Genomic DNA, 57671 nt, shown 5'->3' with positions numbered 1-57671 from the left:
GAATTTGCTTTTGAGCTGTACAATGTTCGATGACTTCTTTTAGGCTGTTCTTTAGGAAAGCGGCGCATGTTTCCATTGTTTCTCTTCGATATTGTTTATTGCTGTAACTGATGGCCAATGACAATCGGCCGCCAGAGATCATGCCGTTGATGTCAAGCGTATAGGCAATAGGATGCCTGTCGCTCGCAATTTTCCCACCGGAGAATGGAGATACTTCGATTCCTCCATTTTCGAAATCTTGATCAAATTGACCGAGGTAATTGAAGCTGATTTCCGGATGACCGGTCAAGCCAGAGGCCTTCGGATGATCGGACAAATATTTAATCAGACCATATCCTATTCCTTTTTGGGGAATCTGACGCAGCTGTTCTTTCACTGTCCTAATCCGCTGTGAGATGTCCTGGTCTGCCTGAATTTGAAGAGAAACAGGGTATTGGCTTGTGAACCAGCCCACCGTACGTGAAATATCAAGGTCTTGAAAGATTGATTCCCTGCCGTGTCCTTCCAGATGAACAAGAATCTCTTCATGTCCAGTCCAGCGATGAACCGCCGTACAGAGTCCGGTCAGCAATAAATCGTTAATGTCAGTCGTATAGGCACGGTTCGATTTTTTTAATAAACATTCGGTTTCTTTCTCTGTCCATTGGACGATGATGATTTCTCGGTCTTCGGCTATACCGCTCTCCTGTTCATTGTCCTTTGGCAATTTATGCTGCGGGATATGCAGCTGCCCGAACCAGTATTGATTTTCCGCTTCAAAATCTGCGCTTTCTGCATAACGTTTCAATCGTTCAGCCCATAACAGGTAGGAATCCGTCTTCTTAGGAAGTGTGATCGCTTCGCCGTTTTGCAGCTGTTCATAAGCTGACGTTATATCCTCAAGTAAAATCCTCCACGATACGCCATCTACGACCAGATGATGAATCGCAATCAGCAAATGGTCTCCATCCTGACATTGAAACAATCCCAGTTTCATGAGCGGGCCTTCGGCTAAATGGATGGATTGCTGCTGAATGTCATTGGATATCGTTTCAATCGTTTGGGCGGGATTGATTTCTTCGAGTAATGAGAATACTTCAAGGCTGAATAAATCTCCTTCATCAATCCCCCGGTTTCGGGCTTCGTATCCATGGTCTGTCGGAACATAAACCATGCGCAAAGCATCATGATGCTCAGCGATCTTCTTCATGACTCCCCGAAGCTTTGATTCATCCAAACCCTCTTTAAAATAAAGCATAACGGATTGATTATAGTGGTGCGGATCAGGGTATTGCTGGGCAAAAAACCAATGCTGAATCGGTGTCAGAAGTGTCGGACCTTTAATTTCACCTTGTTCTGCGATTTGGGTGACCGGCTCTATAAAAGGAACTAGCCCGGCAATCGTCGGGTGCTTGAACAAGTGTTTGATGTCAAGTTTATAACCGGATTGATATAAGCTTGAAGTCACTTGAATCGATTTAATCGAATCTCCCCCAAGCTCAAAGAAATGATCGTTGATTCCGACACGTTCTGCGCCTAATACCGACTCCCACACTCCGACCAGTATTTTTTCCAGTTCTGTCCGCGGAGCTGTATAGGTATTGCCTGTGAGATTTCCAGTTGGAGCAGGCAGCGCCTGGCGATCTATTTTTCCGTTGGACGTAAGCGGCATCGCTGTCAGCTGTACGAAATAAGCAGGTATCATATAGGCAGGAAGCTGACGGGACAGATGTTCCCGGATCTCGCCTGCGGTTAAAGAATGCAGTGCGGTAAAATAGGCGCACAAAGTCGTTTCCCCGTTGGTTTCTTGTGCGATAACGAGAGCTTCTTGAATCGGTGATATTTGAAATAATGCGGCTTCGACTTCGCCGATTTCAATGCGGTAACCGCGGATTTTCACCTGGTGGTCGATCCTTCCGAGGTATTCAATGTTACCGTCCGGCAGCCGTCTGGCCAAGTCTCCCGTCCGGTACATTTTCGCCTCTTGTACAAATGGATTCCGCAAAAATCTTTCCGCGGTTAAATCTGGCCGGTTCAAATATTCTCTGGCGATGCCGTCCCCGCTGATATAGATTTCTCCCGGGACGCCGATTGGAACCTGATTCATGCTCTTATCCAGCACATAAATGTTCATGTTGTCCGCGGCGGCTCCGATCGGAACTGATTCCCGTCTGTCGTTTTGCTGATCAAAGGAGTGAATCATACAACCGACAACTGTCTCTGTCGGCCCGTATTCATTAAAGATTTCGATTATGCCGCCGAATTGCCCGCTGATGTTTCGGGCGAGCCGCGTGCTTAAATTGTCGCCGCCAACAATGAATTTCCGAATGGTGCATTCAGGAGGAATGTTCATTTCTTTTAATAACTGCAAATGAGCCGGGGTCAGCTTGATAATATCCACCCTCGAATCGTGCACAATGGAATCAAGCAAGGCCACCTTATTTTCTCCTCTGTAGACAATAATGGCATTGCCGGTAATAAGCGGAGTAAAAATAGACGTTACTGTCAGATCAAAAGCGATGGATGAATATAGCGGAAAGTTGGTTTTTTCTCCTTTGACATATACCCTGCGGGCCCACCAAATATAATTGGTTAAGCCCTGATGCTCAATTGCCACACCTTTTGGCTTGCCTGTGGAACCTGACGTATAGATGACATAGGCCATATCCTTCGTACTGCTGATCGGTTCAAGATCAGAGCCGTCTTCCTGGTAAGAGCTTTCTTCATCGATGAAAACCTTTGTGCCGGCCAGATCCAATTGTTTTCGGAGATGGCTCTCTGTCAAGATGATATCAGCTTGGGAGTCATCTACTATATACTGTATGCGATGCTTCGGATAATCCGGATCAATTGGCACATAGGCCCCGCCCGCTTTGAATATGGCCAGTATTCCCACAACCAGTTCGATGCTGTGTTCACTGATGATGGCAGTGAGCCGGTCCGCCCTTACACCCTTGGCCCTTAACGTTCGGGCTAATTGATTGGCGCGTTCATTGAGCTGGCGATACGTGAATTGCTTTTCTCCGCAAATAATGGCAGCTTGATCCGGTGTTCGTTTCATTTGTTCTTCGAATAATTGATAAATCGTCTTGTCTCGCGGATATTCAGTTTTCGTATAATGATAGTCAACGAGAAATGTATTTGTCTCCTTTTCAGACAACATATTCACTTGTCCGAGGGTGAGGTCGGGCTGAAATAACATGTTAGTAAACAGACGATTTAAATGTCCGATCACCTGTATCATATACTCGCGGTCATAAGCTTGTTCATTAAAAAATAACTTTACCTCAATCGTGTCTTCCCCCATAACAAACTGAAATAAAGCATCTGAAGCAGCCGTTTCTATGAAACGATCAGAATGGATTTGCTCTAAAGAAACAACTGTATGGATGATCGGCAAATGATTTGTATTATAGTTCAGCCGTAGCTGTCCGGCCATTTTATCAAAAGGAACGTCTTGATATAAGATCGCTTCGTCCAGCGTATGTTTCAGTTCATGGAATATCGATTTAAACGTACTGTCGGCATTGATATTCTGCTTGATTAACATGAGCTGATCTAAACCAAGATCTTCATCAGTTTCGTCTTCAAAGGTTGGAACGCCTGTAATCACGCTCTCTTCCCCCGTGTATTTGTACAACAGGGATTCAACTCCGATCAGGAGAACCAGATAAACGGCCATCGGCGTTTGATTCGTCATGGTCAGGATGCGCCGGGATACATCTGAACTCAATGAACTGTGAATACAGTCAGATGTACTCGATACATCACGCTTTAATGTTGAGTCGGACATTTGAAACGAAGGGAATGCACTGGGACGGTCTTCCGTGTGAAACATGCGGCCCCAGAACAACTCCTGTTGTTTGAATTCTGACATTCATATCCCTCCAGTTGGTTTCATTCCTGTTTTGAAGGCGGCTGGCGGCACCCGCGGCATTTGTGCCGGGACAGCCGCTGCCGGCCATGATTAGAAATCCAATTCGATTGTGCTTGCGAGGTGTTTCCTTTTGTTTACTTTTTCGCTTAATTGAATTTCTTTTAAAGGAATGGATGGGTTTCGTAAAATCGCCGAGAGGATCATGACGTAATCCTTGGCCATTACAGCAATGGTTTTCTTTTTAAATAGCTTCGTGCAGTAGTCAAAGCTGCCTTGTATCTCATCTTGGTCCATTACAAAGTTCAGCTGTAAATCAAATTTAGCTGTTGTATTCGTTTGTTCATAAGACTTGACCGCGAGAGAGTCCACTTCAATATCCGTGTGTTCCGTATTTTGCAGGACAAACATCGTATCGAACAATGGATTTCGGCTTAAGTCCCGTTTCACACCCAGTTTTTCTACTAGTTCTTCAAAAGGATACTCTTGATTTTCATAAGCCTTCAGCATTGTTTCTTTTGTTTCCGTTATATAATCCATAAATGTCTTTTCCGCCATCGGAGCGGTACGGATAGCTAATGTATTGACAAACATGCCGATGAGATGTTGCAAATCTTCATGCATTCTTCCCGCAATAGGTGTGCCGATGACGATATCATCCTGTCCGCTGTATTTAGCCAGCAGTATGGAATAGGCCGAGAACAAAATCATATAAGCGGTCGAGCCGGTCAAGTCTTCCAGCTGTTTTACACCTTGGATGACAGTCTTATCGAGCACAAAATTATGCCGCTTCCCATCGAAACTTCTAACCGGCGGTCTCGCAAAATCTTTCGGCAGCTCGAATGACGACAGCTCTTCATGAAATACACCCAGCCAATACTCTTCCTGCCTCTTGATTCGTTCTCTCTGTTCTTTTTGATGTTTCCATTCAGTAAAGTCTTTGTACTGAATACGGAGCGGAGCTAAATCTTTGCCGCCATACAATTGAATCAGTTCTTCGACAAAAATATTCATGGACGCGCCGTCCGTAATGATGTGGTGCATGTCAAACATGAAAACATTCCTGTCTTGTTCTAACTCAATGAGTCCGGCCCGAAGTAATGGAGCCTGACTGAGATCGAATGGCCGCACGAAGGCGCGGAAAAGTTCTTCAATTTCGTCAGGTGCCGCCTTGTACCTTTCCATAGAAAACTCCACTTGCGGTTTGATCACCTGCACTGGTTCTCCGCGGATCATTTCAAAACCGGTACGCAGTGATTCATGACGATAAATCAGTTTTTGAAATGCGGTTTGTAAGCGATCTATGTCGATTTTTCCCTCTAATGTGAGGATTCCCGGCATATTATAGCTGAGTTCGCCTCCTTCAATTTGTGTCGACAGGTAAACCATTTTCTGCACGGAGGATACAGCATAGACATCTTTTTCTTTGGCAGCCGGAATGTAATCCGGCCTGATGTCTTTCGCTTCTGCGATAAACTGTGCCATTTCTTCAACTGTCGGACATTGGAATACTTCTCTTAATGAAATGTTTTTGCTGAATTGCTGATGAATTTTGGCGATGAGAGTCATCCCCCGTAACGAGTGGCCGCCCAAATCGAAAAAGTTATCTTTCACTCCTATTTCTTTTATCTTCAAAATGTCACGCCAGATGCCTATCAGCTGCTTTTCCATACTCGTCCGCGGAGCAACGTAGTCGATCCCGGTTTGCAAACCTGCTTCAGGCATCGGTAACGCTCTTCGATTTACTTTTCCATTGGAGGTTAACGGCAGTTTCTCCAGTTGGATGAAGTATGAAGGGATCATGTATCCCGGTATTTGTTCAGCAAGGTTTTCTTTTAGCTGACTGATCGAGAGTGATTGCTTCGCTGTAAAGTAGGCATACAAATCGCTTTGCCCGTCTTCATTTTCTCTGGCCAGAACAACTGCTTCTTGGACATGCTCTAGAAGAGCGGCTTCCGGCTCACCGAGTTCAATCCGGTAACCGCGAATTTTGACTTGATGGTCCATCCTACCAGCATATTCAATGTTCCCGTCAGGAAGGTAACGGGCCAGATCACCTGTTTTATACATCCGTTGATTCGGATCATATGGATGCGGAACAAATGTTTCGAGCGTCAAAAGCTCTCTGTTATGATAACCACGTGCTAAGCTGACCCCTGAAATACAAAGTTCGCCGACAATTCCGACAGGCTGAAGCGTTCCTGCTTCATTCAAAATGAAAATCTCCGTATTTGAAATCGGTTTGCCGATTGGCTGAAGTTCCTGTTCTGTATCCGGATCAACGGTATACATGGTCACGACATGTGTCTCCGACGGGCCGTAATGATTATGCAATGTGACATGGTGGCGTGCCAGCATGTCACGCAGCATACTTGTTACGATGAGCTGTTCTCCCGCAGCGATGATGTGATCCACGCACTCGGCAAACGGTTCGAAATGGTGTTTCTCCGAGGCAAGGAGCTTAAGGAAAGCGGTCGGAAGAAATGCTGTTTGTACCCTATGCATTTTGACAAATTCATTGAGCTGACGTATTTCCCGTTTCGCCTCATTGCTGATGATACAGAGTGTTCCTCCGCTTGAAAGCGCCGAAAACATTTCTTGATAGCAGACATCAAAGCTCATTGCGGCAAATTGCAGCACTCTGTCAAAGCGCAGCTGCGTATGCCCCTGCTCATAAGCGAGCAGATTCGTCATCGTTTTATGCTCTAGCTGAACTCCTTTTGGTTTCCCTGTTGTGCCTGACGTGTAAATGATGTACATTAAATCATTTTCCGAATAGGAAAGATTAAGATTGTCTGTCCCGCCTTGATATAGTAACGGATCATCAAGCAGAAGCACTTCCCCTTTAAAGAGCGGCGGAATGACATGACCTGCACTAGTCAAAAGCACACTGGCGCCGCTGTCTTTTATCAAAAAAACCCGCCGTTCATCAGGAAGTTCCGGATCGATAGGAAGAAATGCTCCGCCCGCCTTTAATATGGCTAAAATGCCGATGATCATATTTGCTGAGCGATCCGTGAGAACGGCAACCACCTGATCTGTGCCAACACCCTTATCTTGGAGGATGAGCGCCAACTGATTGGAACGTTCATTCAGCTGACGATAAGTCAGAGTTTGATTTCCAAATATGACGGCTTCATGATCTGGGTTAAGCGCAGCCTGCTGCTCAAAAAGTTGATGAACCGCTGCCGGATTACGTTTTTCTGCAGTTGCAGTATCGTTAAAGAGTTTCTGGATTTCACTGTTCTCTTCTTGGGTCATCATATCCAAACTAGCCAGCTCGGCCTCAGGCTGTTTGATAACCGAATCAATCAGCTGCACAAAATGTCCCATCATACGTTCGATCGTTTCCGGTTTAAACAGAGCCGTCAAGTATTCCATCGTGAAATGAATACCCGACTCCTCTTCCACAGCCGTTAAGGTTAAATCAAATTTAGCCATCGTATGTTCACTTGGGAATGGTTTGAAAGTTACGTCATTTATCTCTAACTGTTCCTGCTCCGTGTTTTGAAGCACAAACATGGTGTCAAACAGCGGATTACGGCTCAAATCTCTAGCAATATCCAGTTGATCAACCAGCGCTTCAAAAGGGTAATCTTGATGCTCGTAAGCTTTCAAAGCATTCTCCTTCACCTCGGCCAGATACTGAGTGAAATTCTTCCATTTTTCAGGGTGATTTCTCATCGCCAGTGTATTTACAAACATTCCGATAATGGGTTCCAAATCCGCATGCGGTCTCCCCGCTATTGGGCTGCCGACAATAATGTCTTCCTGGCCGCTGTATTTTGAAAGCAATAAGGTATAAGACGCAAGGAGCACCATATATAAAGTGGATTCTGTTTGAGATACGAGCTGCTTTAACCCTTCGCTTTTTTGCTTATCAAGCGTGAAATGCATCGTGGCTCCCGCAAAATCCCGTGCCGACGGCCGTTTATAATCGGTAGGCATATGAAGGACAGGAACGTCGCCGCTGTACAGCTCTAACCAATAGGCTTCTTGGTTTTGGATCTGTTTTAAACGCGCTTGTCCGGTCTGCCATACTGCGTAGTCCTTGTACTGGATGCGCAGGGGCGGCAATGTCTCTCCTTCATAAATCCGAATAAATTCTTTAATCAATACGCTCATAGATGTTCCGTCAGAAATAATGTGATGCATATCAAACAGCAGAATTCCGCGGTCAGGTTGAAGTTCAATCAGCCCCACACGAAGCAGCGGCGGCTTCTCCAGATCAAACGGACGAATAAATTGGCGGATATAAAGGTCTGCATCATTTTCTTCTGCCTGATACCACTCTGCTTCAAACTCTGCGTGATCCAAGACATACTGAACAGGTTCTCCGCCGGCCATTTTAAAACCGGTGCGCAAAGATTCATGACGTTGAATCAGTGTGAGGAAGGCTTGCTGCAGCTTATCACGATCAAGCTTGCCCTCGACAGCCATCAGACCCAGCATGTTGTAACTGAGTTCTCCGCCTTCCAGATGATTGAGAATGTACAATCGTTTTTGCGCCGAAGATACCGGATAATATGGTCTTTTCTCAATTGCAGGAATCCCGGCATACCCGGTTTGCTCCATCGTCGTGATTTCCCGCGCAAGCTGTTCAATGGTTGGGAAACGGAATACGTCCCGCAAAGGAATTTGGACATGCATTTGTTTTTGTATTTTTGCAATAAGCGCGGTTGCCCGCAGGGAGTGGCCGCCGATATCAAAAAAGTGATCTCGAATCCCGACCTGCTCTAACCCGAGAACATCCTGCCAAATTGCCGTCAGCTGGATTTCTGCCGGAGTCTGCGGCAGCACGTATTCTATGCCTTTATCCCGATTTTTGACCGGAGCCGGTAATAACTGACGGTTCAACTTCCCGTTTGGCGTCAGCGGCATCTTATCCAGCTGCACAAAATGAGCCGGTATCATATATCCCGATAAATGCCGTGCCATACTTTCGCGAAGTTCACTGATCTGTATTGGATTATCCGCAGTATAGTATCCGCATAGGAAATAATCTCCATCCGCATCTTTAAGGGCAATTGCGGCGGCTTCTTGAATATCGGGGATGTTCAGCATTACCGATTCGATTTCACCGAGTTCGATCCGAAAACCGTGAATTTTCACCTGATGATCAATCCGGCCGATAAATTCAATATTTCCATCTGGCATAAGGCGGGCCAGATCACCGGTTCTATACATTCGGTCCGTCGGGACAAACGGATCGGTAGAAAATTTTTCATCCGTTAGTTCCGGCAGGTTCAAGTAACCCCGTCCGACACCGTCCCCTGCAATATACAGCTCGCCTTGAACGCCAGCCGGCTGTAGCCGTTTTTTTGAATCCAAAATGTACATGCGGTTGCTGCCTAACGGCTTGCCTATAGGGACATAGTTTTGGCTGCGTGTCCAAGCATCGGAAGCACATTCAATGTTGAAGAAGGACGCGTCTACGCAAGTTTCTGTAGGGCCATATACATTGGTGATCGCAGGCGCAGCACCATGCTCGCCGAATGCTTGCATGAGCTTATTTACCGTCGTTTTGGAAAGCGCCTCTCCTCCGATTAACAGATGCTGAAGCGGGACTCCCTGCAAATCACCTGCAGCTATCAAAAGTTTTAAGTGGGCAGGTGTTCCGTCAGTTATATCAATGCAATGCTGCCGATAGTAACGGCATAATGCTGCACCGTCTGACACGACATCCTTGGGAACAATAAACAAGGTATGACCTAACAGCAAGGAAGCATACATCTGCTGAACAGAAGCATCAAAATAATATGGGGCAAGCATGGCAACATTCAGCTCCGCATCATAGGCAGAGTAAACTTGGCGGCTCAGTCCTTCAATCAAGTGAATGACCTGGCGATGTTCAATTAGCGTGCCTTTAGGCTTGCCTGTCGTGCCGGAAGTATAAATGGCATAGGCCAGTTGACTCGACTGATAAGAGAGCGCAAGGCCGCTGTCTTTTTCGTGATAGGCACTTTCCTCCATGAGATCGATACATGTTCCTGAGAAGCAGATATTATCCTGCAGCTTCCCGCGATAAAGCAATACACTGATGCCTGAATCACTAAAAATATAACGAATGCGTTCAGGCGGAGAATCAGGATCTATCGGCAAATATGCGCCGCCCGCTTTTAAAACTCCCAAGATGCCTACAATCATCTCCAGCGATCGTTCAGTCATAATGCCGACAAGCTGATCGGACTGTACTCCCTTTGCCTGCAAGGTTCGCGCAAGCTGATTGGCCCGCCGATTCAGTTCCCCGGAGCTTAATTGGTTACCCTCGAATACAACCGCCGTATGGTCCGGCGTACGATGCGCTTGTTCCTCGAACCACTCATGAATCGTTTGTTCGTGCTGATATTTCTTGCCGACAGACTGAAAATGGCTGAGCAGGTCTTCTTTTTCTCGTTGAGTCAAAAGCTCCAATTCTTCTATTTTGACAGATGGCTGCTTCAATACTTGCTGCATGAGCTGTTCAAAATGTCCGCAGATCTGCTCCACTTCTGATTTTTCATATTCATTTTCATTAAAACCGAAATGAACGGCCAGCTGTTTGCCAGGAATGACAACCACATTCAAATCATAATGGGAGTGTTCCTGCATATGAAAATTCATGACGTTCAGTTCCGTATCATAACGGCTTGCCTCTTCAACCTGCTGCCCTATCGGATAGTTTTCAAAGATCATGATATGGTCAATCAGGTTTTGTTTCTGTTCCGTCTGGGCCTGAATTTCGTATAAAGGAAAGGTATCGTATGCTTGGGAAGCCAGTGCGTTTTGTTGAACCATTTGCATCGTATCAGCAAAAGAACTGTCCTCATCACAGCGGATGCGAACCGGAATGGTATTGATGAACAGGCCGATCATCTGTTCCACCCCAGGGATTTCCGCCGGCCTTCCGGACACGACGTTGCCAAATACAACGTCTTGCGACCCGCTGTATTTCTGTAATAAAATTCCCCACAACGTTTGGATCAACGAATTTAATGTCACTTGATGCTGGTTTGCGATCTGCTGCAATTGCTTTGTCTGTTCTTGGTCTAGTTCGCAGGTCACATTAGCATAGGCATATGCTTTTTGTTCATGCTTCGGTCGTTTATGAAGAAGCCTGGTTTCACCTTTATAACCGTCAAGATACTCGCTCCAGTACCGTTTGGCCGCTCCCTGATCTTGGAGATGAAGCCACTCGATATAGTCGCTGTAATGAGCTGCAGAAGGCAGTTCTGTTTCTCTGCCTTCTTGCAAGGCGTTATAATACTCAAACACTTCCTTCGTGATAAGAGACAGGCACCAGCCGTCCATAACAATATGATGAAAGCTCCAAATCAAATGATATTTGCTGTCTTCCATACGGAAAATCGCTATGCGCATCAGCGGATCCCGAGCTAAGTCAAATCCTTTTGCCTTGTCTTCTCTTTGATAGGCTGCGATTGCATCCTCACGCAGATGCTCCTCTATGTCACGCAAATCTGCAAAATGAATTTGCGGTTTTTGCGTTTTATAGACAATTTGTAAAGGAGTATCGTTCCAGCCGCTGTAAAAACGGGTTCTGAACACGGCGTATGTTTCAAATAATCGTTCCAAGCTCGCTTTAAAGCAATCAATCTTTAACTCTCCCTGCAAATCGAACGATGCTTGTTCGAAATAAGAATGTGAGTCCTCATCCAGCAAGCTGTGGAAGAGCATTCCTTTCTGCATCGGAGTGAGCGGATACACGTTTTCAATCTCACCTGCATGCGGCAGTTGAATGAGGAGCTGATCCAATTCGTCAATGGACATGCCTTTTAACAAAATATCGCTTGGCGTCAGTTCCGATTGTTCTTTATGAACGCAATGCGTAATGATTGTCCGCAGGCGGCTTTGAATCGTTTCCGATAACCGCTTGATCGTTTCTTTTGTGTACTGTTTGCTGCTGTAGCTGATCGTAAACCTCAGCTGTCCCTCGGTTATCATTCCGTTTATATTCAAGACATATGGTCTTTCTTGATTCCCGCTCGAGTCTGAACCGCAGGAGTAAGAAGATAATTGAATCGCATGCTGCTGCAAATCTTGGTCAAACTGCCCCAGGTAGTTAAAACAAATCTCCGGATTTAATTTTGATGGCATTGCGTCGCTTAAGTACCTTGCTATTCCATATCCGATCCCTTTATGCGGAATGTGGCGCAGTCCTTCTTTGGTCAACTTGATATAATAAGAGATTTCTTTGCCTGATTGCGCGTGTAGAACAACTGGATACAGACTTGTGAACCATCCAACCGTACGGGAGACATCCATATCTAGACTCATCTGTTCTCTTCCGTGTCCCTCTAAATGAATCGGAATCTGTTCAAGTCCTGACAAGTGTGATATGGAAAGACCAAGGGAGGTTAAAAGCAAATCGTTTATTTCAGTGTTATAAGCGCGATTCGCTTGTTTTAATAACAGCTCGGTTTCTTCTTTAGTCCATTCCACGGTTTCCGTTTCACTGTCTTTTGAAGTCGTATGTGTTTCATGAAAATCCTTAGGCAGCGGTTTCACATCGGTTTGTTCGATCTTTGTCCAATATTCCTGTTCTTGTTTTATGGTTTCACTTTGCGTATATTCAGAAAGCCTCTTGGCCCATAATTGGAAAGAGTCCGTTTTTTGCGTCAGTTGAATCACTTGCCCGTTTTCAGCTTGCCTGTAACCACTAACGATATCCTCCAATAAAATCCGCCATGAAACCCCGTCTACAATCAAATGATGGATGGCAATCAGCAAGTGATCTCCATCTGCACATTGAAACAATCCGATTTTCATTAACGGTCCGTCACTTAAACGAATACTGCCTTGTATCTCATTTGCCTTGGCTTCAATTGTCTGCCCCGGATCGGATTCTGCTTTTAGATTCAGAACTTCTAGGTGGTAAAGCCCGCTTGGCGCGATCTCTGCATTCTGTGCCTCGTAACCATTCTCTGTCTGCTGGAACGTCATGCGGAGCGCATCATGGTGTTCTGCAAGCTTTTGCAAGGTTTGGCGCAGCGGCATTTCCTGAAAACCTTCCGGGGCATACAGCATGACGGCTTGATTATAATAATGCTGATCTGTCGTTATTTGTTCGAAAAACCAATGCTGAATAGGAGTCAGGCTGACTTTTCCTTTGACTTCACCCTGATCGGCTATACGCAAATTCTGCTTGATGTGCGGAGTCAATTCGGCAATCGTTGCATATTGGAACAAGTCTTTGATTTCCATTTTGTATCCGTTTTGATTTAATCTTGATGACACTTGGATTGATTTAATCGAATCTCCGCCAAGATCAAAGAAATTATCCAAAATACTTACGTTCTCTGCGCCTAATACAGCTTCCCAGGCGGAAACTAATATTTCTTCCACGTTTGTTCGGGGAGCCTTATACTCTGCTCTGTCCTGCAGCTCGAAATCCGGAGCAGGCAGCGCTTTTTTGTTTATTTTCCCATTGGAAGTTAAAGGCATTTCATCCAGCTCAATAAAATAAGCCGGAATCATATAACTCGCCAAGCAATGAGACAATTGTTTCCGGAGCCGGGATCCCGTTATTTGCCCGCCGCTCACGTAATACGCACACAATTGTTTAAACCCGTGGACATCTTCTCTGGCTGTAACGACCGCTTTTTTAATCGCTTCTTCTTGAAGCAGCGCCGCCTCGATCTCGCCTAATTCGATACGATAGCCTCTGATTTTCACTTGTTCATCTATTCTGCCCGCATATTCAATGTTTCCGTCAGCCAGCCACTTTGCCAAATCTCCGGTCTTATACATCTTGGCTTCGGATGCAAACGGGTCATCGACAAATTTCTCTGCCGTCAATTCCGGACGGTTCAAATATCCTCTTGCCACACCGGCGCCGCTGATATAGATTTCTCCTGGGACACCGATCGGCGCAGGTTTCATATTCTCATCCAGCACATAAATGCTCATGTTTGCTGCAGCCGTTCCGATCGGTACCGATTCCCGCCTGTCCTTCACGGCATCGTAACGGTAAATCATGCAGCCGACAACGGTTTCCGTCGGTCCGTACTCATTGCATATTTCAATTTTGCCTTCGAACTGTTCATGAATACTTTTGGCTAACCGGGTGCTTAGATTCTCCCCGCCCACAATCAGTCTTCGGACAGCCGTCTTATCGGCGATGTTCATTTCTTTCAAAACCTGCAAATGGGCCGGGGTCAATTTAATAATATCCACCCTCGGGTCCTGTACAATCGATGCGAGCAGTGCTGTTTTGTCCTCTCCGTCATAGACGATGATCGTATTGCCTGTGACAAGCGGTGTGAAAATAGAAGTCACCGTCAGATCAAAAGAGATTGACGAGTACAACGGGAAGTTGGTTTTCTCGCCTTTTACATAAACTTCTTTTGCCCACCAAATATAATTGGTCAAGCCTCGGTGCTCGATTAATACGCCTTTTGGCCGGCCTGTGGAACCTGACGTATAAATGACATATGCCAAATGGCTGGCATCACTTATCGGTGCAAGGTCAGAATCATCTTGGTGATACGAGCTTTCATCATCCAGTAAAATCGTGTCGCCTTCATAGGCAAGCTGCTCCCTCACATCTCGCTGCATCAAAACGATGCCGGCTTGAGAGTCATCCAGCATATACCGAATACGGTCTTGCGGATATTCCGGATCTATAGGGACGTAGGCTCCGCCTGATTTTAAAACGGCAAGAATCCCGACAACCGATTCGATACTGTTTCTGCTGATGACAGCCACAGGATGGTCCGCCTGCACGCCCTTCGCTCGTAACGTTCGCGCCAGTTGGTTTGCCCGCTTATTGAGCTCTCCGTACGTGAGCTGCCTGTCTCTATCGATGACGGCCGCTTGATCGGGCGTACGCTGCGATTGTTTTTCAAATAATTGATAAACCGGCGTCTGCGGAAATGGCGCAGCCGTGTCGTTAAGAGTATGAAGAAGGGTTCTTTTTTCGCCTTCCGTTAACAATTCCACTTGGTCCACCTGGATATCCGCATCTGTCACGACTTGCTGCAGGATTTGCATGAAATGTTCCCGAACCCGCTCTATGCTTGCCCGATCATACACAGTTGCATTGTATTCAAAAGAGATGTTCATCTTGTCGCCCGGTATAACGGTCAAATTGAAATCGTAGTTGGTCTGTTCTTCCATCTGTACGTTGGAAATCGTGATGGATGATCCGTTTTGCCGGCCTATGCTTTCCATATACTGATCAACCGGATAATTTTCGAATATCATTAAATGTGTAATTAAATTTTGCTTTTGCGTTGTGCGTGCTTGAATATCGTACAACGGGTGCGTCTCAAATTGTTGAGACGCTACAGCTCTTTCCTGCGCCTCTTTCATAAGCTCGGCAAACGTTGTCCCGGCTTCACATCGGAACCGGACGGGAATGGTGTTAATGAACAAGCCGATCATGGTTTCCACGTTTGGAATTCCAGCGGGTCTTCCGGAAACAACACTTCCAAAAACAACGTCCCGGCTTCGGTTATATTTCTGCAGCAGAACCGCCCATGCCGTCTGCAGCAGCGTGTTCAGCGTGACATGGCGTCTGCCGGCCGTCTGTTTCATTTTCAAAGTGAGATCAGAGCTTATGTCACATGTTACTTTATCCGGAATATATCGTTCTTCCGCCGCATGGTGATCCTTAGGCAGGATGGTTTGCTCCTCATACCCCGCCAAGTACTGATCCCAATAACCCATCGCCTCTTTCGTATCCTGACGGCCGAGCCATTCAATGTATTGACTGTAGGGAGTAATTGCCGATTGCTCAGGCTGCTTTTGCTGAAGTAAGGCAAAGTAATGCTCGAATATTTCTTTTGTAATCAGCGGCAGGCACCAGCCGTCCATCAAAATGTGGTGAAAACTCCATATAAAACGGTATGCCTTTTCATCCGTGCGAAGAATGAGTAGCCGCATTAACGCGTCTTTCTCTAAGTCGAAACCCCTCATCTTGTCTTTTCTGACATATTCCTGAATCATCTCTTCTTTATGTGATTCCTTCATTTCGCGTAAGTCAATGAATTCAAAACCGATTTTTTTCGTTTTGAATATGATTTGCAGAGGCTGATCCTTCCAGCCTCTGTAAAAATTCGTGCGGAAAATGTCATATTTTTTCGATAAGCCATCCAAGCTTTTCGAAAATGAAGCAATATTCAGGTCTCCATGCAGATCAAACATCGTTTGCTGAAAATAAGCACCAGAACTCGGGTCAAACAAGCTGTGAAACAGCATACCTTTCTGCATCGGTGTTAATGGATAAATGTTTTCCGTTTCGCCCAATTCACTCGTCTGCTCCAAAAGCTGTTCCAGTTCGTCTATTGTGATATCCTTTAACAGGATGTCACTTGGCGTTAGGGTAGTCTGCTGCCGGCTTACGCAATGCGCAATGACTTCCTGCAGACTTTCTTTCAAATTCCGTGCAAATTTCGCCATAGTCGATCTTTCGTATTGTTTGTTGCTGTAGCTCAGCGTCAGCGATAATTTCCCTTCTGCAATCATCCCATTCAAATCAAGCACGACTGTTCTCTCTTGGTTTTCATTCATCGATAACCCTGTGGAAAAAGGTGATATGCGGAAAGCTTGATGCTTCAAATCTTGGTCAAATTGTCCCAAGTAATTAAACGATATTTCCGGATTCAGCTGCAGGCTTCCGGCTTCCGGGCGCCCGGATACATATTTGACGATGCTGTAATTCATCCCTTTATCAGGGATACGGCGCAGCCCTTCTTTCACGCTCTTAATCCGCTGCGACAGGTCTTTGCCGGCTTCCATCTTCAGTACGACAGGGTATTGGCTTGTAAACCATCCAATCGTGCGGGAGATATCCGCATCCGGAATAATTGGCTCTCTCCCGTGGCCTTCCACATTCACGACAATGTCTTCTATGCCAGTCCACCTGTGAACGGCGAGTCCTAATGAAGTCAGCAGCAGATCATTGATTTCCGTGTTGTAGGCGCGATTCGCATGTTTTAATAATTGCTCTGTTTCCTCATTTGTCCATTGAATCTTTACTTCTTCGCTGTCTCTTAATAACGAACCTTCGCTTATGTTGTCCTTCGGCAATGACTGCGGCTTTATGCTTGTAAGGTCAGCCCAATAAGCGATCTCCTGTTCTATGTCGGTTTCCGCTGCATACTTGGACAATTGATCCGCCCAGAATGGAAATGAATCTGTTTTTTGCGGGAGCTGGATCGTTTGCCCGTGCTCTGCCTGCTCATAACCGCTTGCAAAATCCTCAAGTAAAATGCGCCAGGATACTCCGTCAATCACCAAGTGATGAATCGCAATCAGCAAATGATCTCCGTCGGGACATTGGAACAAACCAAGCTTCATCAAAGGACCCTGGTCTAATACCATGCTGCTTTGAATCTCATTCGCTTTATCGGCAATCGCTTGAGCCGGATCGGTTTCCCCTTTATAATTCATCACGTCCAGATGGTATAATTCACTTTCATCTGTCCCTGTAATTCGCGGAGCGTATCCATTCGGCGTTTTTTCAAAAATCATTCTCAAGGCATCGTGATGAGATGCGACACGTTCCATCGTCCGGCGAAGCGGCTCCTCTTTAAAGCCTTCCGCCGAATATAACATGACGGCCTGATTGTAATGGTGTGCATTCAGCATTTTTTGTTCAAAAAACCAATGCTGAATCGGGGTCAGATTTGTCCGGCCGTTTACTTCTTTTTGATCAGCCTTCCTGCCAACCGGCGCTACAAATTGACTTAGATCAGCAATCGCAGGGTATTTAAACAAATGCTTCATATCAACCTTGTATCCGGCTTGATATAATCTCGAAGACACCTGAATTGATTTAATCGAATCTCCTCCAAAATCAAAGAAATTATCGAGAATCCCTATACGCTCAGCCCCTAATACTTCTTGCCAGATAGACGCCAGCAGTTCTTCTGTTGGGTTTCGCGGGGCTATGTATTCGTTATCCATCCGCGTTTTTTCTTCGGCAGCAGGCAAAGCTTTCAAATCAATTTTTCCATTGGAAGTGAGCGGTATGTGTTCCAAATGGATAAAATAGGAGGGAATCATATAATCCGGCAGTTTACGGGACAAATCGTCTCTGAACTGCGCAGCGGTCAAAGAAGGCTCACCGACATAATAGGCATACAATTGCTTGGCTCCGTCTTCGTCTTCCCACGCAACGACAGCAGCTTCACGAACTTTTTCAAGATTGAATATGGCGGCCTCTACCTCGCCGATCTCGATACGGTAGCCGCGAATTTTCACTTGATGATCGATTCGCCCTAAATATTCGATTCTTCCATCTGGCAACCACCTGGCGAGGTCACCCGTTTTATACATCTTTTGACCAGGAAGATGCACATGCTGAACAAACTTTTCTTCCGTCAATACAGGCTGATTGAGGTAGCCGCGGGCCACTCCCGCTCCTCCGACATACAGCTCTCCCGGTACGCCGATCGGCTGGATTTGAAGGTGCGCTCCTAAAATATAGGCTTGGTGGTTGGCCACCGGTTTGCCGATTGTGATCTGTTCATCTGCGGACTGAACAGGGTGAAATGTAGATACCACACTATTTTCGGTCGGTCCGTATTCATTATTGATTTGAATGTGAGGCTGCAGAGAATATAGCTTCTCAACTGTATCTATTTCCAGCTGCTCGCCGCCTACAACAACATGCTGGACATGAATAAAGTCCTCTGCGTTCATTTGTTCGATCATCGTTTTCAGAAGACGGGGAGAAGTTGAAAAATGTGTAATTCTCTCTTGTTTCATGGTGTTTTGAATGGCGAAAAGGTCTTTATTCTCTTCATTTGGCAAAAGGTGCAAGGTTGCCCCTGATATAAGGGGGCTGAAGAAATTTAAAATGAATGCATCAAAAACATAGGGATACAAGACAAGCACGCGATCCTTGGCAGAATGCTTGAAAAACGCCTTCTTCCACTGAAGCGAGTTCACAATGCCGCCGTGTTCAACCATGACCCCTTTCGGCAATCCTGTTGTGCCTGAGGTATAAATGACATAGGCTAAATGGTTGTGTTCCGCTACGGGTGATAATAATGAGCAGTCCGTATGGTAAGATGATTCATCATTCAGATCGATCGTTGGTCCGTCAAAGGTCAGGCTGTTTTTGAAATGACGCTGAACAAGGAGAACGTCTGCATTCGCATCATGAAGCAGATATTGAAGCCGCTCTTTTGGGTATTCAGGGTCCAGGGGCACATAAGCGCCCCCCGCCTTCCAAATGGCTAGAATAGACACGATCATTTCTAATGAACGATCAGCCAGAATGGCGACCAACGTATCGGCTTGAACGCCGCAGTTACGCAATGTTCTTGCCAAACGGCTGGCCTTTTCATTCAATTCTCTGTAGGTCAGATGGCTGTTTTTGAACTTGACGGCTTCATGCTCAGGCGTTCTTTGTGCTTGTTCTTCAAATAATTGATAGACGGTTCTGCTCCCGGAGTAATCTGCGCCGGTGTCATTAAAATCAAACAATAGTTTCTGTTTTTCTGTTTCGGGTACGACCTCTGCCGTATGGATCGCAGCTTGAGGCTGAAACAAGATTATAGAAAGCAGCTGATCTAAATGGGCTGCAATTTGATCTATATAGCCCTCGTCGTACAGATTGCCGTTATAAAAAAGCTTTAATTGAATTCCGTCGTTCTCCAAATCAAAGTGAAACAGCATATCGGTCGCAACATCTTCTTTAAATTGCAAGGAATGAATTTGGTTAAGCGAAACGACGGTATGAATCAACGGCAGACGCTTATCATTGTATTGCACGTTTAGATGCTGAACCATTTTTCGGAACGGCAGGTTTTGATTTTTCAGCGAATCATGAACGGCTTCTTTTATTTGCTCGAATACGGTTTTAAACGTGCTCTGGCTTGTAAGCCTGTTTTTCAAGAGGACAATGGTGTTAACAGCTGACTGGCTGCTTTTTTGCTTCGATATCGTTGGAATGCCAAGAATCAGGCTCGTTCGATCCGTATATTTATACAACAAGCATTCAATACCTGCCAATAAAATCAAATAGGCAGCCATGTCAGAATGATTAGCCATTGTCATTATTCTTTGAGATACTTCCGGAGATAAGGAACGGCAGATGCATTTTTCCTGATAGCCGGTACGGGACAATGACGTGTTGTCCGCCGCTTTAAAGTAAGGGAATGCGCTTAGGCCGTCATCTTCATCAAATAGGTTATCCCAGTACATTTCTTGAGTTTTAAAAACCGACATTGGAGCACCTCATTTTGTATAATTTAAAGAAATAAATACTTTTCTCTAAAAATTCAATTGAATAGAATCCAGCATGTTCTCTTCTTCCTCATTGCTCCCGCTCAATTCGATTTGTTCGATTAGAATGCTTGGTTGTTCCAGAATCACGGATAGAATGTGTAAGTAGTCGTTTGATAAAGCCTCAATTCTGCTTTTTTTAAACAGTTTTTTCGAATATTCAAACAGGCCGTGATAGTTTTCTTGGTCTGCCTGAATCGACAAGGTTAAATCGAATTTGGCAACCGGATGATGAAACTGATACGGCTTGAGTTCAAGAGAATCGAATGTCAATTCAGCGTGATCGAGATTTTGCAGCACAAACATCGTATCGAACAAAGGATTGCGGCTTGGATCTTTCGAAAGCTGTAAATGCTGAATCAATTCTTCCAACGGATAGTCTTGATTTTTATAGGCATTCAGCATGTTTTCCTTTACTTCGTTTAAGTAGGCATCAAATGTTTTACGGCTCACCGGGTGATTGCGGATGACTAACGTATTGACGAACATTCCCACGACCGACTCCACATCCAAATGAGTCCGCCCGGCAGATGGCGTTCCGACGACAATATCCTCTTGTCCGCTGTATTTGGACAAAAGAACCGTATAGGCGGCCAATAAAATCATATACAGTGTTGCTCCTGTGTTTTCTTCCATTTGTCTTAAGCGCTGTTTCAAGTGTTCCGGTATAACAAATTCAAAGGATTCGCCTTCGTAATCGCGTATGGCAGGCCGTTCGTAATCCGCAGGCATATCCAGTACAGGAATGTCATCACGAAACTGATTGAGCCAGTACGCCTCCTGGCTCTTGATATTCCGTTTCTGAATGTCCGATTGCTGCCAAACTGCATAGTCTTTATATTGAACAGGAAGCGGATCGGGTTCGTATCCCTCGTAGAGCCGGCTTAAATCTTTCATCAGAATATTGACGGACACGCCGTCAGAAATGATATGGTGCATATCAACCACAAGCACATGCCGCGAAGGCTCTAGTTCAATCAGTCCGGCCCGCATCAGCGGCGGCTTGGCTAAATCAAACGCTTGGATGAAATCAAGCACATGAGCTTCCGCTTCTTCTTCGCTTGCTTGAATTTGTTCTATTGTAAATTCAACGCTCTGATGAATACGCAGTGCCGGTTCGCCTTCATATAATTCAAAGCTGGTCCGCAAAGCTTCATGGCGCTCGATTAATTTTTGGAAAGCGGCGTTTAACCGGGCGGGATCGACCGTCCCTTCCACGCTCATGGCACCCGTCATATTGTAAGTCAGCTCGCCGCCTTCTGCGTGACTTAACAAATACATCCGCCTCTGAGCAGAAGAAACCGGATAATAGGGCATTTCTTTTGCGGTCGGGATCGGTGCATATCGATTTTTTTCCATGTGTAACGCCTTGTCAGCCAATTGTTCAATGGTAGGAAACTTGAATATGTCTTTGAGAGACAGATTCACATTCAGCTCTTTGTGAATTCTGGCGGCTAAGGCTGCCGCGCGAATGGAGTTTCCTCCAAGATCAAAGAAATTATGTTTGATCCCCGCATGGCTTATTCCGAGTACTTCCTTCCATAAATCTGTCAGTTTGGACTCCACCTGATTGCCCGGCGGAACATATTCAGCTGTCTGCTGCAGACTCGCTTCGGGCGCGGGCAATACTTTACGGTTTATTTTCCCGTTGGATGTTAAGGGCATATGCTCCAGACGGACAAAATAGGACGGAACCATGTATTCCGGAAGCTTCAATGACAATTGTTCCCTAAGCTGGGCAGCAGGTATAGGTTTTTCGCTTACGTAATACGCGCACAATTGTTTTAAGCCGTCTTCTTCTTCTTCTCTGACTGTAACGGCGGCTTTTTGCACCGTTTCCACGTTATGCATCGCTGCTTCGATTTCACCCAGTTCGATTCGGTGTCCCCTGATTTTGACTTGTTCATCGATGCGGCCCACATATACGAGATTTCCATCTTTCAATCGCTTAGCCAAGTCTCCTGACTTGTACATCTTCGCTCCCGGGATAAACGGATTTTCAACGAACTTCTCTGCCGTTAAATCCGGGCGGTTCCAATACCCTCTGGCAACACCGGGTCCGCTGATATACATTTCGCCGATTACCCCGATCGGAACCAGATTTTTGCTTGCATCCGCCACATAAATGTCCGTGTTGGCAGCCGGAGTGCCGATCGGCACAAATTCCCGCTTGTCCCGTTTTGCGTCGTAACGGTAAATCATACAGCCGACGACAGTTTCCGTCGGTCCGTATTCATTGAAAATGTCCAGCCGTCCTTTAAACTGTTCGCTGATACTTTTGGCCAACCGGGTGCTTAAATTTTCTCCGCCCACAATCATTTTTCGTATGGCGGTGCCATCGGCTACATTCATTTCCTTCAGTACATGCAAATGTGCCGGTGTTAATTTGATCATATCTATTCTTGAGTCCCGCATAATCGCAGAAAGCACTGCACTTTTGTCTTCTCCATCGTAGATAATGATGGTATTTCCCGTAACCAGCGGTGTAAATATCGAAGTCACCGTTAGATCGAAAGAGATGGAAGAGTATAATGGGAAGTTGGTTTTCTCGCCCTTCACATAAACCTCTTTCGCCCACCAAATATAATTGGCCAGTCCCTGATGCTCAATGAGCACACCTTTCGGATTGCCCGTGGAACCCGACGTATAGATCATGTAGGCCAAATCATGCGTATTGCTGAACAAGTCAAGATTTGAGCGGTCCTCATGATAAGAGTTTTCCGCATCCAAAAGCACAACGTCACCATCATATGGTAATTGATCCAGCAGGCAGCGCTGTGTCAACACAATCTCCGCTCTTGAATCACTCAGCATATATAGGATCCGATCCTCCGGATATTGAGGGTCAATGGGCACGTATGCGCCGCCGGATTTCAGAACAGCCAAAATACCAACAATCAGCTCGATGCAGTGCGGAGAGATAATGGCAACGAATTGGTCCGCTTGTACGCCTTTTGTCCGTAACGTTCGCGCCAATTGGTTCGCCCGTTCATTGAGCTGTCTGTACGTATACCGCTCATTGCCAAAAATAACGGCATCATGATCAGGCCGCTGTTCCGCCTGCATTTCAAACCATCGGGAAACCGTTTCGTTATGCGGATACGGCGTCTTTGTGTCATTAAACTCCGTGAGCAATTGCTGAAGTTCGGTTTCAGACAGCATGGGAATGGAGGACAACGTCATCTCCGGCTGTTTTGCAAGGCTGTTCAAAATGCTGGTATAGTGTCTCGTGATCTGTTCAATGGTGTCTTTTTCAAACTGTCCCGGCTTAAAATCAAAATGCAACTCTATCTGTTGTCCGGCATCTTCGACCGTCAGCATCAAATCATATAAAGAGACTCCGGGGTTTCGCTCTCTTACCTTAAACGTACATTCATTGTGCCGGATTTCATGAAATTCAATATTTTGAAACACAAACATCGTGTTAAACAGTGATTTTCCTGTTGTTTCCCGCTGCACTTTTAATTTCTCCACAAGCTTGTCGAATGGATAATCTTGGTTTTCGAAAGCATCAAGCGTTTGCCGCTTTACTTCTTCCAAATAATCCGTAAACGTTCTATTGGCGTGCGGCTTCGTTCGGATTCCGGTCGTTTGAATGAAAATACCGATGATATTTTCAATATCCGGATGATTTCTTCCTGAAGCAGGCGTGCCTACGACCATGTCTTCTTGTCCTGTATATTTGTGAAGCAGCACTTTGTAGGCGGCCAGCAGCACCGTATAAAGAGTGGTTTCCGTCTTTTTCGCCAGATCTTGCAGCGAAAAGATTACATCCGGCTGTAGGGAGCACGTCACGCGCTGTCCCTCGGAAGACCGTTCCGCCGCTTTTGAACCGTCTGTCGGCAGTTGAAGGACCGGAATTTCGTCTTCAAATTGTTCCAGCCAATATGTCTCCTGCTGCTTCATGGCATCCTCATTCAGCCATTGGTTTTGCCATTCTGTGAAATCTTTATATTCAAATTCAATGTCCGGTAATGGTTTCCGATGATATAAAGCCAGCAATTCATTTGTAAGTATGTTGATGGAGTAACCGTCCGAAATGATATGATGCATATCGATGAGCAGCTCAGCCTGTTCGTTATCAATCTTGATCAGCTCCGCGCGAACCAAAGGAGCTTGTTCCAAGCGAAACGGTTTTACAAACCGGTCTGCATAGGTGTCAAATTCGTCCCGGCTCATCGTTCGGACATGAACGTTAAAATCAACTTCGTTTTCAAGTTTCTGGACGATTTCGCCATCTATAATGTCAAAATACGTGCGAAACGCTTCATGCCGCTGCATGACTTGCTGAAGAGAAGAAATCAGGGCTTGCTCATCGTACTGCCCTATAATTGATATTTGCCCAAACATATTTTGAGCCAGTTGATCCGGCTCCATTTGGTGCAGGAAATATACCCTTTGCTGCGCCGATGATGTCGGGTAATACGCTTTTTTCTCAGCAGCCTTCATCGGGAGGTGCATGACTTTCTTTTCATTCTCAATGAAACGCGCTAATTCCTTAACAGTCTGGTGATTGAAAAATTGTCCGATAGAAATTTTTTGGTGAAATGTCTTCTGAACTTTGGAAAGCATAAGCGTCGCTTGGAGTGAGTTTCCGCCCAGATCCAGAAAGCGGTCTGATCTGCCAACCCGCTCAAGGCCGAAAAGTTCCTCCCAAATCTGAGCCAGCTGCCGCTCTGTTTCATTTGCCGGCGCCTCGTAGGCGTCAGAAAAGTTAGCCGTCTTGCTTACGATTGAAGAGACCCGCTGCTGGTGATCGGCATACACTTCTTGTAAAACATGCTCTTCTTCATTGGAAAACATCATCAAGGCGTCAAGAGGAACTGAACCTTCCTCAACTATTTTTTGCAGCAATTTCGTAAAGCCCGCTCCCCACTTTTTCATGATTTCCGGACTGATAACATTCGTATTAAAGTCAAAATCAAGAACATATTCTTGATTTGCGTCTGTTATGTTAAGAAATAAATCGTACAGCATGCATTTCACCGGGTATGCAATGGGCTCCGCCTCCGCCTTTCCAAAATGCAGCTTTCGAAAAGGCCTGTCCAAATTAAAGATAATACGCATATCCGGCACTTGATCGTGCGGAAGCTGTCTGGCTACCAGTGTCATCGGAACGGCTTGATGGCGCATTGCGTGATCCACGCTTTCTTTCATACTGCCAAGATAACCGGATAAAGTTCTTTCTGAAGAAGACGTGTTTTTCACGGGAATCATATTGACGCAATTTCCAATCAGATCATGCTGTTTCATATGCGATTGACCTGCTGCAGGGATCCCGATCACAAGGCCTGTCTGTTTGGTAAGCTGGTGCAGAAAAAGATGAAACGCGCCCAGCATCGTCACAAATACGCTATTTTTCATCTTAATGCTTAATGACTTTAAAGCCTCGCTTAAAGGCCGTCCAAGCCTGACGGTACATCGGTCTCCCTCATACCCGTTCGGATAACGGGCAGAAGCGGCGCTCGGCAGGACTGCCTGCTGTATCGGTTCAGAGAAATGATCCCGCCAATAACGGACTCCTTCTTCATAATGTCCGCTATCAATCTGCGCCTGCTGCCAGTCTAAATACTGTCGAAACGAAGCAGCCGCCTCTTTTGGCGGGAACGATTGCCCTTGTACAATTGCCGTATAGTTGCTCTCCAGCTCTTGAACAAAAACGGCGATTGACCATCCATCGGCAATGATATGATGGAACGTGAGCACAATCAGATGTTCATCTTGAGCCGATGTAAGTACATGGATTCTAAACAAGGGCTTTTGTTCATGAAAATGAAATGGCCGCTTGGCATCTTCTGTAAGCCATTTCTGAATTTCCGATTCCCGTTGCTCATCTGGGTGATCGGTAAAGTCAATGACAGGAATTTTTATATTCATCCGTTCCTGTACTTGCTGTACCTCGTCATCGACATGAATCACCGTACGTAAAGCCTCGTGGCGGTCGACGATATGCTGCACGGCTTGTGTTAAGGGCGTATGCTGCAGTTCACCCTTCACTTTTAGCATAATGGACTGGTTTAAAGCTGCAGAAGCCTCGTTCCCATAATGGGATGCCATAACCAATTGTTTTTGTTCAGGCGAAAGCTCGTATGTCCCGGATTCTTTATGGCCGCCGTCGTCAGGGGAATCCGGGCCTTCCGGGATAAATCCGCCTCGGCGAAGATCCTTCAGCGTGTCTTTAACAGCTTGAATGATATGTTCAATATCATCCGCGCTATGTGCCGTAGACAAGAAGCAGTTTCGGCCTTCCCATACATAGACTCCTTTATAATTGAGATGGTAAAAGAACAAGTCGTTATCAAGCGATGAGACAAACCGGAACAAGGAACCGAATTGAACCATGCGGATAGGCACTTGTGATTGTTCAAAGTAGCGATTTAACTGATCGACCAGGGAGGCTGTTTTTTGATTCAGCTGCTCATACAGGTGTTCTCCCTCGGTTTGTAAATGGCGAAGCACGGCTAACGACATTCTCATGGTAAGCGGGTGAGTATTGAAGGTGCCGGCCACAAATGTGCGTTTCGCCTCGTCTTGTGGAAAGGAGTCGTCCCCATACTGCCAGGTTCCCCCGTCGATCGTATTCATGAACTCAGCTTTTCCGGCAACTATTCCTAACGGCTGCCCGCCGCCGATGATTTTCCCGTAGGTCACTAAATCCGCTTGAATGCCGAACCATTCCTGGGCGCCTCCGAGACCGATCCGAAATCCGGTAATGATTTCATCCATAATCAGGGCTGTACCGGATTGCTGCGTGATCGCCCGCAGTTCTTTCAAAAATGCTTCCGGCTGCAAATCCGGTCTGCGGCTTTGTACAGGTTCCACCAATACGGCTGCCAATTCATCTCCAAGACTGCGAATTACATCGAGCGAATCGGGATTGTTGTAATGCAAAATAATCAAATCATCCATAAAGCTCTGCAGTATGCCCGGAGCAAGCGGATTCGCAGACGCAGCCCCGCCTTTTGTACTGGCCAATCCTAATACGCCGTCAAACGTGCCGTGATAAGAGCCTGAGAACGCCACAACTTTCTTTCTTCCTGTTGCCGCTCTTGCCAAACGAAGGGCAACCATGACGGTTTCTGTTCCTGAATTATAGAAAGCGACCCTTTCTACTCCGGTACATGTGCGGATTCGATCGGCAACTTCACCGGCGACATCCGACATTGGGCCGAGCGGAGGCAATGATGAACGGATTGAATCATCGATAACTTGTGTAATAAAGGACGGATGATGGCCGAAAAGGTTAACGCCGAATCCCATGGTGATATCGATATATTCGTTTCCGTCAATATCCCACATCTTGGAACCGTCAGAACGTTCGGCAATAATCGGGTACACGATTTCCTTCCAATATGAACGGAAACTGGACAAGTTGCGGTTATTTGCATGAGCAAATCGGGTTTTGTCCGTATATTGTTTGGAACCTTTCGTTTTGTCTGCGTATTTCCCGATGAAATCTGCTAAGTATTGTCTTTGCTGTGCGGTATAGTGTCCCTGTTCATGCAAGTTCTGAGGCTGAAAAGGAACATAGGGCTTCGCATCTTGAGCCAATTTCTTTTCTGCAGTGACGGTCGGATTCCCCTGCTTGACAGAAGGAATTGATTTTTCCTGCGCTTTAGCGTATTCTTTCACATTGGAATGTCCGCTGTTTCTCAGCAAATTAAAGCTATTTAATTGAGCTTGCAAAGTATCCTGAATTAATTGATTCTGAGAAGCGATTATTTTTTCAAGCATATGCCCTTGATGATCTTCTCTGTGACTAGATTCAGGCTGTGTTTCTGAAATAGCCAGTTTTTCCTGCGCCGGAACATTCTCTTGAGGCGGGGCGGATGCAGAGGATGATGGTGCGGTCTCAGTCAAGTAGTCTATGACACTTTGAAGGTTGTTCATCGTATCAAAAAAACGATCCATCGGGATGTCTACACCAAATTCGTCAGCAATGGCTTTTTTGACCTGTGACAGCATGATGGAATCCATTCCGAGCCCGATAAAATGAGCATTCAGATCAAGCTCATCCGCTCTGATTCCCGAAGCATTGCCGATTACAGTTTTCAGGAAGGATTCAATATGCGCCTTCGTTTGATTCATATTCAATGCCGCTTCTCCTCTCTCTTCGCTCTTGTTTAAGCGCAAATGGTCCGCTTCAGCCCAGCAGCGGTTCCGTTCAAACGGATACAGGGGCAATGGCGTTTTTTGTACAGTTTCACCGGCATAAAGCGCGCGCCAGTCTATAACGGCTCCTTGCACAAATAATTCAGCGGCGCGATTCAGCCATGTGATTCGTTCATCATGCGTACGGATTCGCTGCTCAATCAGATCAGCGGCTTGTTTATTCAGCTCTTCTTTATGGGCAGGCTGCATTTCCTTCAAGTTCTTATACCCCATGTGTACTCCGGGAAGATGACCGTCTCCCTGAACCACGGAGGCCAGCTTGTCACGTAATTCTTGCTTATTGGATACAATCAATGCAATAGCATGATCCAAATGAGCTCTTCCCGTACTGGCTGTATAGCAAATGGACTTCAATGAAGCTTGGCTGTCATCCGATGCATATTGCCGATACTGCTGTGCGAGTTCATAGAGTGAATGTTTAGTATGGGCGGATAAAACAAATAGGTGCGGCTCGTTTTCATTCTCGGGTGCATACTCACTTTGAGTGGTGTATTCTTCCAATACCACATGAGCATTTGTTCCGCTGAAACCGAACGAGCTGATTCCGCCTCGCAGCGGCTCGTCACCAGGTGTGAACTCCGCAACTTCCTGATTTATATAAAACGGTGAAGAGTGAAAATGAATGAGCGGATTAGGCTCCTTAAAGTGCGCTAACGGCGGGTTTTTTTTGTGATTCAGCATGAGGACAGATTTGATCAGCCCAACGATGCCTGCCGCTTCGAACAAATGGCCAATGTTCGACTTAACAGAACCAATCGCGCAAAATTGTTTTTTTGCCGTATACTTTTCAAACGCTTTACAAAGCCCGTTAAATTCAACAGGATCGCCAAGCTTGGTTCCGGTGCCATGCGCTTCGATGAAAGACAGCGTTTCAGGATCGATGCCCGCGTCTTTCCAGGCCGTCTCAATAACCTCAGTCTGAGCTGCCGGGTTCGGTGCGGTAATCCCGGCGGTTGTTCCGTCTTGATTCATCGCGCTTCCTTTGATCACGCCGTAAATATGATCTCCGTCGCGAACCGCATCCTGCAAAGGTTTTAACAGGACTGCCGCCGCGCCTTCGCCTGAGCCCGTGCCGTCTGAATCTTTGCTGAACGTTTTGGTGTACCCATCCGAAGATTCCATATCAAGCCCGATACGCAACGGCAAGAGCGATGTCCGGATACCTCCGGCAAGAGCCATTTCACACTCGCCAGAAATTAAAGATTTGCATGCCATATGAACGGCAGCAAGCGATGAAGAACAAGCTGTATCCACTGTGACCGCCGGCCCTTTTAAATTTAAGAAATAAGCGATTCGGCTGGCTAACACGGAAGGAAGGTTGCCTACAATGTATTGATGAAGTTCCTTCGGATAATTCGCAGAAAGGAGGCGCTCATAATCGTAGCCCACCTTCGAGTACCCTGCATATACCCCGACCCGACTCCCGTTCATACTGTCGCCGGCATAGCCCGCATCTTCAATCGCATGCCATGCAGACTGCAAAAACAGTCTTTGATTGGGATCCATAAACTGAGCCGTTTTAGGAGCTAAACCAAAGAACGAATAATCAAAGCGGTCGATGTCATCTAAATAGCCGCCCTTCACAAACTGATTTCCATTGAATTCGCTTTGGATGGACTTTAAATAATCCGCCGCATCTTTCAGCCGGGATGCAGGGTATTCTCGAATGCCGTTCTCTCCCTTTTCAAGCAGATCCCAAAAATCACTTTTAGTCGATGCTCCCGGGACATTGAGCGACATCCCGATAATGGCGATATCTTTCGGCGTCACATGGCTTGGTTTCGCTGTCACGTCATGCTTGATTTCAGCCCGGCTTTCAGACAGATATGCCGCTAAATCAGTGATAGAAGGATACGTGAAGAGATCTGAAACGGCAAGCTCGCGTCCAAATTTCTGTTCTACACGCTCGGCAATCTGCGATAACTGCAATGAATTTGCGCCCATATCAAAATAACTATCAGTGAGGTGAACCTTTTTTCCATCGAGCACGTGGGAAAAGATAGATAGCAATTCCGTTTCTATCTCATGAATGGGAGTCTGTCCGGATTTCTCCGGGCTGCTCTCCAGAAATTCATTAATGGCGGCAGACTCTATTGAAAAATCCCCTGCCTCATACTGTCTGGCAAGTTCATAGCGCTTAACCTTTCCACTGGTTGTTTTAGGGAGTTTTCGTATCGGAAGGACTTCTTTTATGCTCCAGCCGCCCCGCTTGTACAAATGTTTTTTAATCTCTTTGACTAGCGGCGCAAATTTTTCTGGTGATTTTTTGAAAACAACAAAGAGCACGATGTCTCTGCTTCGCGTCTTTTGATCATATACACCGCAGGCGGCAACCCTTCCTAAGTCAACCTCTTCCATTTCAATCGCGACCCGTTCAATATCGTGCGGGTAGACATTTTTTCCGTTCACAAATATAATGTCCTTTTCTCTTCCAGTTACGACTAAGTTACCATTCTCACTAATGAATCCGAGGTCTCCTGTTTTTATCCAGCCGTCAGAAGTTAGTGCTTTGTCCGTACTTTCGGGGTTGTTATAATACCCTTGCGTCACATTGTTTCCTTTGATCTCGATATGACCGATGATTCCGTCTGCTACTCTTTCATTTGCTCCGTCGGAGATTCGAATCTGGCAATAGTCTATGGGTTGTCCCACTTCGACGAATGAGGCGCAATTTTGATCCTCTTTGCTGACGTTTACAGCTCTTTCACCGAGGTTTAAATAGTCGCGATGCAGATAAACGGGAACGAATTCTTCCTCTGGTTTAGAGGACGCTGCGCCAACCGAAGCTTCCGCTAAACCGTAAACATTCAAAATGGCGGATCTTTTCATATTAAATGCTGCGCATCTGGTCAAAAATTCGTCACAGAGCTCCGGCAATATCGGTTCTGCACCGTTTGCGATGACTCTGATGTGGGATAAATCCCAGTCTGGTTCGTTTTTCAGAAATTTAAGGAAGTAGTTGTATCCGAAATTAGGAGAGGATAGAATGCTAGCTTTGTGTTCATGGGCTTTTTTCATCCAAAGAATAGGTCTGCGAATAAATAATTCTGTAGGCATCAGATGTTGGTTGATTCCGACTAAGAAGGGAACAAGGTGGTAGGCGATGAGCCCCATATCATGCGTTAAAGGCATCCAGGATAAGAAAGAGTCTTTCGAGTCAATGGACAGGACATTCCGAATGGCGCACGTGTTATGTATTAAGTTGTGATGCGTTAACATGACTCCTTTTGGATCTCCTGTCGATCCTGAAGAAAATTGGATAAAAGCCAGTTCATCCGCATCAGGTTCATATAACGAAGCGGGGTAATCGTAGGTTTGATCTTGAATGATGTCAGATTTCCCGTTTAATTGCTGATGGAAATCATGTAAATCGTGTTCTTCAGCGTATTTCTTTATTTTGTTCAATACTTTTTCAGAGGCAATCAGATACGGATGATTTAATATATTCCAAATGCGCCAGACTTTCAGCTTATGGTCATCATCTTCTCCGATACTGATCGGTACCGGGATCATTCCTCCTAATAAACAAGCCCAAAAAGCAACGACAAATGATTTGTTTTCTTGGATTTGAAATACAATTTCCTGCTTCGGCTGAATGCCGATATGCTGTAAATAGCCAAGAAACCCTTGCGCCTCATCAAACAATTGGCGGTAAGAGACAACTGTCTCGTTTTTATCGGATTCGATAAAACGGATCCCGCGATCTGAAATATTGCTTCTTTCCCGAATGACATCGACTAAGGTTTGGAATTGACTGGTATACATAGGTACCCTCCTGGGCGCTTTATTTTAAAATCCGTAATTGTTCCCAAGCCGGAAGCTGTTTAGCCTTGCAAATTAATTTGCATAAATGGATCGAATGTTCGAATTCTTGTTCTGAAAGCTCATCTCCATGTCTTTCCATTCTCTCCATTCTCTCCTTCAGCTCATGGATTTGCGTAAATAATGGGGTCGTCATGTTGGAATAAGCCGATGAATCCTTGTTGTAATTTCGCGCAATGACGGTTTGAATCATCAATTTATTCAGTTGTTTTTTGCGTAAACGGACAACAAGTTTATTTCTTTCCGCTGAATTGGAAAGCTGGTGAATATCAGATGTCTGTCCTAAAGGATAAGGTGCAATGTGATTCGTTATTTTTCTCAGCAGACCGGATAAGACATTGTTCGGCCCCATTTCGATGACTTCCGTAACTTCTTGTAGAAGCAAGTAATGTATTGATTCCGCCCATCTAACCGGCATCGTCATGTGCTGCTTGAGATGTTCGTTGATCGAATTTCCGCTGCTGTAAGGGTGTGCGGTGACATTCGAAATGATCGGCCATGCGGCATCCCGGAAGGAATACTGGTGTAATACAGTCTGGAATTGTTCGGATGCTGATCGTATCATCGAACTGTGAAAAGGCGCACTGACATTCAAATAAGTATATTTAGCCCCCTTTTCCTCCGCCATCCTGATGACACGTTCCACAGCTTCTCTATGTCCGGAAACCACATGCTGCTGGTCTGAATTCATGCAGGCGACATCTGCCGGACATTCTTCCGTCGACACTTTTGAACATATTTCTTGCAATGTTTGAAGAGAAAGCTGAGTCACGGCGGCCATCGTCCCCTGCTGCTGAGGGTCCGCATTTTGCATAAGAATTCCTCGCTGTCTTACAAGTGTAACGGCATCATGAAAAGAAAGGGCGCCCGCACAGACAAGCGCTGAGTATTCTCCTAAGCTATGACCTGCAAGAAAGTGAGGCTTAATCCCTATTTCCTGCATATACACTTGAAAAGCAATCACACTGACCGTTAAAATAGCGGGCTGTGCATTCATTGTCTTTGTCAATTCATTCATATCACCGTTAAAACACAGTTTTTTTATATCAAAGGAGATCGCATCGCTCGCTTCTTCAAATAACCTCTTTGCGAGCACAAAATCATTCCAAAAAGGTTTGCCCATTCCTACAAATTGAGACCCTTGTCCAGGAAATAAAAAGGCAAGATTGTTCATGAGCTTCCTCCGTTCACATTGAAGATTGATACAATTTTATACAAAATATCCCTATATCTAACATCCTAGCATGATTATAATAAATGTGTATAGAATACTTTTGGAGGAGTTATTGCTCGATTTTACAAAGGACCTGGATACATTTATTCATGAAATATAAGCGTGGGCTGATACTGAAAAATCAGTCTTAAAGAGAGATGATAAAAGCCGGGATGGAAGTCTGTTACCGACTCTTCTTCACTTAGATAGCGCCCTTGATGTTCATTGTTTTAGGACTATTGACATAATTGTGTCGGAAATTACATATTTTCTTTTTATTGTAAAAGTCAATTTGTATATTTGTGAAGGATTGTAAATTGATTGTGGTTGATTATAGATGTTGCGCTCGGAACTTCTCAATCTATTGAATTTTGGCAACTTCTTCTGCTGATTCCTGTTTCCATTGTTCTCTTCTTTGTAAGACACTTCTTTATCAAATCGCATTCCTCTTTCGAAATCCGTCATATTTTTTCATCTTTCTATGAACAAAGTTTTCAGGCACAATAAAACAGCCGTTCAGAGCGATTGTTTTTTTCAAGAGCATAAGAACTATTGAGCAGTATTCCCGCCGTCCATGACCTGTGGCGCCTTTTGCTTTGTCGCTGGTCAAGCAGCGATTCCTTTCTCCTTCCCTGACAGCAACTGTTTTTGGGGAACGACCAGGAAGATGACGTCCTCTCCCATCTTGAAAAAAATGATTAAAAGTTAACATTTATACAGAACATTAAAATTCCTAGCAAAATGTTAACGTAATGAATCTGCAAGGCCTCATTAATTTTTCATGTTTTGTTCATATTTTAGTAATTGTTTATTCAACACTGTCCGCTAAAGTAATCCATATCAACAAATATGACAGCCATCTGTATCTTTTATGAAGGGAGGTCAAAACCGCGTGCCGTTATGCTGAAAGAAAAAATAAAAACATTAGGCCGTTTTTGCACCGTGGGCGTCGGCAATACACTGATAGATTTTGGTGTCTTCTTTCTTCTCACCACTTGTCATGTTCCGTATCTGCCGGCGCAGATCTGCTCCTATTCTGCAGGTATCATCAACAGCTATGTGTGGAACCGGAGTTGGACGTTTCGTGTAAAACGTAAGGCTGGGGGAAAAGAGATCGTGCGCTTTCTCATGATTAATATTGCCGCGTCGGGGATTACCTTTTTGCTGCTTTATTTGTTTCAAAAAGGCGGCTGTTCGCTTTTGGTGAGTAAGCTCGCCGCCACTATCGGCGGAATGATGATGAATTATATCGGAAACCGAATCTGGGTATTTGGAGATTCGCTGAAAAACATACAGGATCAGGAGTGAAGATGAATGAGAAAAAAAGTGAGAAAAGCGGTCATTCCCGCAGCGGGTTTAGGAACGAGATTTCTGCCGGCGACAAAGGCGCAGCCGAAAGAAATGCTCCCGATTGTCGACAAACCAGCAATTCAATACATTGTAGAAGAAGCCGTAGAGTCAGGAATTGAAGATATACTGATTATTACAGGGAGAAACAAACGCTCGATTGAAGATCATTTTGACCGATCGGCGGAATTGGAATTCAATCTGCGGGAAAAAGGCAAGACGGAGACGCTTAAGGAAATGCAGCAGATTGCCGATTTGGCCAATATTCATTATATTCGTCAGAAAGAACCGCTCGGATTAGGTCATGCGGTGCTGTGTGCGGAGCATTTCATTGGAGATGAACCGTTTGCCGTCCTCTTAGGCGATGATATTATGGTGTCTGAAAAGCCGGCTCTTCGGCAATTAATGGATGTATACGCCGCTTATGGCACAGAGGTTGTCGGCGTACAGTCTGTTCTTCCTGAGGATGTCAGCAAATATGGTATTATTCAGACATCAGGCTCTCAAGGCCATGTGTATGAAGTGAACGATTTAGTTGAAAAGCCGTCTCTGGAAGAAGCCCCTTCCGAAATTGCAGTGATGGGACGATATGTACTGAACCCTTCTATCTTCCCTGTTTTGAAGTCGATCCGGAGAGGCGCAGGCAATGAGATTCAATTAACAGATGCACTTCGTGAGGTTTGCCGCACCCAGCCTATTCATGCGCGGCTTCTGGAAGGAAAACGATATGACATTGGCGATAAATTGGGCTGTTTTAAAGCAAGCACCGATATCGGCTTAATGCGTCCTGAAATGAGATCTCAGCTTTTAGCTTATTTAGAAGAAGTGCTAAAACGGGAAACAAAAGAAGTGCTGCGATAAAAAAATTTGTAACCATCTTGCTCGTCAATCAGTCATATAATAGTGAAAAAGATAAGGACAGGTTGTGAAGAATGTGGGCAGTTTGATAAGCGAAATTTTAACTTGGCTGACGAATATGGGATATGCGGGCATTGCAATTGGTTTGATGATCGAAATCATACCGAGTGAAATTGTATTGGCCTATGGCGGCTATATGGTATCGGAAGGCACGATTGGATTTATTGGCGCCATTATTGCGGGGGTTATCGGGGGCACCATTGCCCAGATCTTTATTTATTGGATCGGTCGCTATGGCGGCAGACCGTTTTTGGACAAATACGGGAAGTACTTATTGATTAAAAAGCATCATATTGATATGTCAGAAAACTGGTTTCAAAAGTACGGCACGGGGGTTGTCTTCTCGGCACGTTTTATACCGGTTGTCAGACATGCGATATCCATCCCCGCAGGCATTGCCAAAATGCCGTTTTCCAAATTTGTGGTCCTGACTGTACTCGCGATCATTCCGTGGTCTATCCTGTTTGTTTATTTAGGCATTCAGCTCGGAAGCCAGTGGGATGATGTTGAGAACATTGCGGGCACTTATACAACACCGATTATGATACTGGCTATTGTCGTGATTGCCCTTTATTTTGCGATTAAAAAACGCACAGCCATTTTTAAACGATAGCTGGCGGATATGCATAGGGATGATTGATGCACCCCTATGCATATTTTTTTATCTGCGCTGTTGGTTTGCCAGCTTCAAGTGTTCCGCTAAAAATGCGACAAATACTTCATCACGCACGAGCGATGCGGCATAATTTCTTTTCATAAACCATTCTGCTTCTTCAAAAGATGTGAATGTTTCATCCTGTGTTTCCCCGTTAATTTGAATATTCCACTCGTTGTCTAAAGGAAACAGAAAAAATCTCATTTGTGCGCGATTTTCATACAATGATCCGTTGGCAGACCCCTTTAGGTTATAGAAGTTACGGAAAGCATCCGGCCTGACAGGATCAATTCGGAATGCTTCAGCAACAAACAATTCGTATACTTCGTCGGTTATAGAACAGCCGGATGCCTTTGCATGTCCTCCGCCTCCGTATCGGCCGGCGATCTCTGACACATCGATGTCATCGTGAATGGTGCGCAGGCTGACTCGTTTTGACCCCATGCTTAAAATCGCAATGTAATCAAGATGCGGATTTTCTTTTCCAAGCCTGTTTCCAAGCTCTGAATGGTACGATTCTGCGTGAACGATGCCCGCACAGTGTTCGTGAACAAAGGTTTGCACCAATTCCCTTTTCTTCCTGCGAAGGTAGCGCTCGATTTTTTCGTCTTCTAAATCAAGCAGCTTTTCTTCAAATTCATCAAAGAAAAATTCATCATGCGCAGAAAGACGCTGAATCATTTTTTTTTCAAATTCATCGATTGACAGCAAAAAGAAAAGGTCATTAAGCCGCTTCGCCTGTTTTTGATCGTACCGCTCCCATTCCCATGTATCATATTGGCGGACGAGTTCTGTGAATTGATCTAAGGCATTTGTCGGTTTCATGAAGCCATTTTTAACGAGATAGTCATATAACAGCGATGTGGCCGATGAAAGCCGTCCATCATCGTATTCCACTTGGACAAATCCCCATTCATGCTCATTTAAATGAAGAGCTGTTTTATGATGGTCAATCAGCTTCACTTTTCCGCCCGCTTGAACATACTCATTCAATCTCTTTTCGTTTTCTTCGTTAACGGCGAGATCGGTGATGAATAACGCGTCTTGTCTGTTGTTCTCTTTCGCTTTTTCTAAAAAGTGCTGCACCTGAGCGTTTAAGCCGTTGACAGAGTTATACCGGATCTCAATATCTTTCCCGAAAGCCAATTTTGCTACGATTCCGCACCCTACTCCGTCCAAGTCGTTATGTGAATATAAATGATACATCATGTAGGCCCCTTTTTATGATGAACTGATAATTGCCGCTAGTGAGGCAGCCTTTATTTACTATTCTAAAAAACATAGCGTTTTATGCAAAGTTGATTAGTTAACATAATGTGATTATTGTTAATAAAGAAAGAGCGCCTTTTGCGCTCCTCCCTCATTCCTTGCTTTTTTACACCGGATAAACCGGATGCTTTCGATTGGTAAATGTCATTTCCTTTGTCATATATGCCTTGAGCCGTTTGGCCAGTTCATCACGCAGCGAATTGGCTGGAATGACGGCATCGATGATCATCTCTGAAGCCAGGCGGTATATATTGATGTCCTCTTTGTATTCCTCCCGTTTGCTGCTGATAAATGGCACCCTCTCTTCTTTCGGCAGCTCGGCGATTTTTTTCGCGTAGACGGCGTTTACAGCTGCTTCTGGGCCCATGACGGCGATTTGGGCGGTTGGGAGCGCCAAGCAGCAATCCGGTTCAAATGCCGGCCCTGCCATTGCGTACAACCCCGCTCCGTACGCTTTTCGGACAATGACAGAGAGCTTGGGAACAGTTGCCTCTGACATCGCTGAAATCATTTTTGCTCCGTGCCTGATGATGCCGGCTTGTTCTACCTTTGTGCCGATCATAAAGCCGGGAATATCTGCTAAGAACAGCAATGGGATATGAAACGCGTCACATAAGGTAATAAATTTAGCCGCTTTGTCTGCTGAATCATGGAATAAGACGCCTCCTTTTACCTTCGGCTGATTTGCAACAATGCCGACAGGCTGCCCGTGAATTCGTGCGAGGCCCGTTATTAATTCAGGTGCGAATAAAGCTTTGATTTCAAAAAATGAGTCTTCATCAATGACCCGCTCTATCAGCTCATGCATATCAAATGGCGCATTTTGGTTCTGCGGAATGACGTCGGCAAGCGGGCTGTCGAAGTGTTGTGGCGGGCGTTTATCCTGAATGGGCGCTTTAGCTTGATAATTAGCCGGAAAGTACGATAAATAAGCCCGTGCCAGACGTATGGCTTCTTCTTCAGTGTCTGCAAGAATATCTCCGCACCCTGAGATTGAGCAATGCATACGGGCGCCGCCCATTTCTTCGAGAGACACTTTTTCGCCAATGACCATTTCCGCCATCCTTGGTGAGCCTAAATACATGGAGGCGTTACCGTCTACCATGACGACTATGTCACAAAAGGCCGGGATATAAGCGCCTCCTGCGGCAGACGGCCCGAATAGCAGGCAGATTTGCGGAATGCGCCCTGATAATTTGACTTGATTGTAAAAAATTCTTCCCGCGCCGCGTCTCCCTGGAAATACATTGATTTGGTCGGTGATTCTGGCGCCTGCCGAATCGACTAAATAAAGGAGCGGACAGTTTAATTTTTCCGCTGTTTCTTGGATTCTGATGATTTTTTCAACGGTTTTCGCTCCCCATGAGCCTGCTTTTACCGTTGAGTCATTGGCCATGGCGCAAACGGTTTGGCCGCCGATTTTGCCGATGGCTGTTATGACTCCGTCAGCGGGAAGCCCGTCTGACATGCATTCCGCAAAAAAAGCGTCTTCAAGCTCGATGTCATCGTCAAACAAAAGAGCAAGCCGTTCTCTGACAAAGAGCTTGCCTTTTTCTTGGTTGCTCTGATGATACTTTTCCGCCCCGCCTTGTCGTATCCGATCGGCCCGTTCTGTTCGTTCCTTTTCATAATCCATGAGCATTGCCTCCCTTTTATATTCCCTTGTATACGGCCCGTCTTTTTTCTTGAAACGCCTGAAGTCCTTCTCTTCTGTCTTTTGTCGGAATGGTATGTTCATATGCTTTTTGTTCAATCGCCAGACCTGTAGCGAGATCTGTCTCCAATCCTTTATTGATTGCGAATTTAGCCTGACGGACAGCGATCGGCCCGTTGGCAGAAATGGCTGCGGCCAGTTCCTCTGCTTTTGGCATGAGGTTACAGGGTGCCGTGACATGCTCTACAAGGCCTATCTCCTTTGCTTCGTGTGCAGTTACGCGTCTGCCTGTATAAATTAATTCTTTTGCTTTTCCTCTGCCGATCAGCCGCGGGAGCCTTTGGGTTCCTCCAGCGCCTGGGATAATGGCTAACCCTGTTTCCGGAAGGCCCAGCACGGCAGATTCAGTTGCGATTCGAAGGTCGCATGCCAATGACAATTCAAGACCGCCGCCCAATGCGCTTCCGTTTATCGCAGCTATAACCGGCTGCGGCAGGGCATCAAGCAAAGCCGCGGTTCTTTGAATGAGAGATACACTTTCAAGAACCTGATCTTCTTTCAGCTTTAGCCGTTCTTTTAAGTCTGCCCCCGCGCAAAACGCTTTTTCGCCGGTACCTGTGAGGATGACGCAGCGGATGTTTGCATTGAATTCAATTTCCTGAAGAATCACATGCAGGTTTCTGAGCATTTCCGCTGAAAGAGCATTTGCCGCCTGAGGCCTATTTAAAGTGATCACGGCAATGTGATCGTTTTGAACGGTAAAAAGAATAGATTCTTCCATTGTATTTGTCCTCTCTTTTATGAAGATGATTTAAACACCTGTAAATTTCGGCTCGGCAGTTGTTTGCCCATTTTCTCTTCTATCCATTTGGCCGCAGAAAGCAGTTTATCGAGCTTTACATTTGTTTTGATGCCCATGTGTTCAAGCATATACACGATGTCCTCAGTTGCGGCGTTTCCTGACGAACCTGGAGCATATGGGCAGCCTCCAAGCCCGCCTGCCGAGCCGTCGAACACAGTGATGCCCATTTGGAGCGCTGTGACCATGTTGGCCAGCGCCGTTCCTCTCGTATCATGAAAATGCAAGGCGATTTGATTGGCGGGGAATCGTGGCAAAAGAGCTTCAAGCACGGTTTCAACTTGGGCGGGATTTGCCGCTCCGATTGTATCTCCAAGCGACAGTTCAGAAATTCCAAATTCAAATAGGGCTTCAGAAAGACGAATCACTTGTTCAATGGGGACATCTTTTTCGTACGGACAGCCGAAAACGGTTGAGAGGTAGGCTCTTGTTGTGAGGTTTGCTTTTATTGCGTCATCGTTTACTTGTTTGAGAATGTGAAGAGTTTCAGAAGTCGATTTGTTGATGTTTTTTCTATTGTGCGTCTCGCTGGCGGACATAAAGACGCAAGCTTCGTCAATGCCTCCTTCAAGCGCATTCTCCAGTCCCTTTTGATTCGGAACAAGTGCCGCGTACGTTACCTCCTTTACACGGTCGATGCCTTTTGCGACGTCTATCGCATCTCGAAGCGCCGGAATCCATTTCGGATGCACGAAGGATGTGATTTCGATGTAGGAAAGCCCTGTCCGGGAAAGCTGGTTGACCCAAGTGATTTTATCTTCTGTTGCGATCCATACGGGCTCGTTTTGTAAGCCGTCACGCGGACCGACTTCTTTGATCTTCACTTTTTTAGGATATGACATGTTCTTCCTCCAGATTATTGAGTGGAATCGCTCAGTACGAGCAGCACGTCTCCTTCATTTGCGAAATCGCCCTCATGTTTTTTGACTTCTTTTACGATTCCGCTTCTGTCTGAAACGATCGGTATTTCCATTTTCATTGATTCCAGAATGGCAACTTCCTGGCCTTTTTCAATTTGGTCGCCGGCTTTGACGTGCACTTTCCACAGGTTTCCCGCCATTTGTATCTTAACTGTCATGACAACTGCCTCCTTTATAGGTGTTGTTTCAAAAAGTCAGTCGTAACATCCCCTTCTTTAAATGCTTTTGATGCCGCAGCCTGTATGAGAAGCGGAAGATTTGTTTTGATTCCCTCTATCTGATAGTCGCTGAGCGCTGTCTCCAGTTTTTCAATTGCCTCCTCTCTGTTTTGGCCTTTGACAATCATTTTGGCGATCATCGGGTCATAAAAAGGGGTGACAGTACTGCCTTTCGCTACCGCACATTCGTGTCTGACGCCTGTTTGGCCAGGGAGTGAAAACGCAGAGATCGTTCCCGGTGACGGATAGAAGGTCTTCGGATCTTCCGCGTATATTCTGACCTCTATCGCATGCCCGTTTCGTTTGATGTCTTTTTGAGAGAATGTGAGAGTTTGGCCCGCAGCAATACGTAACTGCTGCTCTACTAAGTCTAGGCCTGTTATTTCTTCAGTCACGGGGTGTTCAACTTGCAATCTTGTATTCATTTCGAGGAAATAAAAGTTTTGATTCGGATCAACTAAAAATTCAATGGTTCCTGCGTTCGTATAGCCGATCGCTTTGGCTGCTTTTACTGCCGTTTGCCCGATCTTCATTCTCAGTTCATCGTCTAAAAATGGAGACGGCGCTTCTTCAATGACCTTTTGATGGCGTCTTTGAACTGAGCAATCGCGTTCAAACAGGTGTACTGTATGGTCATGCTGATCGGCCAAAAGCTGAACTTCGATGTGGCGGGCGTGTTCAATGACTTTCTCTATATACATCGACCCGTCGCCGAAAAAATCTGCGGCACGCTTTTTGTTCCCCTCGTACGCCTTTCTTAATGCTTCTTCGTTCTGAACAAGCTGCATTCCGATGCCTCCTCCGCCCGCTGAAGCTTTCAGCATGACAGGGTAGCCGATTTGATGTGCGGTGAGGCAAGCTGCCTGAATGTCTCCGAGGGATTCAGAAATGCCGGGAACGACAGGGACTCCTGCTGCCTCCATTGCTTTTCGCGCTTCAATTTTGCTGCCCATCTTTGCGATGATATCGGGTGCAGGGCCGATAAACACGATGTTTTCTTGCTTGCAGCGTTCAGCGAATCGGCTGTTTTCTGATAATAACCCGTATCCCGGGTGGATCGCGTCGGCGTTTACTTTTTTTGCCGTCTCTATCATTCTCTCTATATTTAAATAACTTTCACTCACTCTTGATTCCCCGATCAAATAAGCCTCTGTGGCCGCCTTTGTATGGGGTGCGTCTCTGTCTGCTTCTGAATAAACCGCGACCGTTTTGATGCCGAGGCGGCTGCACGTTCGGATAATTCTCATTGCGATTTCTCCGCGGTTGGCGATTAGTACTTTTGTAAACATGGCTTCACCTCATTGACATGATAAGTTGAACAGTTCAATCGTTTTTTCACGCAGTTTATATTTTTGAATTTTACCTGAAGCCGTCATCGGGTACTCGTCTGTCAAAATCACATAACGCGGAATTTTGTGGCGGGCGATTTTCCCTTTGCAATAGGATTTAAGCTCTTCAGATGAAACGCTTTTTCCGTCTTTTAGTTTAATCCACGCTGCTGCCTCTTCCCCGAATTTGGCATCAGGCACACCAACGACCTGTACATCTATAATAGCGGGATGCCGGTATAAAAATTCTTCGATTTCCCGAGGGTAAATGTTCTCACCGCCTCTGATGAGCATATCTTTTAATCTTCCGGTGATGCGGCAGTACCCGTCTTCATCCATGACAGCAAGATCTCCGGTAAACAGCCATCCGTCGGCATTGATTGCTTTTTTGGTTGCTTCTTCATTTTTATAATAGCCTTTCATGACATGATAGCCGCGGGTGCATAGCTCTCCCTGCACGCCTCTTTGAACTTCTTGACATGTTCCGGGCTCTACAATTTTCACTTCTGCATGAGGCAGGACGCGGCCTGTTGTATCGACTCTCCTTATGAAGGAATCATTGGCTCTCGTTTGCGTAATGACCGGTGAGGCTTCGGTTTGTCCATAGGCGATCGTAATGTCTTTCATACCCATCTTTTCAATGACAGCTTTCATCACTTCACTTGGACAGGGAGAGCCGGCCATGATGCCTGTTCGGAGCGTCGATAAATCATATGCTTCAAAATCCGGATGATGCAGCTCGGCGATAAACATGGTCGGCACGCCGTGGAGCGCTGTGCATTTCTCTTTTTCGACCGTTTTAAGAACGGAAACGGGATCAAATTCCTGTACAGGTATCATGGCTGCCCCGACGGACACACACGCCAAAACCCCGAGCACGCATCCGAAACAGTGAAAAAACGGGACAGGGATGCACATGCGGTCTTGAGAGGTTAATGCCATACATTCAGCGATATTGGCAGCGTTATTGATGACATTAAAATGGGTCAGCATCACACCTTTAGGAAACCCTGTCGTTCCTGATGTGTATTGCATGTTGATCACATCGTCTTTTTCAAGGCTGTTCATTCTTGCTTCCAGCTCAGCATCTGTCACTGTTTTTGCAAATCTCTCTGTATCCCCCCAATGATACATGCCCGGCAAAGGTTTATCGCCAATATAGAGCAGCATTTTTAAAAAGGGATAGCGTGCTGATGTCAGCTGCCCGGGCTCGGCGGTTTGCAGCTCTGGAATGAGGCTGTTCAGGATGTCTGTGTAAGAAGTGCCCCGGTATGAATCCATGACAATAAGCGCCACGGCATCCGATTGCTTTAACAAGTAATCGAGCTCGTGTGCTTGGTAATTGGTATTGACGGTCACGAGCACGGCTCCGATTTTTGCGGTGGCGAACTGAACGGCCAGCCATTCGGGGATATTTGAAGCCCATATGGCTACGTGGTCTCCTTTCCCAATCCCCATCCGCATGAGTGCTTTAGCGGTTTGACGGCACAGGCTGTCAAATTGGGCGTACGTATAGCGGATATGTCTGTCTGGATAAACAACCGCTTCTTGGTCGGGATAGGTTTCAGCGGTTTGTTCCAGCAGTCTGCCGATTGTGGAATGGATGAGTTCAGCCATGCATTGTTCCTCCTTTCTAAGATATGGGAAAGCGTTTACATTTTACGTTAAAAGCTGTCTGGCGATCACGATACGCTGAATTTCAGATGTGCCTTCACCGATTTCCATTAATTTTGCGTCCCGCAGCATCCGCTCTACCCCATATTCCCTCATATAGCCTGAACCTCCATGGATTTGAATAGCTTGATTGCAAGCTCTTGTCGCCATTTCAGATGCAAAGAGCTTGGCATACGCCGCTTCTTTTGTGAACGGTCGTTTATGGTCTTTCAGCCATGCGGCTTTTAACACCATTTGCCGCGCCAGATCAATTTCCATCGCCATGTCGGCAAGCTTAAATTGTATCGCCTGAAAGGAAGAAATCGGCTGTCCGAACTGCTTCCGTTCTTTCGCATATGCCAATGATGCTTCAAGTGCGGCTTGGGCAATGCCGACTGCAAGAGCGGCGATAGAGATTCGTCCGCCGTCCAGCGTGTATAGAAACTGCTTAAACCCTTTTGTTGGATCACCGAGTAAGTTGCCCGCAGGCACTCTGACATCTTCAAGCAAAATTTCCGCTGTGTTTGAACCTCGGACGCCCATTTTATCGTACGGGCTCGTAATCGTAAGTCCGGGTGTGTCGGTTGGCACAATCAATGCGGAAATGATGTTTTTTCCGTCTTTGTTTTTGCCTGTTACTGCGGTCACAATCACCGTGCGTGCGTAGCTTGCATTTGTGATCCAGCATTTTTCGCCGTTAATCACGTACTCGTCACCGTTTGTCACCGCTTTCGTTTGAGTGCCTCCTGCATCTGATCCGGCATTTGGTTCCGTTAGGCCGAATGATCCGAGTGCTTTGCCCGACGCCAGCGGAGTCAAATGCGCCTGTTTTTGTTCTTCTGTTCCGAAGTAATAAAGCGGGCTTGCGCCGAGCGAGACCGCCGCTGCATAGCTTAATCCAGTACTGCCGCAGGCTTTGCCGATTTCTTCAACCGCTAAGGCATATGAAATCGTATCTCCTCCCGATCCGCCGTATTCTTCTGGAAATGGAATGCCCATCAGCCCGATTTCACCCATTTTTTTAAATGTTTGAATCGGGAACTCGCCTGTTTGATCTACATGTTCAGCGTGAGGAGCAATTTCTTTTTTCGCAAAATCCTTTACCATTTCACGCACCATTTGCTGTTCTTTTGTCAGCTCAAAATTCACGTGGTTTCCTCCTTCACATCTTTGTAACATCCTATTAGGCGAGTTCTGTAATCATTCCCTGACAAAAGAAGTCTGAAAATTAAAACGGGGTCATTTTTTATGTAAAAACATCTACGGGATGAGCATACATAGCATACATAGCATACATCCATATCGCAAACGCAATGGCGTGCCTATTTGATAGTGTCGGGAACTGTGATCGATCAAGTTTTTGATAAAGAAAGTGCAGCAAAAAGGGTTTCTTCAGCCGGATCAGTTAAAATGGCGTATGACCAGACTAGATTGGAGATTCGCCCCGCAATTAAGTGAGCTCTTCTGTCAGACATTGATATTCTGATTGTATTTAAAAAAAGAAAGACTTATATGTATTCGTTTTTAAGAAGGCCGTATATCTCTACATCAACAACTCCTTTACCTGACCAATAGGACTCCTGCCTGAGCAATCCTTCTTTTATAAAATTGTTTTTTAAGAGGACGTTTTTTGAAGCTTCATTTTCAGGCATGACTTCAGCTTGAATCCTGTTTACATTGACGTTTTTAAATAAAAATGCTGCAAGCATGCGGACGGATTCTGTAGCAAACCCTTTCCCCCAGTATTCTTCACCTAAGTAGTATCCAATTGTCACCATGTTTACTTTTTGATTAAAATCCATCGCTTCAATAATCCCAACCAGTGTATTCTCTTGATTCTGCGGAAAAATCCCCCACTTAATTCTGCTTTTTTTGTTGTAGTCCCTATCAAAATGGCCGATCATTTTATGTACTGTTTTTATGTTATGTTTCGGGATGATGCCGCAGTATTCAAATACTCTGACATTATCATAAATCGAAAATACGTCCTGTACGTGCACCTCTTCAATTTTACTTAAAACTAGATTCTCAGATTCCAATACTGGGAAATGTCCAAAAACCGCTTCCATATTCATATGAGTCTCTCCCTTGCTTTTTTTCTTTAACAAATTCAGCGGCTTATCAAAAGAATCCTGTCTCCAACATCACTTTTAAAAAAAAGACGACTTTGAAAGCCGTCCTTCTCACTTCTTATTTTGTCTTTCGTTTGGAAGCCTTGCTTTCGTTATGGAGCCGGTCTGCTGAAGTGACATAATACGTATACTTCTTGTTTGGGTCTGCTGTTTCATCTAAGAAGGTTTGCTGCCCATTTGTTTTTCTCACGGTTCCCAGCAATGTTTTGGTCGATTCCCCTTCGGCTCTGTATATCGCATAATAGGTAGTTTCTTTCATTTTTTGATTTGACGGGTGGTCTTGAATGAGCAGCAGGTTTCCGTTTTTGTCTTTGGTGACCTTCGTAAGCTTTGGTTTTTTTGGTGCGGCACTGTCAAGCCAAGGCATTTGCGGAACCAATGCCGGTTTGCTGTAAAGCTCGGTGATGAGCCTGTCTTTAATGCCAAGCGGATTTTTGTTGAGGTCTTTGAGACTGAAGTGCATGCTTCCTTTTACAAGCTCAAGCTGACGGTTTAAGGTGATTTGTCTTACATACTCCTCAGGGTCGGACCATGGCGGATCAAAGTTGTTGTTGATTTTATAAGCTGCCTGCCCAATATATAAATGAACAGGCCTATTGTTGACTTCATTGCTCCACCAATCAGCCAGCACGTCGTAAGCCGCTGCGTTAAAGCCGATACTCCAATAGATTTGCGGCGCAATATAATCGATGTCTCCTTCTTGAATCCAATGTCTTGTGTCGGCGTATAGGTCGTCATAATTCCTGACGCCTGCTTTGGTATTTGAGCCGGTCGGGTCATCTGCCGCGTTTCTCCATACACCAAATGGACTGATGCCGAATTTGACATAGGGTTTCGCGGCCTTGATCGTTTGGTTGATTTGTTTGACTAGCTGGTTCACATTATCACGCCGCCAGTCATCAATATTGGAAAACGTGCCTTTTCCATATTGTTCATATTGTCTTTGATCAGGAAATTCCTGTCCCGCTATTTTATAGGGGTAAAAATAATCATCCATATGAACAGCATCGATATCATAATGTTTTACGACTTCCTCAATGCTTTTCACGATAAAATCTCTCGCTTCAGGAATGCCCGGATGGTAATAAAGCTGGTTTCCATAAGCGGCAACCCATTCTGGATGCTTTCGTGCCGGATGATCCTCAGACAATTTATCGAGATCCGTATGATTCATCGTAATACGGTAAGGATTAAACCATGCGTGAAATTCCAAATTTCGTTTATGGGTTTCTTCAATCAAAAATGCTAGCGGATCATAGCCCGGGTCTTTGCCTTGGACACCGGTTAAGTACTCAGACCAAGGTCCGTAAGCGGACGGATAAAAGGCATCTGCCGTCGGTTTAATCTGAACAATAACGGCATTCATTCCCATTGTCTGTACATCGTCAAGCAGTTTGATATACTCTTGTTTTTGTTCTTCCGTTGTTAAACCTTTCTTTGACGGCCAATCAAGGTTTAAAACGGAAGCAATCCATACGGCTCTAAGTTCCCTGTCAGGATGCGCATTGGCCATAAACGGAACGGAGATGACAAACGTTCCGATGATCAAGCTGACAAGGAAACGGACAATCGGCTTTTGGCGAACCTTCATTCTGTTTCTTCTCCCCCATTACATCACTTTCACTTTTCGCTATTACGGTATTCCCGGGCTGCAAAAGGGTGCTTAATCGGTTTGAAGAAATCAGGATTTACGTCTATATCACCAGATAAACGAAAAAAGTCCTGAAGCATATTTGCGCTGCTTTAGGACTTTTTATCATTTAGCATGGTTTGCAGGCTCTTTAACACATCAACGAGTTTTACGCCGACACCGACAGCTGTTTCAAGAATCGCTTGTGCTCCTGCGATGGCTAAAATAAAGATGACTGGAACTGCAATACGAGGCAAAAAGAGATAGCCCAATCCGATCAAGATCGCACACCAAACGCCGGCACACCAGTAGCAATTGAGCATATACCCAAAGTTAGAAGCCGGAACGTTTTTTACATCTACATGCCCGTTTTGATCAATGATCCTTTTCTTTTTCATAAAAGGTTTTCGGATAAATTCTGTGATTTTGTCGAATACAATCAAATGTGTCAGCCTGTAGCTGGCAAGAATCAGCATGATAAAAGTAAGCCAAGAAAGATCATCCATGACAAGCCTCCAAGAAAAAGGATGATGTTATCATTCCCTAGTGTCCTTTATCCATTCTTGATACAAAAAAGAAGACGGACAGAGAAAGGGTCTCTGTCCGCTAATCGCTTTATCGTTTGTGCAGTATTGCTTGATTTGTAGTGATCTTGTCTAAAACGTCAAGGATGATGGCAGCGTTCTTTTCAGCATATGTGCTTTCCAGCATGTCTTTATGAGCGCCGAAACCAGTGTATTCGCTGTAGCTTCCGAAGGCGGCGCCTTTCCATTTCGTTAAGCCTGTATGCCCGCCAATTTCGGTTTGAATTCCAGCTTCAATGAAATGAATGTTTGCTTTGATATGCCCTTCATTCAGTAACTGCGACCAATATTTCTGATAGTTTCTTTTTTTCTTCATCACCTTTTCTCTGACTGCTTCAGGCAGGTAAGCTGCCGATTCGTCATTTCCAGCATCGATAGGGATAGGCTGTTCTTTTAGATAAGCGTCCACGATAATAAAGTCACTGACTTCCAATCCTCTCTGCTCCATAGCCTGTACCACTTCAAAAGCAAGGTTGCCTCCCGCGGAGTAGCCTAATAAAACGTATGGGCCTTCAGGCTGTATGTCTGTGATGTAATTGACATATTGTTCAAGGCGGGTATCATTTTCAATAAAGTGAAATCCGTATACGGCCGCCTTGTCATTCAGCAATAAAGCAAGGTCTTTGAAATAAATGCCAAATCCCGATATCGGCGGGAAGCAGAAAAGGTTTCGCGCGCCGTGCTGGTTCAGTTTGATCACATGCTGTTCATCTGCCGCTGTCAGCTGTTTAGAATAAAGTTTTTCGGCAAGCTGAGCGATTGTCGGATATTCGAACAAGAGATCAATCGGTATGTCTATTTGCTGCTGATGCTTCAATGTGTGTATGACTTGCAGTGCTTTTAGTGAATGTCCGCCAAGAGCAAAGAAGTCATCATCAATACTGATGGTCTGGACACCGAGAACATGTTTCCAAATGTTTGCCAACTCTTCCTCAACCAAGTTTCTGGGCAGTGTGATGTCCTGCCGTTTGTCAGGCTTGTTTTCTGGAATAGGAAGAGCGCTGCGGTCTATTTTTCCGTTTCCGGTAAGCGGCATCCGGTCCACACGCACCCAGTGCTGCGGGATCATATAGTCCGGGAGCACACGCGCCAAATCGGCGCGGATCTCCTTTTCTGTTCGTTTGCCATCGCTGACGTAATGAGTGTGCAGCTGCGCCTCTCCGTCTTTTTCTTTCATTGTCACTGCCGCTTCCTGCACACCTTCCATTTCTAACAGGCGCGCTTCAATTTCGGCGGGCTCAATTCGTTTTCCCCTGATTTTTATCTGCCTGTCAATCCTGCTGATGTATTCTAGGTTTCCATCGGGCAGCCAGCGAGCTAAATCACCTGTACGATATATTCTTTCTCCAGACAAGAAAGGATGAGGAGAAAAAACATCATTTGTGAGGTCACCTCTGTTCAAATAGCCTTTTGCGACCCCATCACCGCCGACACAAAGCTCTCCGGGAACGCCTATTGGCAAAAGACGGCCTTTTTCATCTAAGATGAATGCGGTGCTATTGCTGATTGGTTTTCCGATCGGAATCGGCCCTGCATAGTCTCTTTTCATCTTAAAAAAGGTTGAAAATGTCGTGTTTTCCGTAGGCCCGTAAATATTATGAAGCGCCAGATCTGGACAGGCGTGTCTGACAGCATTCATAAGGGCAGGCGAGAGTGCTTCTCCGCCGACATATAACGTATGGAGCCCGCGGAACATGTCTGCTTGAACTTGAGCCAGCTGATTAAAAAGAGCTGTTGTTAAAAATAGTACTGAGATGTTATTTTCAAGCAAATACGCACCAAACCGATCAGGTGCCAGCATTGTCGATTTATCAATGATATGAAGACTTGCACCATTTAATAGCGCACCGAACATTTCAAAGGTGACGGCGTCAAAGCTGATAGATCCAGTCAGAATAAATCGGTCATCAACGGACGCAGACGTGTAATTGCTGTTTTTGACAAGGGACACGACATTGCGATTGGTGATCATGACGCCTTTCGGCCGGCCTGTTGATCCTGAGGTATACATGATGTATGCAAGATCGTCCGGGCTAGAGCCGACGTTGATAGGGGTATCATTCTCTTCCATCCAGGCATGTGCATCTGAAGTCATACACGTTCCTGAGAACGAAGCGTTTGCCTCTAACCCTTTTTGGATAATTAGTATTTTCGCTTGTGTTTCCTCGAGCATAAAGCTGACACGTTCAGGTGGGAGCTCGGCGTCAAGCGGGAGGTATGCTCCTCCTGCTTTTAAAACGGCAAGCACACTGATCATGAATTCGCCAGAATGAGCAGCCAATATGCCGGCTGTCTCGTTCTGCCGAAACCCTTTTTGATATAACGCTCTGGCGAGTGAATTAGAGCGTTGATCAAGTTCTTTATACGAAAAAGTCAAATTCCCACACACAAGTGCGATATGGTCTGGCGTCTTTTCTGCTTGTTCACGAAATAAATCTATAATTGTATGATTCTTTGGATATTCTGTTTTTGTATTGTTGAACTGTGTGACAATCTGCTCTTTTTCTGTAGCATCAAGAAAAGAAAAATCAGCAATTGGCGTATCAGGGTGATGGGCCGCTGTGCTTAGCGCTTGTGTAAATTGCCTTTTGATACAGCTGATCCAGGCAGCATCGTAAATGAACGCATTATAGCTGAATTTGATGATCAGTTCTTCGCCGGGAGCAACGACAAGATTAAAGTGATATCCTGATTGCTCGGATACCTTCACTTGATCGATTTGCAGTGGTGAATCCGCGGAATCGGCGATTTTCTGCTGTATCGGATAGTTTTCAAAGACAATAATGTGATCAATCAGTTCCTGTTTTAAAGCGGTGTTTGCCTGAATATCAAATAAAGGCTGGCAGGTAAACGGCTCAGCTTCCAGCATTTCTTTCTGGCATCGTCTGACCAGCTCCTGAAACGTTTCGCCTTGAAATGTTTGAATGCGAACCGGAATGGTATTGATAAACAATCCTATCATTTGTTCCACACCCGGAATTTCTGACGGTCTGCCTGATACTACTGCGCCAAATACAACATCGTCTGTGCGATTATATTGCTGTAGCATGACGCCCCAGACGGTCTGGATAAAGGTGGCTAGCGTGACGCCGTGTTGTTTGGCAGTCTCTTTGAGCTTGTCTGTCAGTGGTTTATTTAATGAAAATATCAAATCTTCACGTTGATAACCCTCTTTTGTTTCTTCATCAGACACACGAGGCAGCGGTGATGGGGTGCTGTAGTTTTTTAAATAGGAATCCCAGTACTCCGCCGCTATTTCTTTGTCACGATTTGTCAGCCAGGAAATATAGGTGCTGTACGGACGGACAGGGTCTAAAGAAAGCGGTTTTCCTGCATGAATCGATTGATATATCCGCATAAATTCCTGAAGAACGATGCCAAGGCACCAGCCGTCCATTAAAATGTGATGGTGGCTCCAGATGCAAACATGCTCCTCTTCAGCTGTTTTGAATAGATAAATCCGCATCAACATGTCTTTTTGCAAATCAAAGCCTTTTTGCTTGTCCTTCTCCTTAAAGCATTCAATATACTCATTCTGCCCGTTTGTGGGCAGATGGGAAATGTCTTCGCTGTACAAATGGAATTCGCGTTCTGTCATCACGACTTGCCGAGGTCCCGACAAATGCGGGACGTGCGGCAAAAACACGGTTCTGAAAATGTCATGGCGGTCGATGATGGTTTGAATGCTGCGCTGAAACCATTCATAACTGAGGCTCCCTTTAATGGTGAAGAGCGACTGCTCAACGTATGCCCCCTCCTCTTGACGGAGGAAGGAATGAAACAGCATTCCCTCCTGCATATGACTCAGAGGATAAATATTCTTGATTTTTTTGATCTTATCCATAGCATTTGCACCTTTCTTCACGGATTCATTAGTGAAAACTGAGCATATCAGCAATCTCTTGCAGCGCGTCCTCGGTCAGTTCTTGATCATCAAAATCACTGATGGTCTTTTCTGTTTCGCTTTTGTTCTGGCAGTGTTCGATCAGCTGTAATAAAAATTGACGGCATGTTTCGCTAAGCTGTTCGATGGTTTTGCGCTCAAAGCGGGCATTGTCATAAGTCATATTGACAGTCATTTTTCCTTCTGCAGCGATTGCGCTGATATCCAGCGACTGTTCACGGTTCCATGTTGTGCTGATATCATCCCCGGCACCAAGCGGAGAGAATGAGAAGGCGTCCTCCTCAGGTGCTTCAGCTGGGTTGCCGCTTTCAAATTGCCCCAAATAATTGAAGTTGATTTCTGGCGCGCCTGTGAAATTGATGTCTTTTTTGTCAGGCGGCGTCAAATATTTGATGACACCGTAGCCGAATCCTTTGTCCGGTACACGTCTCAGTGTATCTTTTGTTGTTTTTAGCACATGAACCATGCCTTCTTCCGAATCTGGCAAGTCTGCGTTTAGTTTAATCAATAACGGATAAATGGCGGTAAACCATCCAACCGTACGGCTCACATCAATCCCGTCTAATACATCCTCTCGCCCGTGGCTTTCTAATGATAGTTTGAAGGCGGATTGATTGGTCCAATGGCGCAGCGCGAGAATGACAGAAGCGAGAAGCAAATCCTGAGTATCTGTGTTGTATGCGCTGTTGGCATCTTTTAAAAGCGCAGCTGTCTCTTTATCGTTTAATGTAAACGAAATGGTGGATCGTTTTCTCTCGTTTGCTATGGGCCCGTCGATTTGATCAAAAGGCAGTGCATCTGTTTGATATTCTTCGGTTTCGCGCCAATACTTGAGCTGTTTTATAAGCTGCTGGCTTTCTGCATAGCCAGAAAGCTTTTTCGCGTACGCTTTAAACGAGCTTGTTTTAGGCGGCAGTTTGATATCCTCCCCGCCAGCAGCTTGGCGATACCCTAAAGACAAATCTTCAAGCAGAACCCGCCATGAGATGCCGTCAACGACGAAGTGATGAGCCGATAAAAATAAGAAATCACCGTCAGTTGTGCGGAAAAGACCGGCTTGCAGCAGCGGACCATTCTTCAAATCCATTTTCTGCTGAATATCACGTACATAATGTTTGATAATAGGCTCATACGCTCTATTTCCGTTAGTGTCTTCTGGAGCTGATAAATCAATCATCTGAAGGCCATACAGTGCATCGTCCGAATGACTGATCGGCCGATTATATTGATTCCAATATCCTTGTTCATTCTGTGAAAATACCATCCGCAGCGCATCATGATGACTTGTTATTGCTTTTAACGTTTTGCGCAGTGCGTCTTCTTGTATAGAGGTGCTTCGATGCAGCATTACGGACTGATTAAAATGGTGTTTTTCTTTTATATCTTGAGCAAGAAACCATTTCTGAACAGGCGACCAAGTGATCTCGCCCTCGACCGGGCCTTGGTCAATGACGCGCACAGCTTTTCGAACCCGAGCGGACAATTCACCAAGAGTCTGATGTTCAAACATCTCACGTACTGTCGTTTCGAATCCGCGTTGCTTCAGTCTGGAACAAACTTGCAGCGCTTTAATAGAATCTCCGCCAAGTTCAAAGAAATTGGCGCTTATGCCCAGCTCATTCACATCAAGAAGCTCCTCCCAAATATCAGCCATTACCTTTTCAATCTCATTTCTTGGGCTGATATCATCAGCAGGATAAGCGTGTTTTTCGGGTTCAGGCAGGGCTTTCTGATCGAGCTTTCCATTAACAGTCAGCGGGATGCTGTCAATCTGTATCAAACGGGCGGGCAGCATAAAGTCAGGCAGCATGGTTTTTAGAGAAGCACGAATATTTGATGTATTCGCGGCCTGTTGATCTGTTGTCACCATGTATGCATAAACAGCTGTTTGTCCTTGCTCATCTTTTCTTGTAATGACAGCCGCCTCTTTAATAATCGGATGCTGAAGAAGAGCCGCTTGGATTTCGCCTAACTCAATACGGTGCCCTCTGACTTTAACCTGATCATCAATACGGCCTACATATTCCAACTCGCCATTTGACAGGCGTTTTGCAAGGTCTCCTGTTCGGTATAATCTGTCCCCCGGGAGATACGGATTGGGTACAAAACGGTCAGCGGTCAGCTCAACTCTGTTAAGATATCCCCGTGCCACGCCTTCACCGCCTATATAAAGCTCCCCTGGAACTCCGATCGGCTGCAGATTCATATGAGCATCCATCACATAAGCCTGCAGAGTTGAAAGAGGCCGTCCGATATTGCTTCTATTTGCGGCAATATCATCTGCGGACAATTTTTTGACTGTTACATGCACTGTTGTTTCTGTAATACCGTACATATTGATTAGTTCAGTATGAGGATATTTATCATTCCAGCTTTGAAGCATGCCGGGCTGTAAAGCTTCGCCGCCAAAAATGACGTATCGGATGTTTAATCGATCCGAATGGTTTTGATCTTCATGCATCAGGCCGTAAAAAGCTGTCGGGGTCTGATTGAGTACAGTGACGCGTTCTTTCTTTAACAATAATCGGAATGCCTGAGGGTCACGGGCTGTTTCCTTAGAGACCACAACTAGTGTACTTCCGTTCAATAACGCACCAAACATTTCCCATACAGAGAAATCAAAGCAATATGAATGAAAGAACGTCCAGACGTCTTCATGGCCAAATTCAAAAGGCAGATTTTGATGCTTTAAGAGACTGATCACATTGCGGTGCTCGACCATTACCCCTTTTGGGCGGCCCGTCGTTCCGGATGTATAAATGATATAGGCTAAATGATGAGCAGACGATACTTGCGGCAGCGGTGATTGGTCGTATGTCTCCGCGTTTTCGACGGTCAAGATCTCTCCTTCAAAATCATCATCAGCTCTCCAATCCGCTTCATTTACTGTCATCAGCAGTTTCGTTCCGCTATCGCTGAGAATATAGCGTTTCCGTTCCGATGGGTATTCAGGATCAATGGGAACGTAACAGCCGCCTGCTTTCCACACACCAAGTATGGCTGCTACCATGCTGAACGAACGAGGCATCATGATGCCTACTGATGTGTCCGGTTTAACACCTCTGCTGCGCAATGTGTGTGCGATTCCATTGGACCACTCGTCAAGCTCCTGATATGTGAGTGTTTTGTCTCCGATGACAAGTGCAGAGGCTTTTGGTGTTCGTGCAGCTTGCTGCTCAAACAATTGACTGATTGTTTGTTCTTCGTATTGATTTGCTTTCCTGATGTTAAACTCATTGAGCAGCTGGTTTCGCTCTTCTTGGGTCAGGATGTCGATACGGTTGAGTGTCACCTCTGGATTTTTTCCGATGATGCGAAGTACATTTGTCAAATGAGATGCCCAGCGTTCCATGGTGGTTTTCTCAAACAGTGCGGTTGAATATTCAAAAAGAAAATGTATGTTCCCGTCACCCTCAGATGCTTGTAGTGTCAAATCGAATTTAGAAACGAGATGAGAAACGTCTGCCGGCTTCATTTGCAAATCATGCAGATGCAATGACTCGTAATCATTATTTTGGACAACTAACATGGCATCAAATAGCGGGTTTCTGCTCATATCCCGCGTCACTCCAAGCTTATCGACAAGCTCTTCGAACGGATAATCCTGATGCTCATAGGCTTCCAATGCAGTGGCGCGCACTTCCTGCAAATACTGGACAAACGGCTTCCCGCCCTCCGGGTGTGCCCGAAGCGCCAGCGTGTTCACGAACATACCGAGTATCGGCTCAAGATCCTTGTGCGGACGGCCGGCAATTGGCGAGCCGACGATGATCTCTTCCTGTCCGCTTAAGCGTGATAATAACACTGTGTAAGCCGCAAGGAGCACCATGTACAATGTGCTTCCATTCTCCTGTGCCAGCTTATAAAGGCCTGATGCGGTTTCTTGATCAAGCGTAAAGGAGACCTTGTCACCCGTGAAGCTTCGCACCGGCGGGCGGGTATGATCAGCCGGGAGATCCAGCACCGGCAGCTCGCCCTCGAGCTGCTTCAGCCAGTACGCCTCCTGCGTCTGGTACGCGTCCCCTTTTTTAAACCCTTCTTGCCATACGGCGTAGTCTTTGTATTGAATGTGAAGCGCCGGGAGTTTCCGGTTGTTGTAAAGCGCCCCGAATTCCCGAATCAGAATGTTGACGGAAACACCGTCTGAAATCATGTGATGCATATCAACCAGCAACAGGTGCCGCTCATCTGATACCTGTACGATTTGGGCACGGAACAGCGGCGCTTGGCTGAGGTCAAACGGCTGGATAAACGCGGCTGCGGCTTCTTGTTCGGTTTGTTCGCCGAGGACTGCTGTTTGTAATGCAAACGGCACTTCGTCATGGATGCGCTGCACCGGCTCGCCGCCTTCGTCCTGTTCAAAGGATGTCCGAAGCGACTCGTGGCGCTTGATCAGCTCTTGGAAAGCCCTGTCAAGCCTTTCGGGGTCAAGCTTCCCTTCCAGTTCTAATACAGCCGGCATATTGTAGCCGGTCCCTCCGTCCTCCAGCTGCTGAAGGACATAAATCCGCTTTTGAGCAGAGGAAACCGGATAGGTATCACGCTGTTCCGCCGGTTTCATCGCTTCATATGGACTGTCCGTTCCTTCACGGATAACGGAAGCCAGCCCTTCCACCGTCGGATGGGTAAACACATCTTTCAGCGGCACCTGAACATCGAATTCTTTGGCGATCCGGGACACAAGAGCGGTGGCTTTTAAGGAATGTCCTCCACGGTCAAAGAAGTTGTCGTGAATCCCGACAGGGCCGTTTTTCAGTACGTCCTCCCACAGCTGGGCAAGCTTCATCTCGGTCACATTTCTCGGCGCCGTATATGTCTCCGCATCTGCAGCTCCGCAAGGAGCTGGCAGGGCGTTTCGGTCCAGCTTTCCGCTCGGCGTAACCGGCCACTGTTCCATCTCTATCATATGGGCTGGGATCATGTAGCCCGGCAGCAGTCTCTCAAGCTGCGCCCTCACTTCGTTTCTCCGAAGCCCTTCTATATAAGCGCATAATTCCGGCTCGCCGCTGTCTGTCCGTACGGTCACGGCTGCCTCCCTTATGCCTTCTATGCTTCTAAGCGCCGCTTCAATTTCTCCGGGCTCAATCCGGTAGCCTCTGATTTTGACTTGATCATCCAACCGGCCGAGGAATTCAACATGTCCATCAGGGAGCCAGCGCGCCACATCCCCTGTTTTGTACATGCGTTCACCCGGGTAAAACGGATCCTCAAGAAAACGATCCTCCGTTAATGCCGGCCGATTCAAATAGCCCCTGGCAACACCGGCTCCTGCAATGTACAGTTCGCCGATACATCCGGCAGGCA

Annotated in this window: 20 protein-coding genes and 1 pseudogene (2 of these 21 cut by a window edge); 3 read left to right on the top strand and 18 right to left on the bottom strand. The window is 45.7% G+C overall.

All coding sequences use genetic code 11. From position 1 onward, the window contains the following. The 4 genes from JMN17_RS04885 to fabD form a co-directional block, all read right to left on the bottom strand. Positions 1-3856: the 5' end (the start) of a non-ribosomal peptide synthetase gene (locus JMN17_RS04885; protein ID WP_087991405.1), read on the bottom strand. 3962 nt of this gene lie to the left of the window's left edge; the window shows 3856 of its 7818 coding nt (coding positions 1-3856); it begins with the start codon at positions 3854-3856; the stop codon falls past the left edge of the window. A 90-nt stretch (positions 3857-3946) separates the two neighbouring features. Further along, a complete protein-coding gene (locus JMN17_RS04880; RefSeq protein WP_202327627.1) occupies positions 3947-20032 on the bottom strand; it encodes a non-ribosomal peptide synthase/polyketide synthase in 16086 nt (5361 codons plus the stop codon). A 45-nt stretch (positions 20033-20077) separates the two neighbouring features. Then, entirely contained in the window at positions 20078-32026 is an 11949-nt protein-coding gene (locus JMN17_RS04875; RefSeq protein ID WP_202327619.1) for a non-ribosomal peptide synthetase/type I polyketide synthase, read from the bottom strand. A gap of 19 nt (positions 32027-32045) precedes the next feature. After that, positions 32046-33257: an ACP S-malonyltransferase gene (fabD, locus tag JMN17_RS04870; RefSeq protein ID WP_202327608.1), complete on the bottom strand. Its 1212-nt coding sequence runs from the start codon at positions 33255-33257 to the stop codon at positions 32046-32048. A gap of 888 nt (positions 33258-34145) precedes the next feature. Between fabD and JMN17_RS04865 the strand changes: the two genes are divergently transcribed. The 3 genes from JMN17_RS04865 (at position 34146) to JMN17_RS04855 (ending at position 36174) form a co-directional block, all read left to right on the top strand. After that, positions 34146-34604, top strand: a complete 459-nt coding sequence (locus JMN17_RS04865) for a GtrA family protein (protein ID WP_202327606.1) — start codon at positions 34146-34148, stop codon at positions 34602-34604. A gap of 6 nt (positions 34605-34610) precedes the next feature. Beyond that, positions 34611-35504, top strand: a complete 894-nt coding sequence (galU, locus tag JMN17_RS04860) for a UTP--glucose-1-phosphate uridylyltransferase GalU (RefSeq protein ID WP_202327604.1) — start codon at positions 34611-34613, stop codon at positions 35502-35504. A gap of 73 nt (positions 35505-35577) precedes the next feature. After that, positions 35578-36174 (top strand): DedA family protein, encoded by a 597-nt coding sequence (locus JMN17_RS04855; protein WP_087991399.1) that lies wholly within the window; start codon positions 35578-35580, stop codon positions 36172-36174. 48 nt (positions 36175-36222) lie between these two features. Here JMN17_RS04855 and nrnB read toward each other — a convergent pair whose 3' ends face one another. The 14 genes and pseudogenes from nrnB to JMN17_RS04790 form a co-directional block, all read right to left on the bottom strand. Beyond that, a complete protein-coding gene (nrnB, locus tag JMN17_RS04850) occupies positions 36223-37422 on the bottom strand; it encodes an oligoribonuclease NrnB (RefSeq protein ID WP_202327602.1) in 1200 nt (399 codons plus the stop codon). Positions 37423-37591: 169 nt separating this feature from the next. Next, positions 37592-39127, bottom strand: coding sequence for an acyl-CoA carboxylase subunit beta (locus JMN17_RS04845; RefSeq protein ID WP_202327593.1), 1536 nt, complete (start codon positions 39125-39127; stop codon positions 37592-37594). 10 nt (positions 39128-39137) lie between these two features. Continuing rightward, positions 39138-39920 carry an enoyl-CoA hydratase gene (locus tag JMN17_RS04840; protein WP_202327591.1) on the bottom strand — a complete coding sequence of 261 codons (783 nt, stop codon included), beginning with the start codon at positions 39918-39920 and terminating at the stop codon, positions 39138-39140. Between the two features lie 17 nt (positions 39921-39937). Continuing rightward, positions 39938-40840 carry a hydroxymethylglutaryl-CoA lyase gene (gene ldeG, locus JMN17_RS04835; RefSeq protein ID WP_202327590.1) on the bottom strand — a complete coding sequence of 301 codons (903 nt, stop codon included), beginning with the start codon at positions 40838-40840 and terminating at the stop codon, positions 39938-39940. Positions 40841-40854: 14 nt separating this feature from the next. Continuing rightward, the gene (locus tag JMN17_RS04830; protein ID WP_087991394.1) at positions 40855-41076 is read right to left on the bottom strand and encodes an acetyl-CoA carboxylase biotin carboxyl carrier protein subunit; all 222 of its coding nucleotides are present in this window, start codon (positions 41074-41076) and stop codon (positions 40855-40857) included. A gap of 14 nt (positions 41077-41090) precedes the next feature. Further along, a complete protein-coding gene (locus tag JMN17_RS04825) occupies positions 41091-42425 on the bottom strand; it encodes an acetyl-CoA carboxylase biotin carboxylase subunit (RefSeq protein WP_202327588.1) in 1335 nt (444 codons plus the stop codon). A gap of 9 nt (positions 42426-42434) precedes the next feature. Then, positions 42435-44081: an AMP-binding protein gene (locus JMN17_RS04820; protein WP_202327587.1), complete on the bottom strand. Its 1647-nt coding sequence runs from the start codon at positions 44079-44081 to the stop codon at positions 42435-42437. A gap of 42 nt (positions 44082-44123) precedes the next feature. Next, positions 44124-45266, bottom strand: a complete 1143-nt coding sequence (locus JMN17_RS04815; RefSeq protein ID WP_202327585.1) for an acyl-CoA dehydrogenase family protein — start codon at positions 45264-45266, stop codon at positions 44124-44126. Between the two features lie 359 nt (positions 45267-45625). Then, entirely contained in the window at positions 45626-46093 is a 468-nt protein-coding gene (locus tag JMN17_RS04810; protein WP_250621880.1) for a GNAT family N-acetyltransferase, read from the bottom strand. After that, positions 46088-46192: pseudogene (locus JMN17_RS22100) on the bottom strand (GNAT family N-acetyltransferase); the annotation flags it as partial. The gene JMN17_RS04810 and the pseudogene JMN17_RS22100, both read right to left, overlap by 6 nt. Before the next feature lie 115 nt (positions 46193-46307). Next, a complete protein-coding gene (locus JMN17_RS04805; RefSeq protein ID WP_087991390.1) occupies positions 46308-47840 on the bottom strand; it encodes a glycoside hydrolase family 10 protein in 1533 nt (510 codons plus the stop codon). Between the two features lie 152 nt (positions 47841-47992). After that, entirely contained in the window at positions 47993-48385 is a 393-nt protein-coding gene (locus tag JMN17_RS04800) for a DUF1360 domain-containing protein (protein WP_087991389.1), read from the bottom strand. Between the two features lie 109 nt (positions 48386-48494). Then, entirely contained in the window at positions 48495-52328 is a 3834-nt protein-coding gene (locus JMN17_RS04795) for a non-ribosomal peptide synthetase (protein ID WP_202327728.1), read from the bottom strand. A gap of 7 nt (positions 52329-52335) precedes the next feature. Beyond that, positions 52336-57671, bottom strand: the end of a protein-coding gene (locus JMN17_RS04790; protein WP_202327577.1) for a non-ribosomal peptide synthetase. The gene runs 5491 nt beyond the window's last position; only the last 5336 of its 10827 coding nucleotides appear in the window; its start codon lies off the right edge, out of view — the gene reads right to left on this strand; its stop codon occupies positions 52336-52338.

This window comes from Bacillus sp. RHFS10 (assembly GCF_016757475.1).
GTDB classification, from domain to species: domain Bacteria; phylum Bacillota; class Bacilli; order Bacillales; family Bacillaceae; genus Bacillus; species Bacillus subtilis_G.
The sequence above is the reverse complement of the archived record's forward strand: the minus strand, read 5'-3'. Positions and strand labels throughout refer to the sequence as shown.

Bases quoted from the DNA above. Each gene is read 5' to 3' on its own strand.
- JMN17_RS04875 (WP_202327619.1), bottom strand. From the start codon at position 32,026: ATGTATACCAGTCAATTCCAAACCTTAGTCGATGTCATTCGGGAAAGA.
- JMN17_RS04840 (WP_202327591.1), bottom strand. From the start codon at position 39,920: ATGGAAGAATCTATTCTTTTTACCGTTCAAAACGATCACATTGCCGTG.
- JMN17_RS04820 (WP_202327587.1), bottom strand. From the start codon at position 44,081: ATGGCTGAACTCATCCATTCCACAATCGGCAGACTGCTGGAACAAACC.
- JMN17_RS04865 (WP_202327606.1), top strand. From the start codon at position 34,146: ATGACAGCCATCTGTATCTTTTATGAAGGGAGGTCAAAACCGCGTGCC.
- JMN17_RS04825 (WP_202327588.1), bottom strand. From the start codon at position 42,425: ATGTTTACAAAAGTACTAATCGCCAACCGCGGAGAAATCGCAATGAGA.
- galU (WP_202327604.1), top strand. From the start codon at position 34,611: ATGAGAAAAAAAGTGAGAAAAGCGGTCATTCCCGCAGCGGGTTTAGGA.
- JMN17_RS04800 (WP_087991389.1), bottom strand. From the start codon at position 48,385: ATGGATGATCTTTCTTGGCTTACTTTTATCATGCTGATTCTTGCCAGC.
- fabD (WP_202327608.1), bottom strand. From the start codon at position 33,257: ATGAACAATCTTGCCTTTTTATTTCCTGGACAAGGGTCTCAATTTGTA.
- JMN17_RS04880 (WP_202327627.1), bottom strand. From the start codon at position 20,032: ATGTCGGTTTTTAAAACTCAAGAAATGTACTGGGATAACCTATTTGAT.
- JMN17_RS04845 (WP_202327593.1), bottom strand. From the start codon at position 39,127: ATGCTCATGGATTATGAAAAGGAACGAACAGAACGGGCCGATCGGATA.
- JMN17_RS04830 (WP_087991394.1), bottom strand. From the start codon at position 41,076: ATGACAGTTAAGATACAAATGGCGGGAAACCTGTGGAAAGTGCACGTC.
- ldeG (WP_202327590.1), bottom strand. From the start codon at position 40,840: ATGTCATATCCTAAAAAAGTGAAGATCAAAGAAGTCGGTCCGCGTGAC.
- nrnB (WP_202327602.1), bottom strand. From the start codon at position 37,422: ATGTATCATTTATATTCACATAACGACTTGGACGGAGTAGGGTGCGGA.
- JMN17_RS04805 (WP_087991390.1), bottom strand. From the start codon at position 47,840: ATGAAGGTTCGCCAAAAGCCGATTGTCCGTTTCCTTGTCAGCTTGATC.